General features: G+C 45.9%; 60 protein-coding genes and 1 riboswitch (2 of these 61 cut by a window edge). Of the genes, 59 read left to right on the top strand and 1 reads right to left on the bottom strand.

The features are described 5' to 3' along the window. The 20 genes from hemC to MFP28_RS09155 all read left to right on the top strand — a co-directional run. Nucleotides 1-498, top strand: the 3' portion of a protein-coding gene (gene hemC / locus MFP28_RS09250) for a hydroxymethylbilane synthase (protein ID WP_002907174.1). Its footprint begins 423 nt before the window's first position; the window shows 498 of its 921 coding nt (coding positions 424-921); the start codon falls outside the window, past its left edge; the stop codon is at nucleotides 496-498. Next, nucleotides 483-1,208, top strand: coding sequence for a uroporphyrinogen-III synthase (locus tag MFP28_RS09245; protein WP_002907173.1), 726 nt, complete (start codon nucleotides 483-485; stop codon nucleotides 1,206-1,208). The genes hemC and MFP28_RS09245 overlap by 16 nt, the downstream gene beginning before the upstream one ends. Then, nucleotides 1,195-2,166 carry a porphobilinogen synthase gene (gene hemB / locus MFP28_RS09240; protein ID WP_002907172.1) on the top strand — a complete coding sequence of 324 codons (972 nt, stop codon included), beginning with the start codon at nucleotides 1,195-1,197 and terminating at the stop codon, nucleotides 2,164-2,166. Before MFP28_RS09245 ends, hemB begins: the two co-directional genes overlap by 14 nt. A 43-nt stretch (nucleotides 2,167-2,209) precedes the next feature. Beyond that, nucleotides 2,210-3,508 (top strand): glutamate-1-semialdehyde 2,1-aminomutase, encoded by a 1,299-nt coding sequence (gene hemL / locus MFP28_RS09235; RefSeq protein ID WP_002907171.1) that lies wholly within the window; start codon nucleotides 2,210-2,212, stop codon nucleotides 3,506-3,508. Continuing rightward, nucleotides 3,501-4,085, top strand: coding sequence for a bifunctional adenosylcobinamide kinase/adenosylcobinamide-phosphate guanylyltransferase (gene cobU / locus MFP28_RS09230; protein ID WP_002907170.1), 585 nt, complete (start codon nucleotides 3,501-3,503; stop codon nucleotides 4,083-4,085). Before hemL ends, cobU begins: the two co-directional genes overlap by 8 nt. Then, a complete protein-coding gene (cobS, locus tag MFP28_RS09225; RefSeq protein WP_002907169.1) occupies nucleotides 4,082-4,810 on the top strand; it encodes an adenosylcobinamide-GDP ribazoletransferase in 729 nt (242 codons plus the stop codon). The genes cobU and cobS overlap by 4 nt, the downstream gene beginning before the upstream one ends. Further along, the gene (locus tag MFP28_RS09220; RefSeq protein ID WP_002907168.1) at nucleotides 4,807-5,379 is read left to right on the top strand and encodes a histidine phosphatase family protein; all 573 of its coding nucleotides are present in this window, start codon (nucleotides 4,807-4,809) and stop codon (nucleotides 5,377-5,379) included. Before cobS ends, MFP28_RS09220 begins: the two co-directional genes overlap by 4 nt. Nucleotides 5,380-5,434: 55 nt before the next feature. After that, nucleotides 5,435-6,538, top strand: a complete 1,104-nt coding sequence (locus MFP28_RS09215; RefSeq protein ID WP_002907167.1) for an NADH-dependent flavin oxidoreductase — start codon at nucleotides 5,435-5,437, stop codon at nucleotides 6,536-6,538. Between the two features lie 117 nt (nucleotides 6,539-6,655). Continuing rightward, nucleotides 6,656-8,251: an ABC transporter substrate-binding protein gene (locus tag MFP28_RS09210; protein ID WP_002907166.1), complete on the top strand. Its 1,596-nt coding sequence runs from the start codon at nucleotides 6,656-6,658 to the stop codon at nucleotides 8,249-8,251. A 3-nt stretch (nucleotides 8,252-8,254) separates the two neighbouring features. Next, the gene (locus MFP28_RS09205) at nucleotides 8,255-9,037 is read left to right on the top strand and encodes an ABC transporter ATP-binding protein (RefSeq protein ID WP_002907165.1); all 783 of its coding nucleotides are present in this window, start codon (nucleotides 8,255-8,257) and stop codon (nucleotides 9,035-9,037) included. Further along, nucleotides 9,034-9,804, top strand: a complete 771-nt coding sequence (locus MFP28_RS09200) for an ABC transporter ATP-binding protein (protein WP_002907164.1) — start codon at nucleotides 9,034-9,036, stop codon at nucleotides 9,802-9,804. The genes MFP28_RS09205 and MFP28_RS09200 overlap by 4 nt, the downstream gene beginning before the upstream one ends. Beyond that, the gene (locus MFP28_RS09195) at nucleotides 9,794-10,777 is read left to right on the top strand and encodes a M14 family metallopeptidase (protein ID WP_032916059.1); all 984 of its coding nucleotides are present in this window, start codon (nucleotides 9,794-9,796) and stop codon (nucleotides 10,775-10,777) included. The genes MFP28_RS09200 and MFP28_RS09195 overlap by 11 nt, the downstream gene beginning before the upstream one ends. Continuing rightward, entirely contained in the window at nucleotides 10,770-11,765 is a 996-nt protein-coding gene (locus MFP28_RS09190; RefSeq protein ID WP_002907162.1) for an ABC transporter permease, read from the top strand. Before MFP28_RS09195 ends, MFP28_RS09190 begins: the two co-directional genes overlap by 8 nt. Next, complete coding sequence (locus MFP28_RS09185) at nucleotides 11,758-12,567, top strand: ABC transporter permease (RefSeq protein WP_002907161.1); 810 nt, start codon at nucleotides 11,758-11,760, stop codon at nucleotides 12,565-12,567. Before MFP28_RS09190 ends, MFP28_RS09185 begins: the two co-directional genes overlap by 8 nt. 85 nt (nucleotides 12,568-12,652) lie before the next feature. Next, nucleotides 12,653-14,260: a nickel ABC transporter substrate-binding protein gene (gene nikA / locus MFP28_RS09180; RefSeq protein WP_002907159.1), complete on the top strand. Its 1,608-nt coding sequence runs from the start codon at nucleotides 12,653-12,655 to the stop codon at nucleotides 14,258-14,260. 91 nt (nucleotides 14,261-14,351) lie between these two features. Then, on the top strand, nucleotides 14,352-15,293 hold the full coding sequence (locus tag MFP28_RS09175) for an ABC transporter permease (protein ID WP_002907158.1): 942 nt from the start codon (nucleotides 14,352-14,354) through the stop codon (nucleotides 15,291-15,293). Beyond that, nucleotides 15,286-16,092: an ABC transporter permease gene (locus tag MFP28_RS09170; RefSeq protein WP_002907157.1), complete on the top strand. Its 807-nt coding sequence runs from the start codon at nucleotides 15,286-15,288 to the stop codon at nucleotides 16,090-16,092. The genes MFP28_RS09175 and MFP28_RS09170 overlap by 8 nt, the downstream gene beginning before the upstream one ends. Continuing rightward, on the top strand, nucleotides 16,080-16,871 hold the full coding sequence (locus MFP28_RS09165) for an ABC transporter ATP-binding protein (RefSeq protein WP_002907156.1): 792 nt from the start codon (nucleotides 16,080-16,082) through the stop codon (nucleotides 16,869-16,871). Before MFP28_RS09170 ends, MFP28_RS09165 begins: the two co-directional genes overlap by 13 nt. Next, entirely contained in the window at nucleotides 16,858-17,568 is a 711-nt protein-coding gene (locus MFP28_RS09160) for an ABC transporter ATP-binding protein (RefSeq protein WP_002907155.1), read from the top strand. The genes MFP28_RS09165 and MFP28_RS09160 overlap by 14 nt, the downstream gene beginning before the upstream one ends. Before the next feature lie 52 nt (nucleotides 17,569-17,620). Then, nucleotides 17,621-18,196 (top strand): flavin reductase family protein, encoded by a 576-nt coding sequence (locus MFP28_RS09155; protein WP_002907154.1) that lies wholly within the window; start codon nucleotides 17,621-17,623, stop codon nucleotides 18,194-18,196. 32 nt (nucleotides 18,197-18,228) lie between these two features. On the opposite strand, the gene queG is transcribed toward MFP28_RS09155, so the two are convergent. After that, nucleotides 18,229-19,371: a tRNA epoxyqueuosine(34) reductase QueG gene (gene queG, locus MFP28_RS09150; protein WP_002907153.1), complete on the bottom strand. Its 1,143-nt coding sequence runs from the start codon at nucleotides 19,369-19,371 to the stop codon at nucleotides 18,229-18,231. Between the two features lie 183 nt (nucleotides 19,372-19,554). Here queG and MFP28_RS09145 point away from each other — a divergent pair, with 183 nt between their 5' ends. From MFP28_RS09145 to acpS, 39 genes are all read left to right on the top strand, one after another. After that, on the top strand, nucleotides 19,555-20,211 hold the full coding sequence (locus tag MFP28_RS09145; RefSeq protein ID WP_002907152.1) for a hypothetical protein: 657 nt from the start codon (nucleotides 19,555-19,557) through the stop codon (nucleotides 20,209-20,211). Between the two features lie 303 nt (nucleotides 20,212-20,514). Next, nucleotides 20,515-21,246 (top strand): hypothetical protein, encoded by a 732-nt coding sequence (locus tag MFP28_RS09140; protein WP_002907150.1) that lies wholly within the window; start codon nucleotides 20,515-20,517, stop codon nucleotides 21,244-21,246. Nucleotides 21,247-21,551: 305 nt separating this feature from the next. Beyond that, entirely contained in the window at nucleotides 21,552-22,868 is a 1,317-nt protein-coding gene (locus tag MFP28_RS09135; RefSeq protein WP_032916053.1) for a phosphoserine phosphatase, read from the top strand. Nucleotides 22,869-22,907: 39 nt separating this feature from the next. Beyond that, a complete protein-coding gene (locus tag MFP28_RS09130) occupies nucleotides 22,908-23,342 on the top strand; it encodes a EutP/PduV family microcompartment system protein (RefSeq protein WP_080556523.1) in 435 nt (144 codons plus the stop codon). Nucleotides 23,343-23,405: 63 nt separating this feature from the next. Next, nucleotides 23,406-24,500 carry a threonine-phosphate decarboxylase CobD gene (gene cobD / locus MFP28_RS09125; RefSeq protein ID WP_002907146.1) on the top strand — a complete coding sequence of 365 codons (1,095 nt, stop codon included), beginning with the start codon at nucleotides 23,406-23,408 and terminating at the stop codon, nucleotides 24,498-24,500. Next, nucleotides 24,493-25,359: a hypothetical protein gene (locus MFP28_RS09120; protein ID WP_002907145.1), complete on the top strand. Its 867-nt coding sequence runs from the start codon at nucleotides 24,493-24,495 to the stop codon at nucleotides 25,357-25,359. Before cobD ends, MFP28_RS09120 begins: the two co-directional genes overlap by 8 nt. A 1-nt stretch (nucleotide 25,360) precedes the next feature. Next, nucleotides 25,361-26,428, top strand: coding sequence for a nicotinate-nucleotide--dimethylbenzimidazole phosphoribosyltransferase (gene cobT, locus MFP28_RS09115; protein ID WP_002907144.1), 1,068 nt, complete (start codon nucleotides 25,361-25,363; stop codon nucleotides 26,426-26,428). A gap of 12 nt (nucleotides 26,429-26,440) precedes the next feature. After that, nucleotides 26,441-27,040: a cob(I)yrinic acid a,c-diamide adenosyltransferase gene (locus MFP28_RS09110; RefSeq protein ID WP_002896396.1), complete on the top strand. Its 600-nt coding sequence runs from the start codon at nucleotides 26,441-26,443 to the stop codon at nucleotides 27,038-27,040. 260 nt (nucleotides 27,041-27,300) lie between these two features. Then, a riboswitch (adenosylcobalamin (AdoCbl) riboswitch) is annotated at nucleotides 27,301-27,449 on the bottom strand. 310 nt (nucleotides 27,450-27,759) lie between these two features. After that, nucleotides 27,760-28,902, top strand: coding sequence for a 1-propanol dehydrogenase PduQ (locus tag MFP28_RS09105; RefSeq protein ID WP_002907143.1), 1,143 nt, complete (start codon nucleotides 27,760-27,762; stop codon nucleotides 28,900-28,902). A 96-nt stretch (nucleotides 28,903-28,998) separates the two neighbouring features. Then, complete coding sequence (locus tag MFP28_RS09100; protein WP_002907142.1) at nucleotides 28,999-29,343, top strand: BMC domain-containing protein; 345 nt, start codon at nucleotides 28,999-29,001, stop codon at nucleotides 29,341-29,343. Between the two features lie 24 nt (nucleotides 29,344-29,367). Then, nucleotides 29,368-29,943 carry an ANTAR domain-containing response regulator gene (locus MFP28_RS09095; RefSeq protein ID WP_002902510.1) on the top strand — a complete coding sequence of 192 codons (576 nt, stop codon included), beginning with the start codon at nucleotides 29,368-29,370 and terminating at the stop codon, nucleotides 29,941-29,943. Beyond that, on the top strand, nucleotides 29,943-31,379 hold the full coding sequence (locus MFP28_RS09090) for a PAS domain-containing sensor histidine kinase (protein ID WP_002907141.1): 1,437 nt from the start codon (nucleotides 29,943-29,945) through the stop codon (nucleotides 31,377-31,379). The genes MFP28_RS09095 and MFP28_RS09090 overlap by 1 nt, the downstream gene beginning before the upstream one ends. Nucleotides 31,380-31,492: 113 nt before the next feature. Then, a complete protein-coding gene (eutA, locus tag MFP28_RS09085; protein ID WP_002907140.1) occupies nucleotides 31,493-32,926 on the top strand; it encodes an ethanolamine ammonia-lyase reactivating factor EutA in 1,434 nt (477 codons plus the stop codon). 31 nt (nucleotides 32,927-32,957) lie between these two features. Then, nucleotides 32,958-34,328 carry an ethanolamine ammonia-lyase subunit EutB gene (locus tag MFP28_RS09080; protein ID WP_002907139.1) on the top strand — a complete coding sequence of 457 codons (1,371 nt, stop codon included), beginning with the start codon at nucleotides 32,958-32,960 and terminating at the stop codon, nucleotides 34,326-34,328. 16 nt (nucleotides 34,329-34,344) lie between these two features. Beyond that, nucleotides 34,345-35,289 carry an ethanolamine ammonia-lyase subunit EutC gene (gene eutC / locus MFP28_RS09075; RefSeq protein WP_002898208.1) on the top strand — a complete coding sequence of 315 codons (945 nt, stop codon included), beginning with the start codon at nucleotides 34,345-34,347 and terminating at the stop codon, nucleotides 35,287-35,289. 15 nt (nucleotides 35,290-35,304) lie between these two features. Next, complete coding sequence (gene eutL / locus MFP28_RS09070; protein ID WP_009659835.1) at nucleotides 35,305-35,958, top strand: ethanolamine utilization microcompartment protein EutL; 654 nt, start codon at nucleotides 35,305-35,307, stop codon at nucleotides 35,956-35,958. A 15-nt stretch (nucleotides 35,959-35,973) separates the two neighbouring features. Continuing rightward, nucleotides 35,974-36,537 carry a BMC domain-containing protein gene (locus tag MFP28_RS09065; protein WP_002907138.1) on the top strand — a complete coding sequence of 188 codons (564 nt, stop codon included), beginning with the start codon at nucleotides 35,974-35,976 and terminating at the stop codon, nucleotides 36,535-36,537. A gap of 6 nt (nucleotides 36,538-36,543) precedes the next feature. After that, nucleotides 36,544-38,022 (top strand): acetaldehyde dehydrogenase (acetylating), encoded by a 1,479-nt coding sequence (locus MFP28_RS09060; protein ID WP_002896375.1) that lies wholly within the window; start codon nucleotides 36,544-36,546, stop codon nucleotides 38,020-38,022. A 34-nt stretch (nucleotides 38,023-38,056) separates the two neighbouring features. After that, nucleotides 38,057-38,338: a propanediol utilization microcompartment protein PduA gene (gene pduA / locus MFP28_RS09055; RefSeq protein ID WP_002896374.1), complete on the top strand. Its 282-nt coding sequence runs from the start codon at nucleotides 38,057-38,059 to the stop codon at nucleotides 38,336-38,338. Nucleotides 38,339-38,393: 55 nt separating this feature from the next. Beyond that, the gene (gene pduA / locus MFP28_RS09050; RefSeq protein WP_002896373.1) at nucleotides 38,394-38,669 is read left to right on the top strand and encodes a propanediol utilization microcompartment protein PduA; all 276 of its coding nucleotides are present in this window, start codon (nucleotides 38,394-38,396) and stop codon (nucleotides 38,667-38,669) included. 195 nt (nucleotides 38,670-38,864) lie between these two features. Then, a complete protein-coding gene (locus MFP28_RS09045; RefSeq protein WP_002901058.1) occupies nucleotides 38,865-39,506 on the top strand; it encodes a hypothetical protein in 642 nt (213 codons plus the stop codon). A 23-nt stretch (nucleotides 39,507-39,529) separates the two neighbouring features. Next, a complete protein-coding gene (eutD, locus tag MFP28_RS09040; RefSeq protein ID WP_002896361.1) occupies nucleotides 39,530-40,156 on the top strand; it encodes an ethanolamine utilization phosphate acetyltransferase EutD in 627 nt (208 codons plus the stop codon). 31 nt (nucleotides 40,157-40,187) lie between these two features. Next, entirely contained in the window at nucleotides 40,188-40,835 is a 648-nt protein-coding gene (locus MFP28_RS09035) for a hypothetical protein (RefSeq protein ID WP_002907137.1), read from the top strand. A 14-nt stretch (nucleotides 40,836-40,849) separates the two neighbouring features. Further along, nucleotides 40,850-41,131, top strand: a complete 282-nt coding sequence (locus tag MFP28_RS09030; RefSeq protein ID WP_002896356.1) for a EutN/CcmL family microcompartment protein — start codon at nucleotides 40,850-40,852, stop codon at nucleotides 41,129-41,131. A 16-nt stretch (nucleotides 41,132-41,147) separates the two neighbouring features. Then, nucleotides 41,148-42,242, top strand: a complete 1,095-nt coding sequence (locus MFP28_RS09025; protein WP_002907136.1) for an ethanolamine utilization protein EutH — start codon at nucleotides 41,148-41,150, stop codon at nucleotides 42,240-42,242. A 17-nt stretch (nucleotides 42,243-42,259) separates the two neighbouring features. Further along, complete coding sequence (locus MFP28_RS09020) at nucleotides 42,260-42,709, top strand: cupin domain-containing protein (protein ID WP_002898196.1); 450 nt, start codon at nucleotides 42,260-42,262, stop codon at nucleotides 42,707-42,709. 412 nt (nucleotides 42,710-43,121) lie between these two features. Beyond that, nucleotides 43,122-43,853 (top strand): propanediol utilization microcompartment protein PduB, encoded by a 732-nt coding sequence (gene pduB, locus MFP28_RS09015; RefSeq protein ID WP_260425614.1) that lies wholly within the window; start codon nucleotides 43,122-43,124, stop codon nucleotides 43,851-43,853. Between the two features lie 21 nt (nucleotides 43,854-43,874). Further along, nucleotides 43,875-45,536 (top strand): propanediol/glycerol family dehydratase large subunit, encoded by a 1,662-nt coding sequence (locus tag MFP28_RS09010; protein ID WP_002907135.1) that lies wholly within the window; start codon nucleotides 43,875-43,877, stop codon nucleotides 45,534-45,536. Between the two features lie 11 nt (nucleotides 45,537-45,547). Then, nucleotides 45,548-46,216 (top strand): propanediol/glycerol family dehydratase medium subunit, encoded by a 669-nt coding sequence (locus tag MFP28_RS09005; RefSeq protein ID WP_002898192.1) that lies wholly within the window; start codon nucleotides 45,548-45,550, stop codon nucleotides 46,214-46,216. A gap of 30 nt (nucleotides 46,217-46,246) precedes the next feature. Continuing rightward, nucleotides 46,247-46,762 carry a diol dehydratase small subunit gene (locus MFP28_RS09000; RefSeq protein ID WP_002907134.1) on the top strand — a complete coding sequence of 172 codons (516 nt, stop codon included), beginning with the start codon at nucleotides 46,247-46,249 and terminating at the stop codon, nucleotides 46,760-46,762. Between the two features lie 98 nt (nucleotides 46,763-46,860). Next, nucleotides 46,861-48,717 carry a diol dehydratase reactivase subunit alpha gene (locus MFP28_RS08995; RefSeq protein ID WP_002907133.1) on the top strand — a complete coding sequence of 619 codons (1,857 nt, stop codon included), beginning with the start codon at nucleotides 46,861-46,863 and terminating at the stop codon, nucleotides 48,715-48,717. Then, the gene (locus MFP28_RS08990) at nucleotides 48,698-49,078 is read left to right on the top strand and encodes a glycerol dehydratase reactivase beta/small subunit family protein (RefSeq protein ID WP_002898186.1); all 381 of its coding nucleotides are present in this window, start codon (nucleotides 48,698-48,700) and stop codon (nucleotides 49,076-49,078) included. Before MFP28_RS08995 ends, MFP28_RS08990 begins: the two co-directional genes overlap by 20 nt. Nucleotides 49,079-49,136: 58 nt before the next feature. Continuing rightward, nucleotides 49,137-49,670, top strand: coding sequence for a GlcG/HbpS family heme-binding protein (locus MFP28_RS08985; RefSeq protein ID WP_002898183.1), 534 nt, complete (start codon nucleotides 49,137-49,139; stop codon nucleotides 49,668-49,670). Between the two features lie 188 nt (nucleotides 49,671-49,858). After that, a complete protein-coding gene (locus tag MFP28_RS08980) occupies nucleotides 49,859-50,572 on the top strand; it encodes an MIP/aquaporin family protein (protein WP_002907132.1) in 714 nt (237 codons plus the stop codon). A gap of 133 nt (nucleotides 50,573-50,705) precedes the next feature. After that, on the top strand, nucleotides 50,706-51,905 hold the full coding sequence (locus MFP28_RS08975) for an acetate/propionate family kinase (protein WP_080556474.1): 1,200 nt from the start codon (nucleotides 50,706-50,708) through the stop codon (nucleotides 51,903-51,905). Between the two features lie 292 nt (nucleotides 51,906-52,197). Further along, nucleotides 52,198-54,717: a preprotein translocase subunit SecA gene (secA, locus tag MFP28_RS08970; RefSeq protein WP_002907130.1), complete on the top strand. Its 2,520-nt coding sequence runs from the start codon at nucleotides 52,198-52,200 to the stop codon at nucleotides 54,715-54,717. A 20-nt stretch (nucleotides 54,718-54,737) separates the two neighbouring features. Next, nucleotides 54,738-55,769, top strand: coding sequence for a 3-deoxy-7-phosphoheptulonate synthase (locus MFP28_RS08965; protein ID WP_002901054.1), 1,032 nt, complete (start codon nucleotides 54,738-54,740; stop codon nucleotides 55,767-55,769). A gap of 1 nt (nucleotide 55,770) precedes the next feature. Then, nucleotides 55,771-56,802, top strand: coding sequence for a 3-deoxy-7-phosphoheptulonate synthase (locus MFP28_RS08960; protein WP_002907129.1), 1,032 nt, complete (start codon nucleotides 55,771-55,773; stop codon nucleotides 56,800-56,802). Between the two features lie 107 nt (nucleotides 56,803-56,909). Next, nucleotides 56,910-57,239, top strand: partial view of a holo-ACP synthase gene (gene acpS / locus MFP28_RS08955; protein WP_002907128.1) — the 5' portion only. 33 nt of this gene lie beyond the right edge of the window; only the first 330 of its 363 coding nucleotides appear in the window; the start codon lies at nucleotides 56,910-56,912; its stop codon lies beyond the right edge, outside the window.

Below are 57,239 nucleotides of genomic sequence, written 5' to 3'. Positions count from 1 at the left end.
TTGGCTTTTAAACCACTTCGAGGCAACATTGATACACGCATCAAGAAGCTGGAAGAAGGCGAGTACGATGCGATTGTCTTGGCTATGGCTGGACTTAAACGCTTGGGCTGGCTGGACCAAAGCCTTCTTCATATTCAGCCTTTAGAGACCCGTCTTTGCCTGCCGGCTATTTCTCAGGGCGCTTTGGCGGTGGAATACCGGGAAGAGGATGAGGAGCTGCGGAAACTGTTGGCAACTGTTCAGGATGAGAAGACAGCTGCTGAAGTGGCAGTTGAGAGGGCAGTTTTGGCTCAGATGAATGCAGACTGCACCTTCCCTATCGCTGCTTTGGCCCAGAAAAAAGGTCAGGACTATCAGCTAGAGGCCATGCTGGCCAAGGAGGACGGCCAATGTGTCTTTGTCAGCCTTCAAGGGCAGGATGGTCAGGAATTGGCAGAGCAGGCTGTACGCCAGTTAGCCGATAAGGGAGCAGTAGGAATGCCATGGTTAAAAAAATAATCTTTACCAGAGAGCAGGCGCCAGACTCTGCCTGGCTAGAAAAGATCAGACAGACTGGGTTTGAGACGCATCATGTTCCTCTCATTCGTTGTCAGTCCCTGCCCTTGCCAGAAGATGTCCAAGCAGCACTGCCAGAAGCTGACTGGGCCTTTTTTACCAGTGCTGTCGCAGTAGAGGCTTTCAGTCCCTATCTGAAAGAGGACTATCAGATTGCGACCATTGGGCCGCAGACCAGTCAGGCGCTGGACAAGCTAGGCCGAGACTGTGATTTTCAGGCCAGTAGCCACTATGGTCTTGACTTTATTCAGGAGTGGCTGGATTTGGCTCTGCCGACGCAGAAGATTTTGCTGCCCCAGAGCAGCTTGTCCAATCCCAGTCTGGCCGAGAAGTTAAAAGAAGCAGGTCATGAGGTCTGGGCTTGGCCTATGTACGAAACGACCTCAAATCCTGCTGGTCAGGACCAGCTTCAGACCTATCTGTCTCAGGAGGATGTGATTTGGACCTTTGCCAGTCCATCGGCTTGGCAGAGTTTTTGTGCTATTAAGCCCTATCTAGCGTCCAGTCATCAGATTGCAGTGATTGGTCAGACAACGGCTCAGGCGGTTAAGGAGTCTGGCTATGGGGTAGACTACCAGCCCCAGAGTCCTTCTGTTGAGGAAATGGTCAAGGAAATAATCAAGAAAGAAGAGAAGAAGCATGGAATTTTATAGACATCGCAGACTGAGGAGAAGCAGCGGTCTGCGGCAGCTGGTTCGAGAAACCAAGCTGTCTGTGGATGATTTTATCCAACCCTTGTTTGTCAAGGAAGGCTTGACTGAAAAGCAAGAAGTTGCCTCTATGCCGGGAGTTTATCAGTTCTCCCTCGAGGATTTGCTGCCAGAAGTTCAGGAATGTGTGGACCTGGGCATTCGGGCTTTTATCGTCTTTGGCATTCCGTCAGAAAAGGACGAAATAGGCAGCCAGGCTTCAGCTGAAAATGGCATTGTACAGGAAGCTATCCGTCTGATTAAGAAGCATTTCCCTGAGACGGTCGTCATTGCAGACACCTGTCTCTGTGAGTTTACCAGTCACGGCCATTGCGGTATTTTGCGAGGGGAGGAAGTGGACAATGATCTGTCTTTGACTAGACTGACAGAAGTCGCTGTCAGCCAAGCCAGGGCTGGAGCAGATGTCATTGCGCCTTCCAATGCCATGGACGGTTTTGTGGCGGCTATCCGTCAGGGGCTTGATGCGGCGGGCTTTGAAGACATTCCCATCATGTCCTATGCGATTAAGTTTGCCTCTAGCTTTTATGGACCTTTCCGAGATGCAGGTGAGAGTGCTCCGGCCTTTGGCGACCGCAAGACCTATCAGATGGATCCGGCCAATCGCTTGGAAGCTCTTAGAGAAGCTAAGAGTGATGGGGAGCAGGGAGCAGACTTTCTCATGGTTAAGCCGGCTCTGACCTTTCTGGATATCCTCAGAGAGCTGCGCCAGGAAACCCAGCTGCCTTTGGTGACCTATAATGTCAGTGGAGAATACGCTATGGTCAAGGCAGCAGCTCAGCAGGGCTGGATCAATGAAAAAGCCATTGTCATGGAAACCTTGACCAGTATGAAGCGGGCAGGAGCAGACTTGATTATCACTTATTTTGCCAAGGATGCGGCCGGCTATCTGAAAGAAGGATAGAGACTGCGGAAAATCAGCAGTTTTCTAGATAAGGAGGACGAACTTGAAGAGAGAACATTCCAACCAATATTTCACAGAGGCTCAAAAGCTCTTTCCAGGCGGGGTCAACAGTCCTGTCAGGGCCTTTAAGGCTGTGGGAGGCCATCCGCTTTTTATCGAAAAAGCCAGCGGCGCCTATCTGCATGATGTCGATGGCAACCGCTATATTGACTACGTCCTGTCTTGGGGACCTATGATTTTGGGGCATGCTCCTAAGGATGTTTTGCCGGCAGTTGAGGAAGCTATTTGGGAGGGGACCAGTTTTGGTGCTCCGAGTCCCAGAGAGATTGCCCTCGGCCAGCTGGTGCAGGAGCGTCTGCCTTTCATGGAAAGAATGCGGATGGTCAATTCGGGAACGGAAGCGACCATGAGCGCCATTCGGGTAGCGCGTGGAGTGACCAAGCGTTCTAAAATTGTCAAATTTATCGGCTGCTATCACGGCCACAGCGATTCCTTTTTGGTTCAGGCTGGTTCAGGCTTGGCCAGCTTTGGGATTGCTGATTCTGCCGGAGTCATTGCTCAGGTAGCTGGGGAAACTCTGGCCTTGCCTTACAATGACACAGATGCTCTCAAAGCTTGCTTTGAAAAGTACGGAGATGACATTGCTTGTGTCATTTTAGAAGCAGTTGCGGGCAATATGGGCTTGATTCCAGCGGATGCGGACTTTATCAGTACTATTCGCTCCCTCACTCAGGAATACGGCTCTCTCTTCATCGTGGACGAGGTCATGAGTGGTTTCCGAGCTCATTATCAGGGGGCAGTCGGCCTCTATCAGACTGAGCCAGATCTGGTCTGCTTGGGCAAGGTTATCGGTGGCGGCTTCCCAGTCGCAGCCTTTGGCGGCAAGGCCCTCTATATGGATCAGGTAGCGCCTCTAGGCAGCATCTATCAGGCTGGTACTTTGTCGGGTAATCCAGTTGCCATGACGGCCGGCTATGAAACCCTGAAACAGCTGACACCTGAACTCTTTGCTGAGATTGAAGGGAAAACAAGCTACCTCTGTGATGGCTTACGAAGTCTAGCAGACAAGTACAACATTGATCTGCAAGTCGTATCAAAAGGTACCATGTTTGGTTTCTTCTTCAGCCAGAAGCCAGTTCGCAATTTTGAGGATTCTAAGGCGGCTGACCATGCTCAGTTTGCGCGACTGCACGGTCTCTTGTTGGAAGAGGGCATTTATCTGGCGCCATCTCAGTATGAAACCAACTTTATGTCCAGTGCCCATACTAGAGCGGACCTAGACCAGACCTTGGCAGCCTTTGAGCAGGCATTTCAAGTAATGAAAGAAGAAGCAAATGGCTAAGATTGTGTTAGTGACAGGCGGGGCCAGAAGCGGTAAATCGGCATTTGCGGAGGAACAGTTGGCGGACAGAAAACGGGTCTGTTACATTGCGACTGGCCTGCCCCGAGGAGAAGATCCAGAATGGCAGGAGCGGATTCGGTTACACCAAGAACGGCGGCCGGCTTCCTGGACGACTCAGGAGCAGTATGCTGGGCTGGCCGACTGGCTGCGAGAGCAGTCGCATCCAGTTTATCTGCTGGATTGTGCCACTCTTCTGACCAGCAATCGCCTCTTTGATTTGATTTCCCAGCATTTTCCAGACAAGCTGGAGCTGACGGAAGAAAACTTTCTCAGCCGTCAGGAGCAGTCTTTCCTGCTGCAGCTCTTGGAAGAAGAATGGCAAGAGCTCCTATCTGCAATCCATCAGACTGATGCTGAGTGCTGGATTGTAACGGACGAGGTTGGACTGGGCATTGTCCCGGAGACCAGACTAGGACGCTTCTTCCGTGATGTGCAGGGCAAGATCAACCAACTGATTGCAAAGGAGGCGAGTGAGGCTTATCTAGTCATCTGCGGCCTCGCTCAGCAGTTGAAATGATAAAGGCATTGATTATCTATACTCAATTTTTTAGCCGGATTGTGATTCCAAAGGCAGTGGATATTTCCTATCTGCGACGGGGACTCCCTTTTCTGACCCTCTTTGGTCTCTTACTAGGGCTGGTTTCAGGTGGATTTTATTTCCTGATGAGTCTAGTTCTTCCTGGAATGGTCGCTTGGGTTCTGACCCTTGCTTTCGATGTTCTGCTGACAGGTGGTTTTCACTTGGACGCCTTAGCGGATACGGCGGATGGGCTCTTCTCCTCTCGTAAGAAGGAGCGGATGCTGGAGATTATGAAGGACAGCCGCATTGGCAGCAATGGCGTTCTGGCACTCATTCTCTACTATGCTCTGATGCTGGTTCTCTACCCTTATCTGCCGGAGCCTCGCTGGTTTATCGTGGCCAGTCTGACCATGATTGGCAAGGCCGGTCTGAGCCTACAGCTCTATCGGATGACCTATGCCAGAGAAGGCGGCGGCTCAGGAAATTTCTTCAGTGGCAGCAAGACTAGTCATATCCTGCTTGCCCAGCTTCTCCCCTTGCTCCTGTCTCTGCTGGTTTTCAGTTGGAGAGGTCTCTTGGCTTATGGCTTGGTATTTCTGGGAGCAATAGGCTATCGCCGTTTCGTTTATGATAAAATTGACGGCCACACAGGCGATACGCTAGGAGCCTATGTCGAAATAGCCCAGCTCCTCTATCTCTTAGGATTGGTGGTGCAAGGATGAAAAGATGGTATCTGATGCGGCATGGTCAGACAGACTACAACCGCAGGCGCTGTTTCTACGGCAGCCATGATGTCTCGATTAACGAGCAAGGCCAAAAAGATGCCAAGCAGTTGGCGCTGCTGATGCAGGAGCATACGGTTGATGCAATCTACACCAGTAGTCTCAAGCGGACGCAGGAAACAGCCCAGATGGCTTTTCCAGACAGGCAAGTCCAGGCCATAGCTGACTTTGACGAGCGAGGCTTCGGACAATGGGAAGGCTTGACAGCTGATGAGATTGAAGCGGCTTTTCCAGAAGTCTGGCAGGCTTGGCTGGATGCCCCCTTTGAGGTCACGCCTCCTGAGGCAGAAGTTTTCTCAGACTTTCAGACCAGAGTCTGGACAGCAACAGACCGCCTGCTAGATAGTGCTGATGAGTCAATCGCTTTAGTGGCTCATTTGGGAGTCCTTCGCTTGATTTACCAGCATTTGGTTGACCGAGAGGCTGTTTTTTGGAACATTGATGTCCCCCAAGGACGAGTGCTGCTCTTGGAAGAGCGGGACCAGACTTGGCAGGCGACCTTACTCTAAGGCTCTATTATTTAAAAACAAACGACATGATTTATCTTGGGAAAGAGGTGACCAGATGAATACACAGATTCAGGATAAATTTACTTTTAAAAATGGTCAGACCATGCGCAATCGCGTTGTATTGGCTCCTATGACTATCTGCGCTAGTGAGCCGGGTGGCTATGTATCTCAGGCAGATATTGATTTTTTTGCCCGCCGGTCTAGGTCGGTTGGTATGGTCATTACTGGCAGTACCTATGTCCATCCTCTGGGAAAGTCCTTTGCGGAGAGCTTCAGCGGCGCCGAGGACGATAAGATTGAGGGGCTTAGCCGTCTGGCCAAGGCCATCAAGGACCAAGGGGCTCTGGCTATTGTCCAGCTCTATCACGGTGGTCGTATGGTTCTGCCTGATTTGATTGACGGTCAGCCAGTAGCACCCAGCGCTGTCAAGGCTCCGCGCGATTATTTGGCAGAGCCGAGGGCGCTCAAGAACGCTGAAGTGGAGCAGGTGATAGAGGACTTTCTGTCAGCTATCAGACGGGCGATTCAGGCTGGCTTTGACGGAGTCGAGCTTCATGGCGCCAATACCTATCTGATCCAGCAGTTTGTCTCTCCCCATTCAAATGTCCGTCAGGACAAGTGGGGCGGCAGCCTTAACAACCGCCTGCGCTTCCCAAAGACTTTGCTGAAAAGAGCCAAGCAACTAGTCAAAGAAGAGGCCGACCGTCCCTTCCTGATTGGCTACCGCTTTTCTCCAGAAGAGATTGAGGAACCAGGAATCCAGCTTTATGATACCCTGCAGTTGCTGGAGCAGCTCATCTATCATCAGGTGGACTATCTGCATATTTCGACCTCTGATGTCTGGCGTTCGTCTATCAGAGATTCACAGGACTTGGAGCCAGTGATTCAGAAAATTATCAGAAAAATTAATGGTAGAGTACCCCTGATTGGTGTCGGTCAGATAAAGACCAAGCAGGATGCCCAGCGAGTATTGGATGCGGGGATTCCGCTCTTTGCCCTCGGCAAGGCCCTGCTCCTAGACCCAGACTGGGCTGAAAAGGTTGTCTCCGGCCGAGAGGCAGAAGTAATCCGAGCTTATCGTGATGAGCTGCAGGCTGACCTGGCTCTGCCAACTGCCTTTGTCGAAGATGCTCGAAGCTATCTGGAAGGAAAAGACTAAGACAAATAAATTCCCCAAGGAGGAAAGAGAATGAGCAATCACTTGTTTTTCACTCGTTTGATCTCTCATCTTCAGGACATAGAACCACCTTAGACAGAGAGCGAAGCGTATTTAGATTTGACTAGGACAGAACGTCTAAAAGTAGTTTACAAAATAGAAAAGGAATTTGAATATTTTATGAAATATTTTAAAAAAATAATGGTTTTAGCCTTGGCAGGCCTAGCCCTAGCTTCCTGTGTAAACCCTAGCAAAACCAGCGAGTCTGCTAGCGATGGTGACAGCAAGACTGTAACTATCGGCTATACTCAATTTCCAGAAAATATTGACCCAGCAGCGGAATACAATGGCTGGTTCACGGTCCGTTACGGAGTGGGAGAAACCCTCTTTAAGATGGACGACAAACTTGAGGTGAAACCTTGGTTGGCTGAGAAAATCGAAGCAGTATCAGACCTAGAGTGGAAAATTACCCTCAAGGATAAGGTTGTCTTCCAAAATGGTGAAAAAATGACCGGTGAAAAGGTCAAAGCTTCTCTAGAACGCCTGGTTGAGAAGAGTGAGCGGGCAGCTGCCGATCTGAGCATTGACAGCATATCTGCAGAGGGTCAAACTGTGACCATCAAGACAAAGGCTGTGCAGCCGATCATGGCTAATCTCTTGGCAGAGCCCTACTCCGCTATTGTGGATACGACTGGCAAGAGCGCATCTGATAAGGCTCCTGTCGGAACTGGACCTTACATGGTGACCAAGTACACTCCTGAGAGCGGAGCAGAGCTCAAGGCTTATGACGACTACTGGGATGGCAAGCCCAAAGTTGCTAATCTGAAGATTAAATACTTCTCTGATCCGACAGCTATTTCTGCAGCCCTCAAGTCTAAAGAAGTCGACGCTGTCTATGGTCTGCCTTATGCAAATCTAAGTACCTATGCTTCCGATAAGAACTACAAAATTTCTGAAGTAGAAGGTTCCCGCTACCTAGCTTACTACTATAACTTTGAAAATCCTTACGTAGCAGATGACAAGTTCCGTCAGGCTTTAGATACCTTGGTAGACAAGAAGACCTACTCAGAATCCCTCTTTAAAGGCTCAGCTGTACCAGCTGTTGGACCTTTCCCTAAAGGGTTTGCCTTTGCCCTGCAAAAGAGCGTCCATGAATTTAACGTAGACAAGGCTAAGAAACTCTTGGATGAAGCTGGCTACAAGGATACTGACGGCGATGGCTACCGTGAAAAAGACGGTCAAAAAGTCAGCATTGAGCTGCTGTCCTTTACTCGTCTGCCTGAAATGCCGCTGGCTGTAGAAGCAACCCAGCAACAGCTCAAGGAAGTCGGAATCGAAGCGACTATTAAGAAAGTTGAAGTCAGTGCCGTTTCCAGTGAAAAGGACTATGCCTTCACACCTTACGCTGTGGTAGCAGCTCCGATTGGTGACCCGTATGCCTTCTTCAACAGTGCTGTCAAGACCAATGGTACAGCCAATATCGGTCACTACAGCAACCCAGAAGCAGACAAGAAAATCGAAGAGTTGGCGACTGAAACTGATCCAGCTAAGCGCAATCAGCTCAGCAAGGAAATCCAAGAAATCATGGACAAGGACTATGGCTTTACCATTATCGGCTTCTTCAAGGTCGCTCTGGTAATGGACAAGTCCGTCTCTGGTTTGGAATCCCATCCAACAGACTACTATCACGTCAGCAACAAACTATCAAAGGAATAAAACATGCTGGAAATGAAAGATCTGCTGGTGCAGTCAGCAGATAAAGTCATTCTCGATCGGGTCTCCCTCTCTCTTGCAGAGGGGGAGTCCCTTTCGATTGTGGGCGAGAGTGGCAGTGGCAAGTCCACCCTGCTCAAGATGCTGCTGGGCCTCCCTCTTAGGGGGCTGACAGTGACAGAGGGCAGTATTACCTTTGAGGGGCAGGAAATTCAGCCCCAGAACCACCGCATTTCTCTGCCTTTTGTAGGCCGAGAAGTGGCTTGGATTAGTCAGCATGCCAGTCTCAGCTTCAATAACCGCCGTAAGATCAAAAAGCATTATCAGGACTTGGTGAAAAATCAGGGCCAGCAGGCAGCAAATCTCCGTCCCTTGGAAGAATGCTTAGAGATGGTGGGGCTGCTGCCTGAAAAAGTCGTCAATAAGTATCCTTTCGAACTTAGTGGCGGTATGATGCAGCTAGTTGGTGTGGCGCTAGCTCTAGCCAGCAGGCCCAAACTATTGCTGGCTGATGAGCCGACTAGCGCTCTGGATGTCCTGTCGAAAATGAAGCTGCTTAATCTCTTGAGCCAGCTTCATCAAGAGGAAAACATGGCCATTCTCTTTGTCACACATGATATCAGCGTAGCTGAGCATCTGGCGCAAAAGGTAGTGGTCATGAAGGAAGGACAGATTGTCGAAAGCGGTCCAGCCCATCAAGTTCTCCGCCATCCTGAGCAGGCCTACACCCAGAAATTGCTGAAGGCTGTGCCCAAGCTGGCAGAGTTTAGAGAAGGGGAGCAGCTATGAGTCAAGTATTGGTCGGTCGCCAGCTGACCTACGAGTATGGTCAGATTGGTAATCGGAGAATTGGTGTCTTTGATATTGATATTAGCTTGGAAAAGGGACGAGCTATGGGGCTGGTCGGAGAGTCAGGATCTGGCAAGAGTACCATTGCCAATCTTATCTGTCGCTTTTTAAAGCCAGATCAAGGGGAGCTGACTCTACTAGGCAAGCCAGTCTCTGCCTACAAGGATAGGGAATACTATGCTCGGGTCCAGTACATTGCCCAGCAGCCCCAGTCGACCTTTCATCCCAAGCGCAGCATTCAGCAGAGCCTAGAAGAGGTCTGTCGAAACTTTTCTTTCTATCAGCAGCCGTCTGATAGGAAGCAAGTCATCCATGACTTGCTGAGATCGGTTGGTCTGACACCTGAGCTTGCTCAGAGGCTGCCACACCAGCTGAGCGGAGGAGAATGTCAGCGGGCAGCTATTGCCCGTGCCTTGCTGATTAATCCCGATGTGCTCATCTGCGATGAAATCACCAGTGCTCTGGATGTGACCGTTCAGTATGAAGTCATGCAGCTGCTGGCAGACATCAAGGAGCGCTCGCAGACCTCCTTTCTCTTCATCTCTCATGACATCGCTCTGGTCAGCAATTTTGCGGAAGATTTGGTCGTCCTCAAGGACGGAATCGTGCAGGAGAAGGGCAGCATGCGAGAGGTCATCTCTGCTCCCAAGAGTGACTATACCAAGCTCTTGCTCAGTCAGTACAGGGAGGATGAAGATGAGGATTAAGCAAGAACTAGACTCTATGGCTCCATGCAGCAGCTATCAAGGAAGTCTGCCTATCACGGATGAGCTGGCTATCCAGTACACTCTGCTCAAAGGACAGGCCTCCCAGCCCTTGCTGACCATCAGTGCTGCAGTCCATGGCTGTGAGTATGTCGGGGTTAAGGCGCTGATGGACTTGGCGCATGAATGGGACTTTAACTTTCAGGGCTCTGTCCTCCTCCTGCATGCAGTCAATGTCAGCGGCTTCTGGGCTCGGGAGACGACACTTGTACCTGAGGACGGCCTCAATCTGAACAGGATTTTTCAGGATCAAGAGCCAGTTTCCAGCCTCAGCTATCAGATTCGGTCTGTGATTGAGAGTCAGGTCTTTAGTGTCAGTGATTTCCTCATTGACCTGCACAGTGGCAATCGGGAAGAACTGCTGACACCGCATGGTTACTACTCTCTGCGGGCAAATCCAGAGGTGATGGAAAAGTCCTATCAGATGCTGCAGGCTTCTGGGACACCGATAATCTACCAATCTCAGGACCGCGGCAATCTCTACCACGCTGCCTCAGTAGACTATGGACTGCCTAGCATCCTGCTGGAGCAGGGGGAAAATGGCACCTGTCTGCCAGAGGATGTTCTGGCTATGAAGGAGTCAGTCAAACAAGTCGCCCGCTATCTTTTTGAAGGGACCATGCCTTATTATAAGCAGGCGCCGCTGATCTTTGACGACAGTTACTATCTGACCTGTCAGAGGTCGGGGTGCTGGATGTGCTTTGTCCGGCCCAATCAAACAGTACAGGCTGGTCAGGTCATTGGCGAAATCTGTGATATTTATGGCAATATTTTAGAAAAGGTGACTGCCAAGGAAGACGGTCTGGTCCTCTACCAGAAAGCGACCCTGGTCGTCCACCAAGGCGAAGTGCTGCTGGCCGTTGCCAGCAAGAAGCCTGAAAGCTACCAGACATCTGAAAGGGAGGCGCATGATTAAATTTATTATCAAAACGATTCTGCAATTCGTCCTCATCCTGCTCTGCGTCAGCTTTATCTCCTTTTTGCTGGTTTATCTAGCACCGGGAGATCCGGCTGAGAGTATCCTCAATGCTCAGGGTATTCCTTTTACCAAGGAATTGCTGGAAATCAAGCGGGCTGAGATGGGCCTGAATGGCAGCTTTATGGAGCAATATCTGGCCTGGCTGGTCAGGATTGTCCATGGCGACTTTGGTGTGACCTATAATTCCGGAGCTTCGGTCTGGGAGCAGCTGGTTTTCTATTTTCCCAATACAGTCTACCTAGCTTTTTATACCCTGCTAGCGACTCTGGGAATTTCCCTGCCGACAGCTCTCTACACATCCTACCATGCTGGAAAGCCGGTTGACCGCTTCTTGATGGCAGGTCTGGCTTTTCTGAATGCCATTCCTAGCTTTGTTATGGGGATTATCCTGATTCTGATCTTTTCTGTTCAGCTGCACTGGCTTCCCATTCAGGCAACGGCCAATGAGCTGGGCTTAGTCTTGCCAGTCATAACACTGGCCATGATCATGTCCACTCGCTATATTCCGCAGCTGCGGACCGCTCTGATAGAAGTGCTGCATTCACCAGAAGTCGAAGGTGCGCGGGGTCGGGGGATTCGAGAGGGGCATATCCTTTTGCATGACGTGATTTACAATGTCCTGCCCTTTCTTCTCACCTTGGTCAGCCTTTCTCTGGGCTCGCTCTTGGGTGGTGTAGCTATTATCGAGCATCTCTTTTCCTGGCCGGGTATCGGTAAGATGCTGATTGGAGTAGTTGCCAAGCGGGATTATCCCCTCATTCAGGGGGCGGTCCTCTTTATTACAGCTGGGGTCTTGACTGTAAATCTAGTCTTTCAGCTGCTTACGGTTTGGCTCAATCCTCGCGTCCGACTGGCTCAGGAAAATCCCAAACTGCTGCCGCGCATGAAGAGACTAAAAACAAGCAAGGAGGTCTCGTATGGATAAGAAAATCAATCGAAAACTCTTAGTCTTGGGCGGCCTTATCATCCTGGCCCTGGTCCTATCCTCCTTGGCTCCTCGTCTCTTGGGTGACAGTTTGACCAAGGTCAATCTGGGACAAGCCCTGCAAGGACCGAGCAGCAGTGAGTGGTTCGGAACAGACGCTCTAGGCCGGTCTGTCTTTGCGCGTGCAGTAAGCGGAGGTGCGGAAACAGTTCTGCCAGCCCTGATGATTCTAATGCTGATTGCGGCAGTGGGCTCCTTTATAGGGGTGACCAGTGCCTTCATCGGCGGAAAATTCGACCAGCTCATCTTGCTGGTTATCACGGCTTTTCAGTCTTTCCCCTCTATCATTTTGGTTATTGCCATCGTCAGTATCTTGGGCATCGGTCTCCAGCAAACCCTCATCGCTATCTGCCTGACGGCCTGGACCAAGTATGCCTACCTGATGCGCTCCATGACCCTACAGCTGAAAAATGAACCCTATATCCAGTCCTCGAAAATGTATGGCAATAGTTTTTGGACGACTCTGAAAAACTATTATTTCCCCAGTCTTTTTCCTCAGATTCTGACGACCATGAGCTTTGACATCAGCACCATTATCATGGAAATCGCTGGTCTCAGCTTTGTCGGATTGGGAGCTCAGGCACCGTCGCCTGAGTGGGGAGCCATGATCAATGACGGCCGGATTTACATCCAGGAAGCTCCCTGGATTGTGGTCTTCCCTTGTATCTTACTGATTCTGACCATTCTCCTCTTTACCAAGTTCGGAGATGCTCTCAACAGCAAGTACAACCGCATGAATTGATCATAAAAAAAACATAAACTATAGCCCCCTATCTCTTGGGACTGCGATCATAAAAATATGAATACAAGAAAGTGATTCAATAAAAATGAGAAAAAAACTATTTTTATTAGTTGTCCTCTTGCTGCCCTTATTCTTGGTAGCCTGCCAGCAAAACTCAAACTCATCCAAACAGGTCGGTGAGAAAGACAAACTCACCATGGTCTGGGGAGAGGACTTTGGGGATGTCAATCCTCACCGCTACAATCCAGACCAATTTGTCATTCAAGATATGGTCTATGAAGGCCTAGTCCGCTACGGTGACAATGGTAAGATCGAGCCAGCCTTGGCTGAAAGCTGGGATATCAGCGAAGATGGTAAAACCTATACCTTCAAGTTGAGAAAGGCAAAATTCTCAGACGACTCTGACTTTAATGCTGAGAATGTCAAACGGAATTTCGATACCGTCTTTTCAGAGGAAAATAAGAAAAACCACACTTGGTTTGACTTTACCAACCAGCTGGAAAGCTATCGAGTTGTAGATGAGCATACCTTTGAAATTAAGCTCAAACAAGCCTACAGTGCGACTCTCTATGATTTATCAATGATTCGTCCAATCCGCTTCATAGCTGATGCTGCCTTCCCTGATGGAGATGATACGACCAAGGACAACCTCAAGAAGCCAATCGGAACCGGTCAATGGGTTGTCAAAGACAAGAAGCCAAACGAGTACATCACCTTTACCCGTAACGAAAAGTACTGGGGTGAAAAGCCTAAACTGAAAGAAGTAACTGTCAAGATTATCCCAGACCCACAAACCCGTGCTCTTGAGTTTGAGTCTGGCAATGTTGACTTGATCTATGGAAATGGCGTTATCGGTTTGGATAACTTTGCTAAGTATGCCAAGGATGATAAGTACACGACAGACGTATCTCAGCCAATGTCCAGCCGCCTCATGCTCTTAAATGCCAAGCAGGAAATCTTCAAAGACAAGACTGTCCGTCAGGCGATGAACCATGCGGTTGATAAGAAGTCTATCGCGAAAGACATTTTCCGCGGAACAGAAACACCAGCTGATACCATCTTCTCTAAATCTACCCCTCACTCTGACGCCAATCTGACTCCCTATGAATACGATATCGAGCTGGCTGAAAAGATGCTGGATCAAGCAGGCTGGAAGAAAGGCTCTGACGGTATCCGCGAAAAAGACGGCAAGAAATTAAGCCTGAATGTTCCTTATATCTCGTCTAAGGCGACAGACAAGGACTTGGTTGAGTACTTCCAGGGCGAATGGAAGAAAATCGGAATCGATGTTCAGCTTAAAGCTATGGAAGAAGATGACTACTGGGAAAATATTAAGACTGGCGACTTTGATTTGATGCTGACCTTCTCTTGGGGAGCACCTTGGGATCCGCATGCTTGGATGACTGCCCTGACTTCACCAGCAGACCATGGTCACCCAGAAAATGTTTCCCTGGAAGCTCTGCCATCTAAGTCAGAAATGGACAGCATTATCAAGGCGACACTGGTCGAACCAGATGAAGCAAAAGTTGATGAAGGCTACAAGAAAGTTCTCACTATGCTCCATGATGAAGCCATCTATATCCCTATTACTTACCAATCTGTTGTCTCTGTCTATCGCAAGGGAGAAATCAAAGGTATGCGCTTTGCCCCAGAAGAAAATGCATTCCCACTGCGCTATATTGAGAAAAAATAAAAACTGGCTTCATAACTACAGATTTTAATATAAAGGGAGTAGTGCTGCTGAGTTGAAAAGCTTAGCAGCCGCCCCTTTTCTTTTAAGGACTATGATAAAAGATTTATTTAAAAAAATAGTTTCTTTCCTAGCTGCCCTATTGATGATATCGGTATTGACCTTTCTCTTGGCCAAGCTATCCTCGGCAGATCAAGCAGAAAATTATCTAAGGGTATCTAAGATTCAAGTGACTCCTCAATCCTTGGAAAAAGCCAGAGATTATCTGGGACTCAATCAGCCTTGGCCCCAGCAGTATCTAGGTTGGCTGACTAAGGCCCTTCGTGGGGATTTTGGAACATCTTATCTCTTAAAGGTTCCTGTCCTGCCCTTGGTGCTGGAGCGTTTCCAGTCGACCCTTTCTCTGGGCTTGACATCCTTTGCTCTCATTTTGCTTACGTCCATTCCTTTGGGGATTTTTAGTGCAGTCTACAAGGGTTCTCTCTTTGATAAGGTCACTCGCTTTCTATCCTTTTCCAGTGTTTCCATGCCCAGCTTTTGGCTAGGTTACATGCTGATTGTAGTTTTTGCTGTTCAGCTCAGATGGCTGCCAGTTTCGGGCAAGCAGGACCTTAGCAGCTTGATTCTTCCTAGTCTGACCCTCAGTATGTCATTGATTGGCCAATATACTGCTTTGATCCGCAAGGCCGTGCTGGAGCAGATGAACAGTGTTCATGTCGAAAATGCCCTCCTGCGCGGAGTCAGTAAATTCTTCCTGGTCAAGAATCATCTCTTGAGAAATTCACTGCCAGCTATTGCGACAGGCCTGAGCCTGACCTTGGTCTATCTTCTGACAGGATCCTTAATTGTCGAAGAAGTCTTCTCTTGGAATGGTGTCGGTTCCCTCTTTGTAGATGCGCTGCAGTCTGTGGATCTGCCCATTATCCAGTGCTGTATGCTTTTATTTGGCCTATTATTCTTGGGAAATAACATTCTAACCCAGCAGCTGCCGCTCTGGATAGATCCTAGAGTCAGAAAAAGGAGGAGCAATGTCTAAACGATTTATTTTTTCAAGTGTCATTTTGCTGGTCCTCTTCATCTGCGCTCTCTTTGCTCCCTATCTATCCTCTTTTGATCCCCAGCATGTGGAGATTTCAAATAAACTAATGGCACCTGACGCTGTTCATCTGCTGGGGACCGATCAGCTGGGCAGAGATGTCTTGTCTCGTCTGCTGCACGGGGCTCGTTATTCCCTCTTTTTCTCCTTGACTATCAGTCTGCTGGAAGTGGTTATCGGTGTGGCAGTTGGCTTGCTGATCGGATGGTACCAGGGAAAGGCTGAAGCCACCTTCTTATGGTTTGCAAATGTTATTTCCGCCTTTCCTAGCTTCCTGCTATCGCTAGCTACTGTTGGGATATTGGGACAGGGAATGACCAATATGATTCTAGCCATTGTCATCATAGAGTGGGTCTACTATGCTCGGGTGACGGCCAATCTGGTCAAGAGTGCCAAAGAGGAAGCCTATGTTATTTCTGCCCAGACCATGGGACTCTCTCAGGTTCATATTCTCAAAACTCATATCCTGCCCTTTATATACAAGCCTATTTTGATTATTGTGCTGATGAATATCGGGAATATCATTCTCATGATTTCTGGCTTTTCCTTTCTGGGAATTGGTGTCCAGCCCAACATTACCGAGTGGGGCATGATGCTGCATGATGCTAGAAGCCATTTTCAAACGGCAACTTGGATGATGCTGGCGCCCGGACTGGCTATCTTTCTGACTGTGGTCGCCTTTAATCTATTTGCCGAATGCTTTGAAGAGAAAGGCTGGAAACAGATATGGAAAAAATAGCAGTAAAGCAACTGACAGCCCAGATTGAGGGAAAGATCATTCTGCAGGACATCAGCTTTGAAGTGGAGGCGGGTCAGTCTCTGGTCATCATTGGGGAGAGTGGTTCTGGTAAAACCCTCTTAACCAAGATATTGATTGGCCAACTGCCTTCATCCTTGAGCATGCAAGGAGAAGTTCTCTATGGCACTATGTCTCTAGAGCGCAACTCTCTCAAGGACTGGCAGCAGCTGCGGGGGAGGAAAGTGGCCTATATGTCACAAAATCCGATGGCTATGTTCAATCCCTTTCAGACCATTCAAAGCCATTTTTGGGAAACCCTGCGCAGCCATTGCAAGATTTCAAAAAGCGCTTGTCTGGCTAAGGCCATAGCTTCTATGAAAGAAGTCAGACTGGGAGAGCCGGAAGAGCTTTTGAAGAAATATCCTTTTGAGCTCAGCGGCGGTATGCTGCAGCGTGTCATGCTGGCTATCTTGCTTTGCCTAGAGCCAGAGACTATTATTTTGGATGAGCCTACTTCGGCGCTAGATATCCACAATCGCGAGCAGATTATTCTCATCTTAAAGGAGCAGTTAGCTAAAGGAAAGACCCTCATCACAGTGACCCATGATTATCATTTGGCGCAGGAGCTAGGAGGCAAGATGCTTGTCATATATCAGGGGGCTATCATGGAGGAAGGTCCAGTGGACAAGATCCTCGAAAGTCCTTCGCAGACCTATAGCCAAGACCTTATCTTAGGAAATCCATACGAACGGTTGGTGAGACAAGATGCTGGAATGTAGACATGTTTTTAAAAAATTCGATGGTAAAATGGTTGTCAAAGACTGTAACTTCTCCGTCCAGAAAGGTGAAATGATTGGTCTGATGGGCGAGAGCGGCAGTGGTAAGAGCACGCTGGCTAAATTGCTGATTGGTCTAGAAAAGCCCAGTCAAGGTCAGGTCTTACTAGATGGCCAGCCCTATTCAGTCAAAAAGTCTGGCGTGAGAATTCTGCTGGTCTTTCAGGACTCACTCCATTCGGTCAATCCGCACTTTACAGTCGAGCAGGTCTTGACAGAGGCCCTGTCAAAAGATGTGGCTAGAGACGAGATAGAAGCCATTCTAGAAGACGTCGGTCTGGATAAAAGCTATCTGAATCAGCCAGCGCGCCAGCTCAGTGGCGGCCAGCTCCAGAGGATTTGCATCGCCCGAGGCCTGCTCTTAAAGCCAGATATTCTTATCTTTGATGAGGCTCTAAGCGGTCTGGATCCCATTGTTCAAGGCAGGTTGTTACGCCTCCTATATGATTTGTGGGAGAAATACCAGCTGACCTATCTTTTCATCTCGCATGATTTCAAGCTGAGCTATGCTCTCTGCCATCGGATTTTGGTCATGGCAGACGGGGAAATCGTTGATGAGATAAAGGACTTTGAGCTTCCTATCCAAGCTCATCACCCCGTGACAGAGAAGTTGATAGGCGACATGGGACATTTCAGCTGATGCATACCCCAGCCAGCTGATCTATTTTAAAATTAAACATAAAGGAACATATATGAAACGTACTTTTGAAACGAGAAAACTTTACTTCGGCTTTCCAGTCTTCTTTTTAGGCTATAAGGACGATGTGCACGGCTATAATATTTCAACCTCAAGCTCGGTTTATTCCTTGGGCAGTATGATGGTTATTGCCATGCGTACCAAGGGGAATGCCATTACAGAGATTACCAAGCACCAGCAATTCACTGTTAATGTCCCAGAGAAGGAACTGACCAAAGAGTCTGAAATTGCTGGCTTCAATAGCCGCAAGGACAAGTTTGCCCTGACCGGTCTCAGCTATACAATCGGCGAGACTGTGGATGCTCCGCTGGTAGACCAATGCCCTGTATCCATTGAGTGTCAGGTGCTGGATATGGTCGAATGCGGTGCCTTGACCAATGTCATCGCCCGTGTCACTCGGCGCGTGGTAGATGAGGAGTTGATTGATGAGAATGACGCTTTCCGCAGCGACCGCTTTTCCCCTATCAGCTACATGGGAGATGGAGATGGCCGGCTTTACCGCTATTTCAGCGACGAGTCAGTCAAGATGGGCTCTATCATCAAAGAAATCCGCAAACAAGAAGAAAAATAAAGAAACCGCTGGGATATTTAGGTCTCAGCGGTTTAGTTTTCTATCAAAAGTTTTTCTTCTAGGCCAAATTTCTCTAGAAAACGGTCTTGCTCTTCTTGGATTTGCGGGGTCGGATTTTTGATGCCCATGACCAGTTCTATCATCTCCGGATGGACCTCACGCACCAGCTGACACAGAGCCCAGATAGCTGTAGCGACATGAATCGGATTTTGCCCTTTGTCAATAATTTCCAGCATTTTGGGAATAGCAGAGCGATCATTGGCGTTTGCCAGAGCGATAATGGCATTGCGCTGCAGGATATTTTTCCCCCGCCAGCTGCCGGCCACATGACCGAATTTCTCCTTAAACTGACCGTTGGAAAGCTCCAAGAAAGGCAGGAGCTCCGGATGAGAAAGGTCGGGGTCAATCTCTGTCGCCAGAGGATTGTCCAAGCCTTTATTATAAGGACAGCAAATTTGGCAGATATCACAGCCATAGATGACAGTCTTAATCTTCTTGCGAAATTCCAGATCCATGACGCCCTTGTCCTGAGTCTGAAAGGACAGACAGCGCTTGGCATTCATGCTGCCATCGCCAATCAAGCAGGAAGTAGGACAGGCTGTCACGCAGCGATTGCAGTCTCCGCATCCGTAGTCGACGGGCTGATCGGGCTCGATGTCCAGATTGGTGATGAGCTCTCCTAAAAACATATAGGAGCCAAATTCCTTGGAGATGACCAAGCCGTTCTTGCCGATAAAGCCGATTCCTGCTCTCTGGGCTACGGCGGTATCGACCAAGGCGCCCGTGTCCACCATGCCCTTGTATTCAAAGTCAGCGGTCAGCTCTTCGATTCCCTTGGCAAGCCGGTCCAGCTTGTCCTGCAGGACATAGTGGTAGTCTAATCCCCAGCTGTTGGGGGTGAATTTGCCCCGCTTGTAGGCCGTTTTCTGAGGCTGCTGCTTGAGCTTGTGGGGGTAAGCGACTGCGATAGAGATAATGGTCTTGGCTGAGGCTAGACTGAGCTTGGGCTTGATCCGCTCCTCGATGTTTTTATGTTCAAATCCTGAATTTCGCCCTTCGTCTACAGCCAAGCGCAGCGATTTCTCCAGATAGTCGAAATCATCCGCTGTCGTAAAGCCAATCTTAGAAATCCCAATTTCTTTTGCTAAGTTAATAATTTCTTCTTTGATGTTCATCCTTACTATTATAGCGGAAAAATGCCAACTTGGCGAATGATTGAGAAAGGGAGCTATCCTATAGAACTATACCTATAGTTTTATAAGACTTCCTTAGCCTATATACTGTATGATATAATGAAATGTGGAATTTTTTTATAGAAAGATCCGCAAAGTTTAGGGGAAATTTTATAAAGTTAAACAATGGGAGTTTACAAAATGAAAAAGAGATATTATGAATTTTTGAATGTTCTTGTTACGGATTGTAATCCAATCAAAAACTTAGATTTTTATAAGGCTGGTTTAGTTGAGTTATTTTTTGTCTCACTGGTATCTATAGTTTCTATTTTCTTACGGGGTGAGATGCATCACCTGAGCATGATAGTCATGAATTTTACTATTGTTCACACGCTTATCTTGTTCCTGGCCTTTTTACTCTTCCAAAAGTTTTTTGATACCAAAGCCTTGCAGCTCATTCCGACCAGCTCTTACCTATTTCTTCATTTTGAATTGCTTTTTTGGGGCTCCATCTTTTTTGGTGAGAACCACTTAGCATTTTTTATGATTTTTATCATACTCAGCTTGTCCTATCAGTTGATTAATTTGCTCTATCAGATGGTGATCGTTTCAAAATTGAGATATTTTGAACAAAAACAAAAGATCAACATTTTGCAGATTCATGCCATCGTCCTGTGCTGCCTGTCAGCAGGAGTAGCAGTCATCACTCGCTTGTTTATGCTGTCAGGAATCTATATGATTATTGCCTTGGTAGGCTTGAGCATCGCATTGACGCCCTTGTATCTATTGGGCTATGCACAAGTTTTCACAGGCTGGAGAAATCAAGTGCCTGAAAAATTGTAGAATTAAAGGGGATTGTCGAAGAAACAATTTCCCTTTTTTTATTAAGAGGGAAGCTGGAGATATGAACGTATCCTTTATAACTGGATTGTTTATCAAGAATGATTTAAAATGGATAAGAGTAATTAATACTGAGAAGTTTAGAAGAAACAAAAATATCAATACAGGAGCTGCGAAATGAAGAAAAAATATTACGATTTTTTGAATATGATTATTATAGATTATAGACCAATAAATAATTCAGATTTTTACAAATCTTTTCTAATAGAACTAATGGCTTAAACTAGTGGAAGGTTGGTTTCTTTAATGGTAAAGATAAATAGAAAAGATAAAGTGAAGATTACTAATATAGAAAGAGAAAGATACCATGGTCCTTTGATCACACATGGTGTTAGTTTAGGATATATCAAGCTGTATCCATGGATAAATTTACCATTTTGCTCATTTTTCTTTTACTGGGCCCTTATAGGTGAAACAGGAAGTCGTCAGGGATGGATTAAAGTTCTATTTTTGACTTGCATCATTCTTAATGTGGTAAGTATTTTATTTGCTTTTTCTAAGTTTCTAATCAATCGATTTAAATTTTTAACCTATATTCTGATTGCTTTGCTTACTTGGAGCGCATTAGTTTGGATCAATTTTATCGGAATGTTGATGTTTGCAATAGTAGGAGATTCAAAAAGTATAGAGGGAATATATCAATCCCCTCTCACTCCATTTTATGTAATATTGATGATGTTCCTTTTTATCTTTGCTTGTGGCCTCTATGCTTGGTACTATCTCCCAAAGAATCAGGGGAAAGTCTGGGCTTTTAATCAAGTAAAAGAGGGAGATAGAAAGAAAACATGGTGGAATAATTTTGCTATAGCTTTTGCTGGGGCAACAATCATTCCCTCCCTCCTAACGGGTTATATTCAGAATGCCTTTGGTGTTTTATTGGGAATTTTGTTGACCTTGACTTTGCCAGCTGTTATGGTAGATGCGTTTTATGCAGCTATTTATATAAGGAAGTATCCGAAAAGTGATGAACTGATTTGAGTTCTTTTAGTAGCTGACAAAAATTTGAGTGGTGTACCGAATATCTCCTATGTAGTTAAACAGTTATAGCGTTTATATTCTAAAAGTTTGCTAAGGTAGAGAAATAATTTTTCTCTGCCTTTATTTTTTTACAAATCTGAAAGCGCTTCATTGACAAAGTCTGCCAGATAGTTTATAATATAATAACAGTATAGAAAATGGCAAGGAAGCCTGATTTGATCGCAATGAAGCGAGTGTTTCAGAATCAAAGGGGTTTTCTATGCCATTTTTTTGCGCACTATTATTTTTTATGGAGGATTGTTTCTATGCGGACAAAAGGAATTGTGCTGCTTTGTAGTTTGGCTTTGCTTCTGGGAGCTTGTCAAGCGGGGAATAATAAGACGACGACTGAGTCATCCTCGGCTAAGACAGAGACAACAGATAAGGACAAGGCTAAGACTTTGGATAAGGGCGTCTGGGAAGACAAGCTTTATGCCCGCCTGACCAAGCTCATCAAGGAGAATGGGAACACCAGCTCTACCTACGATAAAAATAAAAAACCTTATGCCGTCTTTGACTGGGACAATACGACCGTTATTAACGACATTGGCGAAGCAACCTTTACCTATCAAATTGAAAATCTGGCCTTTAAAATGACGCCGGAAGAATTTGACCAAGCAGTACGGACCAATATACCGAGCGACGATTTTGTTGAAGATTTCCATAATAAAGATGGTGAACCAGTGAACATTGACAAGATTGCGGCCGACCTGCTCTCTGACTATACGGCTATTTACAATAGCTATAAGGGAATGCAAGGAGACAAGTCTCTGGAAGAAGTCAAAAAGACTGATGAATACCAAGATTTTGCTGCTAAACTCCGCTATCTTTACGAAGCGATTGGTGACACCTTCAGCTCTGACATCAGCTATCCATGGGTGACCTACCTCTATGCAGGTATGACTTCTGAAGAAGTTCAAGCTCTATCTGAAAAGTCTATTGACCAAGCTCTTCAAGACAAGCTGACTTCTGAAACTTGGGAAAGTCCAGAAAGCTTGAAAGGTGAGTCAGGCCAAATTACTGTGACCTTCAAGCGCGGTGTTCGTTCAGTCAAGGAAATGCAAAATCTCTACAAGACTCTGATGGCTAACGGCATTGATGTCTATATCTGCTCAGCGTCTTATATCGATGTGATTATCCCTTATGCTAGCAATTCTAAGTATGGCTACAATATTCCTAAAGAAAATGTTACTGCTATGCGCCTGAAAAAGGATGATAAGGGTGTGATTCAGCCGGAATACGATACCAACTATGCTCAGACTCAGGGTGAGGGCAAGACAGAGACCATCAAGAAGCTGATTGCTGTCAATCATGACAATCAAGAACCAATCCTGATTGCCGGCGACAGTAATGGTGACTATGCTATGCTCACGGACTTCCCTAAACTGCAAATGGGTATCATCTTCAATCTTTTGAGAGACCCTAGCAAGGGAATCGGTCTTTTGCAAACTAAGGCAATTGAAACTTACGGCCAGGAAGATGCCCTTTACTATCTGCAAGGCCGCGATGAAAATAAAGGTGTACTGCTCAACGGCAGGGAAACTATCAAACTAGATAGTAAGGAAGCCCAGCTAAGCAGATAGCAGGCAGTTCCCTGTCATAGAGAGGAATGGATGCAAGATATGAAAAAAATCATGTTTGTCGGTCCGGTCGGAGTGGGTAAGACAACTCTGACTCAGCGACTGAAAGGCTTGGAGCTAAGCTACTTTAAGACTCAGGCTATTGAGTTCTATGATGCCATCATTGATACGCCCGGAGAATTTCTCCAGCATCGTAAGTATTATAATGCTCTGAACGTGACTGCAACGGAGGCTGATGTGATTGGTCTCTTGGTGGCGGCTTCCAATCAGATGCAGACCTTTCCTCAAGGCTTTTCTTCCCTCTTCAATAAAGAAGTGATTGGCATTGTCACCAAGATTGATATGGCTGATAAGGAAGAGCAGATTGAAAAAGCACGGCGGCAGCTGAAAGCGGCTGGAGCCAAGGAAATTTTTGAAATATCTGCGACGGAAAACGAAGGGATTGATAGTCTTCAGGCTTATCTGGAGTCAGACTAGGGATGAAAAGCCGAATATGGTATACTAGATTTTAACAAGGAAACGAGGAAGGAATGTCTATTTATGAAAGTAGAGCACGGTGGAAATGCGGCAGCTTTGGCTGAGGAATTTGGTTTTTCTCTAGAAGACTGTCTGGATTTCAGTGCCAATATCAACCCTTTGGGGATTTCTCCGCGGCTGAGGGCTTGTCTGACCGAGTCCATTGATTGGCTGGTTCATTATCCAGACATCAGCTACAGCCGCTCTAGAGAGCTTTTGGCACATCATCATGGCCTAGAAAAGAACAATGTCCTGCTGGCAAATGGTGCGGTAGAAGTCTTTTATGAGCTGGCCCGCTTCCTGCGTCCAAAAACGGTCCTGACTCTGAGCCCTACTTTCATGGAATATGAAAAAGCCTTCTTGCAAGTGCAGACCAAGGTGGAGCGCTTTAGCCTACCTTCTCCATCCTATGAGTGGAATCTAGCTGATATGATGCCAGCCTTGGATTTACTGACTGCAGGGGACGCTGTACTCATCTGCAATCCTAATAATCCGACGGGTACCTTGATTCGGCGTACTGATCTAGAAAAGCTGGCTGAGAAGCTGCAGGAGCGGCAAATCTTTTTGATACTGGATGAGGCTTTTATGGACTTTCTGGACGATGAGGAGGCTTTTAGCTTCGTTTCACGTCTGGCTGCCTATCCAAATGCAGTAGTGGTGCGGTCTCTGACTAAGTTTTATGCCATTCCTGGTCTGAGATTGGGCTATGCTCTCAGCTGTCATCCAACTTGCTTTGATGAAATAGAGGGGAGCCGCGCTCCTTGGTCGGTCAATGCCATGGCGGATCACGCCCTGCCTGTCCTTTTGGCGGACCAGACCTATCAGCAAGCTACCAAGGAGTGGCTTCGAGTAGAAAGAGACTTCCTTTTTCAAAGACTGACTGCATTTTCACAGATTCGGCCGGTCACGCCTAGTGTCAACTATATCTTCTTTGAGTATCTAGGTCGGCTGGACCTGCGTCAGGAGCTTCGGCAGAGAAAGATTTTTATCCGTTCCTGTCAAAATTATCATGATCTGACAGACCGGCATTACCGTATAGCCATCCGCAGCCATCAGGAAAATGAACATCTTCTGGCTTGCCTGACAGAGGTCTTGGCGAAAGAGGCTCCTTATGACTAAGGGAATCGTGTCCTGTCCAGGTTCCTGCGGTGAATTATTTCAAGGTTTAGTAGGAGAGCAGGAGGTCCTGCTCTCCTATGGGATTGAGAAGCGCAGTCGAGTGAGATTGGACGGGGCTTCGTCTCTCGCAAGACAAGCCCAAGGTGAAAAGGTAAGGCGAGCTTTGGAGCTCCTGCCTGAGTCCAATGCTTTCTCTTTTGTTCAGGAGTCAGACCTGCCTATCAGCAAGGGCTATTCTAGCAGCACAGCTGATATGATTAGCTGCCTGCAGGCGGCCTCTCTGGGGCAGAAGCAGCTTCTAAAAGCAGTGGATTTGACGCGTCTCTGTGCCAAGATTGAGCCTACTGACTCGGTGGCTTTTGCGAACTGGACGGTCATTGATCCCCTGACTGGTCAGGTGGTTTGGCAGACAGACTGGCGACCGGAGCTCTATGTCTATATCTTGGAGCCTGTGGAGATGGTGACTACTCTTGACTTGGTTCGGATGAAGGACAGTCCTAGCTATCCAGCTGAGGAGTCCAAACGCTTGCTTCCTCTCTTTCAGGAAGCTTGTCAGGAGAAGAGTCTGGAAAAACTTGGCCATTTGGCTAGCTATAGTGCTTTGTTGAATAACAAACGGCTGCCCAAGCCCTACCTGAAAGAATTGCTGGCTTTAATAAAAGAATACCAGTGTTTAGGCCTCAATGTTGCCCATAGTGGTACATTGGTTGGTCTGTTGCTGAGCGGGGAACAGCTAGAAGTCTTGCCTCAGTTAGAGGCTGAACTAGCTCGCTCAGCCTGTGGGGCTTATTATCAGACTCGGACCTTGAGCAGGATTATTTTTGAAGGGGTGCAGCCGGTCAGGGAGGAGACAGACTAGTTTGAAAGAATTAGAAAAAATTATTGAGCAGATTCTTCCGATAGACAGAGACAAACTTCAAGAAGGCCAGCGCTATTGTGATCAGCTAGGAAAGCCGCCAGGTTCCTTGGGAAAGCTCGAGACTATCTATGCTCGCTTGCATGCCATGTTTTCTGGTCCCATTGATTTGGAGAAGAAGATTGTCCTCGTCTACGTAGCGGATAATGGCATCGTGGCTGAAGGCGTTTCAGCCAATCCTCAGGAAACGACCTATACTGTTGCTCGTAATATTCTAGCGGGGAAGTCAGGCCTGTGCGCTATTTCCAAACATGCAGGTTCAGACATCTGCCTGGTAGACATTGGCTGCAAGAAAGATATCTTTGAGGAGAATGAGGATAAGGTTTGTCATGGGACGCGCAATATGCTAGAGGAGCCAGCCATGACTCGCGAGCAGGCTATAGCGGCAATTCTAGTCGGCTACAAGAAGACAGAGGCCTTGATCAAAGATGGCTATCGTCTCTTTGGAACTGGAGAAATGGGGATTGGCAACACCACGACCTCAGCTGCTGTCATTGCGGCAGTTCTCGGTCTTAAAGCAGAAGACGTCACAGGCTATGGAGCTGGTCTGACTCAGGATATGAAGACTCATAAAACTGCCGTTATCCAGCAGTGTTTGGATCGTCACGCTCCTTATGGAGATATTCTGGATCTGACCGCTAAGCTTGGTGGGCTAGATATGCTGTCTATGGCAGGCACTCATCTCGCTTGTGCCCACTATCAGCTGCCATGTGTAGTGGACGGTCTTATCTCTCTGACGGGGCTTTTGATTGCCCATCAGCTGACCCCTCATGTCTTGGACTATAGCTTTGCTTCCCATGCTTCGACGGAGCCTGCTTACAGACTGGTCAGTGACTTTCTAGGACTTGAGCCCATGCTTTTGCTGGACATGCGACTGGGTGAAGGCTCAGGCTGTCCTTTGGCTTTCTTTCTGCTGGAAAATGCTGTCTATACCATGGAGCATATGCCAACCTTTGCAGAAGGCAGTTTGAAAGAAGAAGATTATGTTGATATTCGCAAAAATGTGACTTAAAGGAGGAAAAATATGCAACTCTATACAAAAACAGGTGACAAGGGCTTGACCAAGCTAGTTGGCGGTCAAAGTGTCGCCAAGGATGCAGAACGAGTTAATGCTTACGGAACCATTGATGAGCTTAACTCTTGGATTGGTTATACTATTACCAAGCTGGACAAGGATGATAAGCTGAGAGATGAGCTGCTCCAGCTACAGCATTATCTCTTTGACTGTGGTTCAGACCTCTCTACTCCTAAGGGAGTTTACCCTTATAAGGTCGATCAGCAGCTGATTGACTGGATTGAGGAGAGGATTGATACCTACGCAGAAATTCCACCGGCTCTGGAAAGGTTTATCCTGCCAGGCGGTGACGAGATTGCTTCCATGATTCATGTGGCTCGGACCATTGCAAGACGGGCAGAGCGTCATATCGTAGGGGCCATGTGGACTACGGAAATTAACAATAATGTCCTGATTTTTGTCAATCGTCTATCAGATTATTTCTTTGCCTTGGCTCGAGTAATCAACTTTACTAAAAACCAAGAAGACATCGCCTATGAAAGAGGTGCTAAGGTCTTCCACAATATCACCAAGGCAGATGTTGAGCGTTGGGCAAGCAAACGCCAGTGACAAAAAGAAACAGAAAAAGTTCTGTCTTTCCCAATTGACTCCTACTGAGTCTTGGAAGGACAGAACTTATTTTGATATTCTAAAAAAGAAAGCCGCCTATACATCATCGTATCTTCATGCTAAGCTTCGTTGATTAGCACTAGCTTTCCAATTATTGACTCTGCTCCTTTGCAGAAAGACAAGTGAAACCTCATCTTTAGAAAATTAACGTACTTAAACGTAGAGTCAATAATGGAAACTAAGCTAAAATGTTTGTTCCAAACTGACATCACTACCTTACATCGAGGCATGAAATCTACTAAAATTTAAGAATAAAGACCTGACTTAAAGCTGAAAAGCTTATCACAGTGGCGGGACCGCGCTGGATTTGCACCAGACTTCCATATCCTTAAAAGTACTAAAATCAATTTCCTAGTAACTAGATTGTAACACCTTTCACAGGGAATTACAAGGAAAATGAACTAAATTTTAATAAAAATTTAATTCTTCAAATAAGCTTGGCTTTGTAAGGAGATGCGGCACTAAAAACTTCTTATATTAATGACTTTTTTATTGCCTTGAAAGCGCTTTTGTGTTATAATTCAATATAGTACAAAGGGGTACTGAAGATAAATAAGCAATGAAGCTATATGAAAATGCTGTGACGTGTGTAGGGGAGCAGTCTTATTTTCATATAGTTTCTTTTTGTTTAAAAATAGATACAACAGAAAGGAGAAAAGATGTATAAGATTTCCTATAAGACTGAATTGCATGTGGGCAAGGGCGCTCTGCAGCAATTAAGCCATTATAAAAACGAGCATATTCTAGTCGTTGCCGATCCTTTTTTGAAGACATCTGGCACGTTGGATGCCATTTTAGCCAACTTTGATGACAGCAATGACATTGTTGTTTTCACAGACATTATGCCTGATCCGCCAATCGAAACGGTTGTGGCTGGTATCAAGAGTGCAGGAGACAAGCCAATCAGCATTGTGCTTTCTATTGGTGGCGGCTCTGCTATTGATGCTTCCAAGGCTATGTACTATTTTGCTAAGAAACAGGGCGCCTTCTCCGAGGCTATTCTCATCGCCATCCCGACGACAAGCGGAACTGGATCTGAAGTAACGTCCTTTTCTGTCATCACGGATGCAGAGAGAGGTACTAAATATCCCTTAGTGACCAAAGAAATCCTTCCGGATGTTGCGATCTTAGATGCGGATTTGGTTCTGTCACTTCCTGGTAACATTACGGCTGACACTGGAATGGATGTACTGACCCATGCCATTGAAGCTTATGTATCGACCAAGGCTACGGACTTCTCTGATGCCTTGGCTGAAAAGGCAATCAAGCTGGTCTTTGAATACCTGCCTAAAGCCTACAAAAATGGTCAGGATGTAGAAGCGCGTGAAAAGATGCATGCAGCATCCACTCTGGCTGGTATGGCCTTTAACACAGCTTCTTTGGGTATCAATCACAGTCTGGCACATGCGGCAGGAGCTAAGTTCCATGTACCTCATGGTCGTTTAAACAGTATTTTAATGCCCCATGTCATTCAGTATAATGCTGGTATCGAATTCAACAATCGGAACCGGCAGGCGACAGACAAGACTGTAGCAAGTCGCTATCAGGATATTGCCAAACTACTGGGATGCAGTGCTTCAAGTCCTGTGTCAGGAGTAAGACAGCTGGTTGAAGCCATCAAGAAACTGCAAAGAAAGCTGGAGATGCCAACTTCTCTAAGAGAATATGGTGTGAAAGCAGATGCTTTTGCTCAGTACAAGGTAGAAATTTCAGAAGCTGCTCTGCATGATGGCTGTACTCCGACTAACCCTCGCGTTCCTACGGCAGAAGAACTGCTTAAAGTATTAGAGAAAGCGTTTTAATCCTCTGAATTGCTGTTATGCCAAAATTATTGTATAATGTTTAAGAGCATGCAGTACACTTCTGAAGGTTTAAAATCATGAAGAAGGTTTACTAAATTGGAAGAAAAACAAAGAATGATACAGGAATACGTTCCTGGGAAACAAGTGACCTTAGCGCACCTTATCGCTAATCCTGACGAAGTCATTTTTGAAAAATTGGGATTGCAGGCAGAAATCAAGGATGCGATTGGAATCTTGACGATCACTCCGAGTGAAGCGGCTATCATTGCAGTTGATATTGCGACCAAGGCTGCAGATGTTCAAGTTGGTTTTGTGGATCGTTTCAGCGGCTCTGTCGTGATGACAGGTGACGTTTGTTCTGTTGAGGCAGCTCTCATTGCCGTTTTACAAGGTCTGGAAGAGATTTTGGGCTTCTCCAGCACTGTCGTAACACGGACATAAAAAATCAAACTGTCGAGGGGAAGTATGAAAGGCAGAATACTAATTGTTGATGATGATCCAATTGTAAGATTAGATATCCGAAATATATTAGAGGCAGCTGATTATGAAGTGGTGGCTGAGGCATCCGATGGCTTTGAGGCTATTGATTTGTGTCAGAAATATCGTTGTGACTTGGTCATGATGGACATCAAGCTTCCGCTTCTGGATGGCCTGACAGCGGGTAAGAAAATACTCGAAGATGCTTTAGCCTACAGTGTGATTCTACTGTCAGCCTACAGTGATGAACACTATGTTCAAAAAGCTAAAACCAATGGGATTAGTGCTTACTTGGTTAAACCTTTGGATGCCAAGTCCTTGATTCCAATGGTAGAGGTCTGCATTGAGAAGGGCCGCCAGCTTCAGCAGATGTCCAATGAAATGGTCAAGCTGTCGAAAAAGATAGACGATCGGATTGTGATTGAAAAGGCTAAAGGCTTGCTGATGGCTCGTGATCATTTGTCAGAGCCAGAAGCTTTCAAGCGCATTCGGACAATTAGTATGCAAAAGAGAGTGCCGATGATTGAGATTGCTAAATTGCTGGTGCTCCAAGATGATGTGTAATGATGTATAAAGATAAGATAAAGCAGCTTTGTCAGGAACAGACAAATTTGGATGAGGCTGATATCGAGCATCTTGTCCAACAGGCTGACGAATTATTGAAAAACTCAGCTTATGCTAATGAAGATGTCTTCATTGACGTAAAGAATATCTTTTCGGAACATGCCATTGTCATCTTTCACAAAAAACCGGAAAGCAAGCTCAGCTTGTACGAAAACTCGGTCGTAGGTGCTATGGCTTACCTGGAAAATGAGCCAGGTGTTATCCGGACCTTGGAGACGGGCGCTCCCTCGATTGGGCTTTCGGCCAGATCGCAGGAGGGCTTAGCCATCCACCAGACGGTCTTTCCGATAGTGAGAGAAGAGCGCGTCATCGGAACGCTGATTATCGAAAAAAATGCTCCTCAGACTTTACCGGACCACTTTTCTTTGGATAAAGAGGACGGCGGTTTTGGGTTGCGAAGCACTCCTGAGATTTCAGCTCAAGAGCAGTTTGTTTTATTTGATCATATTGACGAAGCTTGTCTGGTCTTTGACCAGCAAGGCTATCTCAAGTATTTCAATCAAGCAGCTGCCGATTCTTATCGCCATAAGCTGGGCTATATGGACTCGATTGAGGGAATGCACTATAGCAATCTGGTCTTAGACAGTCTGACTTTTGAAGAAATCCAGCAACTGGGACCGCAAGCCCCTCAAGAAAAACCTCACCAAGTTGAGGTACATTATGGCACTTATTGCTTTTTGGTCAAACGCTATCTGCTGGCTGAGAGTGAAAATGTGGTCATGATCTGTAAGGATATTACAGACATCAAGGAAAAGGAAGCGCAGCTCTTAACCCATACAACTACCATTCGTGAAATGAACCATCGGGTAAAGAATAACTTGCAAACCGTTGTTTCCTTGCTGCGACTACAGGCTCAGCAAAGTCCAGGAGCAGACACCAAAAAAGCTCTTAATGACAGTATGAATCGTGTGCTCTCCATAGCGGCGACTCACGAGCTCCTGTCTTCTCAGCAGGATGACAGCATTCAGATTGAGCATCTGCTGAAGAGAGTTATCGAAAATGTTCAGCGTTGTTTTTCCGGGCATAGGGAAATAACCCTTACCTATAGCCTGGAACCGGAACTCTGTCTCGATAGCAGCCGGGCCACTTCACTGGCGCTAATCGTCAATGAATTACTGCAGAACAGCTATGAACATGCTTTTAAGGACAAAAAAAATCCAGAAAAACCGCAAATCCGTTTGCAGGTTGGACTTAAAAATGATATAATAACTTTAAAAGTACTGGATAATGGTAGCGGTTACAATCAAGAGCACACCTTTGAAAATCATCTGGGTCTACTCTTGGTGGAGCGTTTTGTCCAAGGAAAGTTGTTTGGAACCTTGTCTATCCACTCAGACTGTGAGGGGACGACAACGACCATTCGTTTTAAAAAATAAATACTACCAGACTAACAATGATGTCAGTCGAAAAAAGCAATGACGCTTGAAGAATGTAAATGAACTCCGTTTGTTTGCATTGCTTTGAGCGTCTTTTTTTGGAGGTTTTTAGTATGTCAGATAAAATTTTGAGTGTGGGGCTCGATATCGGGACAGCCACTACACAGCTGATCTTGTCAGAGCTTACCATCGAGAATATTGCTTCTGTGTTTACTATTCCTCGTGTCTATATTACAGATAAAAAAGTTCTTTATAAAAGTGAGATTATCTTCACACCAATTTCGGATCAACTTTTGATCGAGGTAGATAAGATCAAAAACTTTGTTCTGAATGAGTATGCGAAAGCAGGCATTCAGAAAAAAGATATTCAGATGGGGGCAGTCATCATTACTGGTGAGACGGCTCGCAAGGAAAATGCCAGTCAGGTGCTCCAAGCACTGAGTGGCTACGCTGGTGACTTTGTCGTTGCGACGGCTGGGCCAGACCTTGAGAGTATCATCGCTGGTAAAGGGGCCTGCAGTCATCAGTATTCTCAAGAGCATCATACATCAGTCGTCAATATTGATATTGGTGGGGGGACTTCCAATCTGGCAGTCTTCCGAGAAGGAGATGTGATTGATACAGGGTGTTTTGATATCGGAGGTCGGCTGATAAAGATGGATCCGCAGACCCAGCGGATTAGCTATATTGCTCCAAAACTGCAGACTATCATTGCAGAGCAGGGGCTTCAGCTGGCAGTTGGTGAAACAGTCCATCGGGCTGATTTGGATCGACTGATTCAAGAAATGGTCTCCGTATTAGAACAGTCTGTAGGAATTGACAATCACAGTCCTTACTATGATCTCCTACAGACCAACCACGGTCTCAAGTTGAACTATGATCTCCACTGCGTATCTTTCTCTGGTGGTGTAGCTGATGGAATATACTTGGAAACGACCTCGGCGGATGATTTCCGCTATGGGGATATCGGTATCTTGCTAGGCAGGGCGCTGAGCAAATCCAAGATTTTTGATCAAAAGAAAGTCATCCAGTCAGCTGAGACCATCCGGGCAACCGTTGTTGGAGCGGGCAGCCATACGACCGATGTCAGCGGCAGTACCATTACCTACATCTCCGATATCCTCCCTATTAAGAACATTCCAGTTCTCAAACTGGCTGCTTCTGATGAGCATGAGGATAAGGAGGGACTGCAGCAGATTATCAGGGACAAGGTGGCCTGGTTCACACTGGAAAATGAAGTCCAGCAGGTGGCTTTGGCTATCAATGGAGAAAAAAGCCCAAGCTTCGCCCGGGTTTTGGAATACGCAGAGGCTATTGTCAAGGGAATGAGCGAAAGCATTGAAAAGAAAATTCCGTTGCTAGTGGTGGTCAGAGAAGATATGGCCAAGGTTCTAGGCCAATGTCTCTTTGCTCAATTGCCTAAGGATTATCCATTTGTCTGCATTGACTCAGTGGATGTTCAAAATGGCGACTATATCGATATTGGTAATCCAGTCATTGAAGGATCGGTTTTACCGATTGTCGTGAAAACATTGGTGTTTAATTAAACTTTTATTTACACTAAGGAGGAAGTAATCCATGATTTTGAAAACAAAATTGTTTGGTCGGCTTTACGAATTTAAATCCGTAAAAGAAGTGCTGGCCAAAGCCAATGAGTACAAATCCGGGGATCAGCTAGCCGGAGTAGCAGCAGAATCTGCCGAAGAGCGTGTCGCTGCTAAGGTTGTACTAGCTCAGCTAAAACTGTCTGATTTGTTCAATAATCCGGTAGTGCCTTATGAAGAAGATGAGGTAACACGGATTATCATCGACGACGTCAATCTTCGTACTTACGAAAAGATTAAGAACTGGACAGTAGAAGAGCTGCGTGAATGGATCTTGGATAACAAGACTAAGAACGTAGATATTCAGTGGCTGTCTCGTGGGTTGACTTCTGAAATGGTAGCAGCAGTTGCTAAGTTGATGACTAACTTGGACTTGATTGTAGCTGCCAATAAGATTGTCATTACCAAACATGCCAATACAACGATTGGTATGCCGGGAACCTTCTCTTCTCGTCTTCAACCAAACCATACCACAGATGATCCAGACGGTATCATGGCTTCTACTATGGAAGGTTTTGCTTATGGATGTGGGGATGCTCTCTTAGGATTGAACCCAGTAGATGACTCAGTAGAAAGTACCAAACGCGTCTTGCATAAGTTTAACGACTTCATCGAAGAGTACAAGATTCCAACTCAGCACTGTGTGCTAGCTCACGTCACTACTCAGATTGAAGCCATGAATCAAGGTGCTCCGACAGGATTGGTCTTCCAGTCTATCGCTGGTTCTGAAAAAGGGAATGAAGCCTTTGGTTTTGATGCTAAAATCATTCAAGAAGCTTGGGATACAGCTCTGAAAGTGGGAACAGCTGCTGGACCGAATGTCATGTACTTTGAAACAGGTCAAGGTTCTGAACTTTCATCTGATGCTCACCATGGAGCAGACCAAGTGACTATGGAAGCTCGTTGTTATGGCTTCGCTAAACGCTTTGATCCATTCTTGGTAAATACCGTTGTTGGATTCATCGGACCTGAGTATCTCTACGATTCTAAGCAGGTTATCCGCGCTGGTTTGGAAGACCACTTCATGGGCAAACTGACCGGTATCTCAATGGGGTGTGATATTTGTTACACCAACCACATGAAGGCTGACCAAAACGATGCTGAAAATCTCTTGGTTCTTCTCGGAGCAGCTAATGTTAACTACATCATGGCGATTCCTCATGGTGACGATATCATGCTTAACTATCAAACAACTGGTTACCATGAAACAGCAACCATGCGTTCACTTCTCAATAAACGTCCGATCAAGGAATTTGAAGAGTGGATGGAAAAGATGGGCTTGATGGAAGATGGCCACCTGACAGAAATCGGCGGCGACGGCTCCATCTTTATGAGATCAAATTAGCAAGGAGGAAATCATTGTGGATGAATTGCAATTAAAAGAAATGATTCGCTCATTGTTAAATGAGATGGGCGGTGCCTCAGCTGCTAAAGAAACGGTAGCAACTGAACAAAATAAAGCTGAAAATCCTCCTGTTCCGGAGGAAGCTGAACCTGCGGTTTCTCTGCAGGAAGAAGTCAAACAAGACACTTCAGTGATTGAAGATGGCATCATTCCGGATATAACGGAAGTAGATATTCAGGAGCAGTTCTTGGTTCCAAATGCCATCAATGAGGAAGCCTACCGGAAGATTAAGAAATTTACTCCGGCACGTCTGGGCTTATGGCGGGCAGGTGATCGCTACAAGACACAAAGTGTTTTGCGTTTCCGTGCAGACCATGCGGCAGCTCAGGATGCGGTCTTCTCCTATGTCTCAGATGACTTTATCAAGGAAATGGGCTTCATTCCTGTACAGACTAAGGCAACTACTAAAGATGAATACTTGACACGTCCAGATTTTGGCCGGTTCTTCCCTGAAGATCAGCAGGCGATTATCAAAGAAAAATGCAAACCTAATGCCAAAGTTCAGATTGTCGTTGGTGATGGTCTTAGCTCATCAGCTATCGAAGCTAACGTCAAAGACTTCCTGCCAGCTCTGAAGCAAGGTCTGAAAATGTTCGGACTGGACTTTGGTGAAGTGCTCTTTATCAAGCATGCTCGGGTTGCAGCTATGGACCAAATCGCAGAGCTGACTGGAGCGGAAGTTGTCTGTATGCTGGTCGGTGAGCGTCCAGGTCTGGTAACAGCTGAGTCCATGAGTGCTTATCTGGCTTACAAGCCAACAGTTGGTATGCCAGAAGCGAAACGGACCGTTGTTTCCAATATTCATAAAGGCGGAACACCAGCCGTTGAAGCTGGAGCCTATGTAGCAGAAATCATTAAGAAGATTCTTGATAATAAGAAATCAGGAATTGATTTGAAATAATAGGAGGTAGTGGCTTTGAAAAATGATCGATTAGGTGCAAATGTATTAAGTGCCCTTCTGATTTCAAACGTGGATGCAGGTTTGGCAGCTTCTTTGGAGCTTAAACCACATCACAGAAGCCTGGGTATAATCACTTCTGACTGTGATGATGTCACTTATGTGGCCTTGGATGAAGCAACCAAGGCAGCAGATGTTGAAGTAGTCTATGCTCGCAGTATGTATGCTGGTGCAGGTAACGCTTCGACTAAGCTGGCTGGTGAAGTCATCGGTATCTTGGCTGGTCCAAACCCAGAAGAAGTTCGCAGCGGTCTGGATGTAGCAGTCTATGAAATCGAAAATGGGGCTAGCTTCTACAGTGCCAATGATGATGACAGTATTCCTTATTTTGCACATTGTATCTCTCGTGCAGGTTCTTACCTGTCAGAAGGGGCTAATGCAGAAGAAGGAACAGCAATTGCTTACTTGATTGCTCCACCAGGTGAAGCAATGGTGGCATTGGATGCGGCTTTGAAAGCGGCAGACGTGCAAGTTGGAGCTTTCTACGGACCACCGAGTGAAACCAACTTTGCCGGCGGACTTCTGGTCGGATCACAGTCAGCCTGCCGAGCTGCCTGCGACGCATTTGCGAATGCAGTTATCGCAGTAGCAAATGATCCTAAAAGTTATTGATTAGGAGTTGATTAAATGGCAGATAGAGCACTAGGTTTAATTGAAGTAAAAGGTTATCTAGGTGCTGTAGTTGCGGCAGATGCGGCTTTGAAGGCTGCCAATGTATCATTGCTTAATATTGAAACGGTCAAAGCTGGTTTGAACACGGTTCAATTGATAGGCGATGTCAGTGCAGTCCGCTCAGCGGTTGATGCGGCAGTTGAGTTGGTACAGGATAAACCTTACTATCTGGCCAGCCATGTAATTTCTAGGTTGGATAACCAGACAGACCTTCTCTTTGTACCAAAGAGAAATAGTAAAACAGCTAAAAAAGAGATTGCTTCTACGGCGGAAACAATCCTTTCAGAAAAAATCGAAGAAAAGCCTCAGCCTGTAAAGGAAACTAAGGCTGAACCAGCAAAGAAGCTTGAAGGAGAGACAAGGACCTACACCAGAGAAGAACTGGAAAAACTAAAAGTCGTCGAACTACGCAGCCTTGCCTATCATCAAGAAGGTATCCGTCTCAGCAAGAAAGAAATCAAATTTGCTAACAAGAAACTTCTCGTTGAGACTTTGATGGAAACAATAGGAGAGGAGTAATTGCGGATGTTTTTAGAAGATAAAGATTTGGTATCGATTCAGGAAGTAAGGAATTTGATTCGGGATGCAAAGAAAGCCCAAGCAGAACTTGCTAAAATGAGCCAAGAGCAAATTGATACCATTGTAAAAGTAGTAGCGAAAGCTTGTTATGATGAGCGTGAACGTCTAGCGAAGATGGCAGCTCAGGAAACAGGCTTTGGCCGCTGGGAAGACAAGGTATTGAAAAATGCTCTTGCTTCCAAAGGTATTCTTGAAGAAATCAAGGATATGAAAACGGTTGGAGTTCTCAGCGAAGACAAGGAAAAGAAAGTCTTGGAAGTTGGGGTTCCAGTCGGTGTCATTGCTGGCTTGATTCCATCAACCAACCCGACCTCAACAGTTATGTATAAAGCTTTGATCGCTTTGAAGGCAGGAAATAGTATCGTCTTCTCTCCTCACCCAAATGCTCTTAAGAGTATTGAGGAAACGGTGGAAATCATCAAGAAAGCTGCTAAGTCAGCTGGATGTCCGGATGGAGCCATCAGTGCGATTCATCGAGTATCCATCGCAGCTACAAATGAGTTGATGCGACACAAGGATACAAATCTGATTTTGGCGACTGGCGGAAATGCCATGGTCAAAGCAGCATACTCATCTGGTACACCAGCAATCGGTGTAGGTCCTGGTAATGGTCCAGCCTTCATCGAAAGAACAGCAGATGTGCCAAAAGCAGTTCGTCAGATTTTGGATTCTAAAACCTTTGACAATGGTGTGATTTGTGCATCTGAGCAGTCTATCATCGTCGAAGAAGATATGAAGGAAAAGGTTGTAGCAGAGTTCAAGAAACAAGGTGCTTACTTTGTTCCAGCAGAAGATGCTAAGAAACTAGGTTCCTTCATTATCCAGCCGAGTGGCGCAATGAATCCGAAGATGGTTGGTAAAACACCTCAGGTGATTGCTGAGTTAGCTGGTATTTCAGTTCCAGCTGATGCTCGGGTCTTGATTGCAGAAGAAACAGGCGTCGGCAAGCAGTATCCATATTCTATGGAAAAACTGGCTCCAGTCCTAGGTTTCTACACTGTCAAGGACTGGTTGGAAGCTTGTGAGTTGAGCATTAAGATTTTGCATCACGAAGGTGCAGGCCACACTCTTGCTATCCACAGTCAAAACGAAGAAATTATTCGTGAATTTGCACTGAAAAAACCAGTATCTCGTCTGCTGATCAATACGCCAGCAGCTCTGGGTGGTGTCGGTGCAACGACTGGTCTCTTCCCAGCCTTTACTTTGGGTTGTGGAGCTGTGGGAGGCAGCGCGACATCTGATAATGTCAGCCCGCTCAATCTCTTCAATATCCGTCGTGTAGCTTACGGTACATCAGAACTGTCAGACCTGCGACAAGCAGAAAATATGGCAGTGGAAGAACCAAAAGCAGTAGCAGTTGACGGATCAAACGAAGAAGAACTGGTAACCTTGTTGGTTCAACGCGTATTGGAAAAACTAAAATAGTCAATATTAAACATTATAATTGGAGGATACAATCATGGCAAACGCAAATGCATTAGGAATGGTAGAAACAAAAGGACTCGTCGGCGCAATTGAAGCAGCTGATGCAATGGTCAAAGCCGCTAACGTAACTTTGATTGGTAAAGAACAAGTCGGAGCTGGTTTGGTAACTGTAATGGTTCGTGGTGATGTCGGTGCAGTCAAAGCAGCGACAGATGCTGGAGCAGCTGCAGCTGAAAACGTTGGTGAATTGATTTCAGTTCACGTAATTCCACGTCCACATGCTGAAGTAGAAGTAATCTTGCCTCATCAAGAATAAGATTACAGACTTTCGGATAAAATTAAAAACAAGAAAATAATTGGAGGAAATAAACATGGCAAACGCAAATGCATTAGGAATGGTAGAAACAAAAGGACTCGTCGGCGCAATTGAAGCAGCTGATGCAATGGTCAAAGCCGCTAACGTAACTTTGATTGGTAAAGAACAAGTCGGAGCTGGTTTGGTAACTGTAATGGTTCGTGGTGATGTCGGTGCAGTCAAAGCTGCAACAGATGCTGGAGCAGCTGCAGCTGAAAATGTTGGTGAATTGATTTCAGTTCACGTAATTCCACGTCCACATGCTGAAGTGGAAGTCATTCTGCCCAAATAATCTGGGACAGATAAATATTTGCTGAAAGGGCCTGTATTGTAGCGTTTAGGCCTGATACAGGCCCTGAGGTAAATAGAATACTCAGTGAAAATGAAGCTTATGAGCAGCAGCTCGATACTAGACAGAAATGTTGATTTTCGGAGAGTATCAGATTGATTTTCACAGAGTATCAACGGAGTAGAAGGATGTGAATACATGTCAGTTTTTACAGAAGCTAAGATTAGAAAGCTTTATAGAGAATCCGTTCTCGCTGATAACGGTGTCTTTGAATTAAACAAAGATGAAAAACTGACGCCAGCAGCCAGAGGTTTTCTCAATGATCACCATATTCGAATTATCTGTTCAGGTCAGACCAAAGGGAAAACAGCTTCAGCTGCTGATGCTATCAGGGTGCCGATTACAAACCTTGAGGACTCTGCTGTGTATCCACGACTATTTAGACTGACTAAACTTTATACTTGCTTTTTGAAGAACCAGAGAGAATTGCATCAGGCTTTTCAGGATGAAAAGTGTGAGCAAGTTGGCCAACTATTGAACATAGTAGAACAAATCGTCGGCCATCATATTCTGGATGATATTTCTGATTACCAGACAGACCTGCCTAGCAATGCAGAATTGCAGGCCATTCGGGTCAGTCGACAGCTCGATCAAGAAACGGTTATGATGAGTTATCAAGAACCGACTTGGCAGCTGAATTGCTATGAAACATATATCGAAACGACCCTCCTGCGCAAAGAATTGGAGCAGGCTGCTGATGGTGACAGAGATCAATTTGCTTGTAAGGTTTCTCAATTATTAAAATCAATTGAAGTCTTGCTCTGGTTGATAGCAAGCTAATAACAAGAGAAAGAAGAACAGCAATGACTTTAGAAAATTTGGTAAATAAAGTAATTGATAAAGTTCAGGAAGAATTGCAGGGGTCATTTGAGGTAGAAGCGAGCGGACGTCATGTCCATTTGAGTCAGGAAGATTTGGAAGCCTTGTTTGGTCCCAACTATCAATTAACAAAAGCAAAAGACCTATCACAGCCAGGCCAGTTCGCTAGTCAGGAAAGGCTGACAGTTGTCGGTCCAAAAGGCGCTTTTCACAATGTGGTTATTCTGGGACCTGTTCGCAAACATTCTCAGGTAGAAGTTTCCCTGACCGATTGTTTGCAGCTGGGCACCAAGGCTCCCATTCGCGAAAGTGGCGATATCGAAGGAACACCGGGTGTCATCTTGGCTCATGGGGACAAGGCAGTTTGTCTGGATAAGGGCCTGATTGTAGCTAAGCGTCATGTTCATATGACACCGGAAGATGCCGAACGTCTGAATGTAAAAAATCACGAGATTGTACAAGTCAGAGTAGAAGGTGCTCGTCCGCTGATATTTGATGATGTGGTCATCCGTGTTAGTCCCAAGTTTGCGACCTATATGCATATCGACTACGATGAAGCCAATGCATGTGGTTTCAAAAAAGGAACACGCGGACGGATTATTAAAAAATAAGTCGTATGAGCAAATAAAAGGTAGGTAAAGAATGGAAAATCTAGATCATTTAGTAGATTTGATTACAGACCGCCTGATGGAAAAGTTGAAGAAAAAGCCTCAGAAACCCTCAGTATACGTCATTGGAGGCGATAAGATTCCTGACTTATTAGAAGGGGAAGGCTTTCAAGTCGTAAGAGATTCTTGCGCAGCAGAGATTATTGTTGTCGAGACACTTGGCTTTGATGCTTTTCTGAGACTCTCATCCCTTTGCCCTTTAGCGGTAGAGGAAGCAGTCATTTTAAAGAGTCTTTTGAAAGGCAAAAAAGTCCTCGTGTCAGACAGCGCCTTTGCTGTTCAGCAGTACAAGCAATCTTCTAAAGTGCACTTGTATCAGGAACTGCAGGGACAGCGCGAAAAGCTGATCCGCTACGGTCTGCAATTTTATAAAGAAGGCCAACTCTTAGCACTCCTAGAAAGCAATCATGCTGAAGAGCCTCGTCCGACTGAAAAGCGGGCGGTGACAGAAGAAGTCAGTCAGAAGGCTAAGGATCCGAGCAAGCCGGTTTTGCTTACAGAGAAGAGGCTGAGAGAAATGGGCTTACCTGAAAATGGAAGCTTTAAAATAGAAAAAGGAATGATTGTGACAGCCTTGGCGAGAGATTATCTAAAACGTCAAAAAATAGAAATCATAGAATAAAGGAGTGGGTAGAGATGTTTGTTGGTAAAGTAAAAGGAAGCCTTTGGGCGACTAGAAAAGACGAAAATTTAAATGGTTTGAAATTTTTAGTGGTCGAACGGCAGCTAAATGAACATCAAAGTGACCCAGCTCTGCTTATTGTGGCCGACTGCATCGGTGCAGGCGAAGGAGACCAAGTAATGGTAACCACTGGCAGTTCTGCCCGGATGAGCCTAAATAAGACGAATATCCCTGTGGATATGGTCGTTGTGGCTATCATTGACAAGGTTGACTATCACAGTGATGAAGAATATTAGAAACTAAGGTAATGTTATGAGTATCAATGAAATTATCATTTATATCATGGTTCTATTCATGCTAATCGGTGCAGTGGATAAATGTATCGGTGGCAAACTAGGACTAAGTGAAAAATTTGAAGAAGGTATCATGGCTATGGGAGCTTTGGCTCTTTCTATGGCTGGGATTATGGTAATCGCTCCCCTCTTGGCGGATGTCTTGAAACCAATTGTCGTGCCTTTGTATGGCTTGGTGGGCGCTGACCCGTCTATCTTTGCGACAACCTTCATTGCCAATGATATGGGAGGAGCTCCTCTGGCTCTTAGTTTGGCTCAGGATCCAGCGGTAGGAAATTTTGCTGCCTTTGTACTGGGCTCTATGATGGGGCCAACCATCGTCTTTACAATTCCAGTTGCCTTGGGTATTATCGAAAAAGATGACCGTCCGCTTTTGGCTCGCGGAATCCTATACGGTTTGGTAACTGTTCCGATTGGCTGTCTTCTTGGAGGAATTTTTGTGCCTGGTCTGCCTTTTGGAACCTTGATTGTCAATCTTATCCCGATTATCATTGTATCTGCTCTGATTTTCATAGGATTGCTTTTGGCACCTAATGCCATGATTAAAGGTTTTGAAGTGTTTGGTCAGATTATTGTTATCTTGGCAACGCTCGGTTTGGCTTTTGGTGCAGCGCAGCTTCTGACTGGAAATGAATGGCTCATCAGCCTCTATCCAAAAGGTGCTGAGACACTGAAGGAAGCCTTTGAAGTTGTCGGAACGATTGCCGTAACCTTGGCTGGAGCCTTTGGTCTGGTAGCTGTCTTTACCAAGGTAGCCAACAAACCGCTTTCTGCTATCGGAAAATCCCTAGGAATGAACGAAGTTGGTGCAGCTGGTTTGGTAGCTTCTCTGGCTAATAACATTGCCATGTTCCAGATGATGAAGGATATGGACAAACGCGGTAAGATTATTAACGTAGCCTTTGCCGTATCTGCTTCCTTTGTTATCGGAGATCACCTAGGCTTCACAGCTGGTCAAAAACCGGAAATGATTGTGCCGATGATGATTGGTAAATTTGTCGGCGGTATCACAGCGGTATTACTGGCTTTCTTCTTAACGAAGAAGGAAGCTTAGACTTGGAGGTATGAAGTATGGCAGATATTAATCGTTCTGACCTAGAAACATTGGTTCGTAAGATTTTATTGGAAGAATTAGCCACTAAAGATGGTGGGAAAAAAGTCAGCAAGGCAGGCGTAGCTTCTATCGCCCTGCCTGGTCTGGATGTTCGTCCAGAAGATCGCTTGGATACAGGTGATTCGAGCCATCAAGTTTATACACGAGACTTGCTGACCTTAGACGAAAGCCCAAGATTGGGCTTGGGTCTGATGACCATGGAAAAGACAACTTTCCCTTGGCATCTGGACTATGATGAAGTGGACTATGTTATTGAAGGGCGTCTTGATATTATCGTTGGTGACGAAGTCATGACAGCTGGCCCTGGCGAAGTACTCTTTATCCCTAAAGGCAGCGACATTCAGTTCTCTGTCAGAGATAAGGCCCGCTTTATCTATGTCACCTATCCGGCTGACTGGCAAGGCTAGTTTGTTGGATGCTGGAACTATCGGATTTACTAGAATGGCAGGACAGCGGCCTGCTGTCCTGCCATTCTGTAATGATGGAAAATAAAAAAACAGATAGAAGATGAGCAACCCTGCGAAAAGTTTATCATCTGTTATCTGTCTCTGCGATTGTTATTTTTGAAGGGAAAGGCCTGTCAAGTATATTTCTTGTAGGCTTAGCTTGGCATTCCTAAAAAAGTTGGTTAGGCTCTTTTTGAGAATGCAGAATTTTTTCCTTTATAAAAAACAACCATACTCATTCTAACAGAAAACCTTAGAATAATCTATTCTTTTGACCCGAAAAAAGTAAAAAAATGGAATCAGAAAGAGGCGTATAGTTATGGTGCTCCCCTTATCTGATTTCCTTATTCCCTAAAATTGTAAGCGCTTCAAAATATATGTCAGCGAAAGGAGCTGTCTTATGGAAAACAAATGCAATATTACAGAATTTGTCGGTGTTAATCCGATAGGCGATACAATTGGACTTGTCATTGCCAATGTGGACCAGCAGGTGCTGGATGCTATGAAGCTAGAAAAGAGCTATCGCTCAATTGGTGTAGTCGGTGCTCGTACCGGTGCAGGTCCTCATATCATGGCTGCTGATGAAGCGGTCAAAGCAACCAATACAGAAATTGTTAAAATCGAATTACCTCGTGATACTAAGGGCGGTGCTGGACACGGAAGTTTGATTATCTTCGGTGGTGAAGATGTATCAGATGTCAGACGAGCTGTGGAAGTAACCTTGAAGGAAGTGGATCGAACCTTTGGTGATGTTTATGCTAATGATGCAGGGCATATTGAACTCCAGTATACTGCGCGTGCTAGCTATGCTTGTCAGACTGCCTTTGGTGCTGAATACGGCCGTGCTTTTGGCTTGATTGTCGGAGCACCTGCAGCCATTGGTGTTGTCATGGCAGATACAGCTGTCAAGGCTGCCAACGTTACTGTTGTCGGCTATGCTTCTCCAGGAAATGGTGGCACCAGCCACTCAAACGAAGCCATCCTCTTTATCAGTGGGGATTCTGGAGCAGTTAGACAATCAGTTATCTCAGCGCGTGAAGTTGGACTAGCACTTTTAGGCAGTATGGGTGACGAGCCAACCAACTCACAGCCATCTTACATTTAAGAGTGAGAGGGAGGAAACGGTATGAGATCCAAACGTTTTGAAGTATTAAGCGAACGCCCTATCAACCAAGATGGATTTGTAAAAGAATGGGTTGAAGAAGGTTTGATAGCTATGGAAAGCCCCAATGACCCTAAACCCAGTATCAAAATTCAAAATGGGAAAGTGGTTGAGTTAGACGGCAAACCAAAAGAAGAATTTGACCTGATTGACCAGTTCATTGCCAACTACGGGATTGACCTGAGTCGAGCTGAAGAAGTTATTCAGATGGACTCAAGAGAGATTGCCAATAAAATATTGACACCGAATGTGCCTCGGACAGAAATCATCAAGCTGACCAAGGCCATGACTCCGGCTAAAATCATTGAAGTAGTCAATCAGATGAATGTCGTGGAAATCATGATGTGTCTGCAAAAGATGCGGACCCGTAAGCAAACAGCTACGCAAGCCCACGTCACTAACGTCAATGATAATCCAGTTCAGATTGCTGCAGATGCAGCTGAAGGAGCCCTGCGTGGTTTTGCAGAGCAGGAAACAACGGTTGCCGTAGTGCGTTACGCTCCTTTTAATGCCCTGTCTCTGATGATTGGCTCCCAAGTGGGCCGTCCTGGGGTACTGACTCAGTGCTCCTTGGAAGAAGCGACAGAACTAGAATTTGGTATGCGTGGCTTTACGGCCTATGCTGAGACCATCTCTGTTTATGGTACAGAAGATGTCTTCACTGATGGAGATGATACACCTTGGTCCAAGGCCTTTCTGGCTTCAGCCTATGCCTCTCGTGGACTTAAGATGCGCTTCACTTCCGGTACAGGGTCTGAAGTGCAGATGGGACAAGCCGAAGGCAAGTCCATGCTCTATCTGGAAGCTCGCTGTCTCTATGTAACAAAAGCAGCTGGGGTTCAAGGAACTCAGAATGGATCAGTAAGCTGTATCGGTATTCCAGCAGCTGTTCCGAGTGGTATTCGGGCGGTCGTTGCTGAAAACTTGATTGCCAGCATGCTGGATTTGGAATGTGCTTCATCAAACGACCAAACCTTTACTCACTCAGACTTACGTCGCTCCGTTCGGACTTTGATGCAGTTTGCGCCAGGTACAGACTTTATCAACTCTGGCTACTCTGCTACGCCAAACTATGACAATATGTTTGCCGGCTCTAACTGGGATGCGGAAGACTTTGACGACTACAATGTCTTGCAACGTGACCTGCGGGTAGACGGTGGTCTTCGTCCTGTACGTGAAGAGGAAGTTGTGAAGGTTCGGAACAAGGCAGCACGCGTTATGCAAGCACTTTTCAAAGGCTTGGGCCTGCCGCCAATTACCGACGAAGAAGTCGAAGCAGCGACCTATGCTCATGGCTCTAAAGATATGCCAGAGCGGGATAAGGTTGAAGACATCAAGGCTGCTCAGGGTATTCTGGAACGCGGAGTTCAAGGGGCTGATTTGATCAAAGCCTTGGCTAATAATGGCTTCCCAGAAGTTGCCAATGAGCTGCTCAATTTGTTCAAGCAACGTGTAGCAGGGGATTTCCTGCAAACATCTGCTATCTTTGATCGAGATTGGAATGTTATTTCAGCGGTGAATTCACCGAATGACTATGTTGGTGTCGGTACAGGCCATCGTCTGGTCGGCGAAGAATGGGAAAAAGTCAAAGACATTCCTAAAGCGATTGACCCGCGTGATGTATAGGAGGAGCTAAGATGACAGAGATAAATGAAACTTTACTGCGCTCCATTATTGCAGAAGTGATGAAAGAGATGAGCGTCAATACCAACGAAACAGCTGCTGAAACAAGCGAAAAGCCTGTCACAAAGCCTGTGTCCAATGAAAAAGCTGTCATCCGTACAGTTGGTGTGGCTAAACCTAGCCAGTCAACGGATGAAGTCGTTATTGCAGTTGGACCTGCCTTTGGAGAACAGCAGGTGAAGACGATGGTGGACATTCCTCATACGGAAGTACTGCGTCAGCTGGTGGCTGGTATCGAAGAAGAAGGGCTCAAGGCTCGCATTGTCAAGGTCTATCGTTCTTCTGACGTTGCCTTTGTAGCAGTAGAAGGAGACCACTTGTCTGGTTCTGGCATTTCTATCGGTGTTCAGTCTAAGGGAACAACGGTTATTCACCAACGTGATTTGCCACCGCTCAGTAATCTGGAACTCTTCCCGCAGGCACCTTTGTTAACTCCTGAAACCTATCGTTTGATTGGTAAAAATGCTGCTAAGTATGCCAAGGGTGAAACACCAAATCCGGTGCCAACCCTTAACGACCAAATGGCTCGTCCTAAGTATCAGGCCTACTCAGCCTTGCTGCATATCAAGGAAACGAAACTGGTTAAAAGAGGAAAACCAGCTGATGAATGTCAGGTGATTTGATGCATATGATGTCTACAAGGAGAAATCAGAATGAGTGAATCAGTAGAAACATTAGTAAAACAAATATTAGCCGAGCTAAGCGACAGCGGCTCAGCTAGTCAAGGATCAACCAGTCGTCCTGTCAGTTCTGATGAAGCGACAGCGGCTGATTATCCTATTTCTAAAAAACACCCAGACTGGATAAAGGTTGGTCAGGATAAGAAATTCGAAGATATTACACTGGAAAATATCTTGTCTGGCTATGTAACTGCAGAGGATTTGCGGATTAAGCCAGAGATTTTGATTAAGCAAGGCGAAATTGCTAAGAATGCCGGCCGCGAAGCAATCCAGTATAACTTTTCTCGGGCTGCGGAACTGACCAAGGTTCCGGATGCGCGTGTGCTGGAAATCTACAATGCCCTGCGCCCTTACCGGTCTTCCAAACAGGAATTATTGGATATTGCCAATGAATTGGAAAACCAATATGGAGCTGTTATCTGTGCAGGCTTTGTCAGAGAAGCCGCTGAAAATTATGAGCGCCGCAAGAAGTTGAAAGGTGACAACTAATCCGGTTTTACCAAGGCTATTTTGGGTTGAAAAAAGATTATTGTCACTTCTTTTATAAATGCTGCTCAAAATAGCCTAATCTTGGTGGAGGTGAAAATGTGAAACGAATCATTGGAGTAGACATAGGAAATTCTTCGACCGAGTCTGCCTTAGCTGAAGTGCAAGATGATGGAAGCATTCACTTTCTTGCCTCAGCCATTGCGGATACAACAGGTATCAAGGGGACCAAGGAAAATGTCCACGGGATTTATCAATCTCTGAGAAAATTGATGGAGCAAACATCCTTTGAACTGGGGCAAGTTGATTTGATTCGGATCAATGAAGCGACACCTGTTATCGGTGATGTTGCCATGGAAACCATTACGGAGACGGTCATTACTGAGTCTACCATGATTGGTCATAATCCTCGTACTCCAGGCGGACTGGGTCTGGGGATTGGACTCACAGTAGATATTCTCGATTTGGTTCATCATCCTCTTGATGGGAAATACATCGTGGTAGTGCCAAAGATTATTGATTTTGACTTGGTTGCCCAGCTGATCAATGCCTATCTAGCCAAGGGCTATCAGATTACCGCTGCAATCTTGCAAGCGGATGATGGGGTTCTGGTCAATAACCGCATTAGCCAGAAGATTCCAATCGTGGATGAGATTCTCTTTATTGACAAGGTGCCTTTGGGCATGCAAGCTGCTGTTGAAGTGGTAGAGCAGGGGAAGGTAATTTCCCAATTATCCAATCCCTATGGCATTGCGACAGTGTTCGGCTTGAGTGCAGAAGAGACGAAAAGCATCGTTCCCATTGCCCGTGCCCTCATTGGCAACCGCTCAGCTGTCGTGATTAAGACACCAGCAGGCGACGTTCAGGCTCGGACGATTCCAGCAGGCAGTATCCAAATTATCGGCAAGGAGCATACCTTAAAGGTGGATATTTCCAAGGGTGCCGATGAGATTATGGAGAAGATTGTCTATGCTGGCGAGATTAGCAATGTTGTCGGAGAGGCGGGGACCAATGTTGGTGGCATGCTGGAGAAGGTTCGTCAAACTATGGCTAACCTGACCGAGAAAGAGCCTTCCGACATTTATATCCGTGACTTACTAGCCGTCAATACTTTTGCTCCGATTTCTGTGCGCGGTGGTGTGGCTGGAGAGTTTTCTATGGAGCAGGCTGTCGGTATAGCCTCTATGGTAAATTCTGACAAGCTGCAAATGTCCATCATTGCCCAAGAAGTCGAACGTGAGCTGGGTATTACCGTAGAAATCGGTGGAGCAGAAGCTGAATCAGCTATCCTCGGGGCTCTGACTACACCAGGGACGGATCGCCCCTTGGCTATTTTGGACTTAGGAGCAGGCTCGACAGATGCTTCCATTATCGATAGCAGGGGTCAAATCTTGGCTGTCCATCTAGCCGGTGCCGGTGATATGGTAACCATGCTGATCAATTCGGAGTTGGGACTGGAAAATCATCATCTGGCAGAGGACATCAAACGATATCCTTTGGCTAAGGTAGAAAGTCTTTTCCATATCCGGCATGAAGACGGCACTGTTCAATTTTTTGACAAGCCGCTGTCTGGAGATTTGTTTGCCAGAGTCGTCATCGTCAAGGAAAATGATGAATTTGTTCCTATTGATGACGGAGACTACTCTATCGAAAAAATCAAACTCGTTCGACAGTCTGCCAAGGAAAGAGTCTTTGTTACCAATGCAGTTCGGGCTCTCAAGCGTGTCAGTCCTACTCAGAATATTCGAGACATTCCTTTCGTTGTCATCGTGGGTGGCTCAGCTTTGGACTTTGAAATACCTCAGCTAGTGACTGAAGCCCTCTCTCAGCATGCCATTGTAGCTGGTCGAGGTAATGTGCGTGGCTTGGTAGGGCCTCGAAATGCAGTAGCGACCGGACTGATTTTGACCTATGTCAGAGAGAAATGGGGGGCCGACTATGGAATTAGCTTATACTAGAAAGCCCACCATTAGGCTGATAGCTACGGACAATGCTCCTGCGGATAAGGTGGCACAAATCGGCTACGGTATCGAAGAGGAAGGTATCCCATTTAGTCTAATCAGCCCAGATGAACTTAGCGATCCTGTATCACTAGCGCATGTGGCTGCCAATCAATCCCAGCTGTTAGTAGGGATTGCCTGTGACGGACGAGATGCAGTCCTCCATTATCGTAACTTGCCGCTTGAAAAATTTATCTATCGCATCAAAGATTATTCCGCTATACCAGACCACGTTTTGCGCCTATTTGGCTCAAATGCAGCGCGTTTGGTCAAGGGAGTCCCGTTTAAAAAATCTGACCTGTTAGAAGCATCTTTTTGACTTGTTCCGATCAATTCAAAAAGATGTCCGTATCAACTACTGAAAAGAGGTGAAATGGATGGCTAGAGATAGAGAGAAAGACGAGCTCAGCAGTCCAGAACTATCAAGCTGGGAAGGAAACTCAGAATTGCAGGACATCATCATCCAAAAAGTCCTTGCCAGATGCCAAACCTTACTGGATAAAGAGCCTGTTCTTTTCACAAATATCTATCAGGATGCCTGGGAATTGGTAACAAGGGCCAGACGCAAGGCTGAAGAGCTGGGACTAGCCGTCGTGATAACGGTGGTTGATCCAGCAGCACAAGTCGTGATGACCTATCGTATGGAAAATGCCTTGTTAGTGAGTAACGATATGGCTTATAAGAAAGCTTACACAGCTGTTGGCATGAGGATGCAGTCCAAGGATTTAGCACCTTTAACTCAGCCTGGCCAGTGGCTCTACCAGCTGGAAACGATGACTGACAATAAGGTTGTTAGTTTAGCTGGTGGCATTCCTATTTATTGCCAGTCAGAGATGATTGGCGGTATCGGCGTCAGCGGAGGAAGTTCTGAAGAAGACCAGTCCATTGCTGAGTATGCTGTAGGACTGTAGAGAAGCAATCTAGCAAATTAAATAATATCAGAGGAGAGAATACCGCTTGCAATCCATGCTTTGGAGCTAGGGATTTTCTCCTATTTCACGAGCATATTTCTCTTATACTTTCTTAGACTCTATATTGCGCTGTAGAAGCAATATAGAGGAGAGAGTATAAAGTATTTCGAAATGAAGGAGTATGGAGTATGGAAAAATATCTAGGTGAATTTTTAGGCACCATGGTTCTGATGGTTTTTGGGAATGGAATCGGAGCGTCTATCAGTCTTAATAAGAGTCTCGCAAAAGGTTTCTCTCCCAACTGGTTTACCGTTGTATTTGGCTGGGGCTTGGCAGTGACCTTGGGTGTCTATACGGCAGGATTTTATAATACTGGCGGTCACCTTAACCCAGCTGTCACTATTGCCTTTGCGGTGGGTGGCATCTTCCCTTGGGAACAAGTGGTGGGCTATATCATCGCTCAGATTCTAGGGGCTTTTGTCGGAGCGGCTATTGTAGTGCTCTTCTATTATCCCCATTTCAAAGAAACCAAGGCAGAAGAAGGCAACTCAGTTGGCGTATTTGCTACTGGACCAGCCATCCAGAATCCAGCATTTAATCTGCTTAGCGAAATCGTTGCGACTTTCTTCTTCATCTTTGCACTTTTGATGATAACGCACGGCGAAATCACGCCTGGACTCACTCCGCTCTTAGTTGGCTTCCTCATTATGGCGGTCGGCTTGTCTTTGGGTTCGACGACAGGTTTTGCCCTCAACCCGGCCCGGGACTTCGGCCCACGCCTTGCTTATGCCCTCTTGCCAGTTCCGAATAAAGGAGATGCAAACTGGGCTTATGCTTGGGTGCCAATTGTAGGACCGACTATCGGCGCTGTCTTGGCTGTCTTGGCAGTCAATGCTATGTAATATATAAAATAGTAAATAAGCTAGCCGACCAGTTGAAGCTAGCTTATTTATCTAACAAGCAGCAATGGAAAGTTTCAGTTTTCAAAAAACGTTATTTGGAAAAATCACTGTTTTCATTGCTCAGGAGAAAAATATGTCTAAAAAAATTTTTGCGATTAATGCGGGCAGTTCGTCATTAAAATTTCAACTGCTCAGTATGCCTGATGAAAGCCTTTTGGTGAAAGGAATTTTTGAAAAGATTGGCTTAAAGGAAGGCATTTTTAAGATTGAATTTGAAGGTCAAAAAGAAAAGGAACTGCTGGCTATTCCTTCGCATCAATTTGCCGTGGATTACTTGCTGAACTTTCTTTTAGAGCGGAAGCTGATTGCTTCTCTGGACGAGATAGATGGAGTCGGTCATCGCGTAGCCCATGGCGGAGAATCCTTTGATGATTCTGCTTTGATAGACGAGCAAGTGCTATCCATAATTGAGAAGCTATCCTTCTTAGCTCCTAGCCATAACCCTGTCAACTTGGTAGGGATTCGAGCTTTCCAAAAGGCCTTGCCGGAGACAGGACAAGTGGCTGTGTTTGATACGGCCTTTCATCAAAGCCTTTCACAAGCTTATTATCTTTATCCTCTTTCCTGGGAATATTATCATAAATACGGTCTGAGGAAGTATGGTTTCCATGGAACGAGTCACAAGTATATTGCTCAAAAGGTAAAAGAGATTTGGGAAGGGCAAGGAGAAGCTACGGAACATTTGAAGATTATCAACTGCCATTTAGGCAATGGTGCTAGTATCTGCGCTATAAAAAATGGTCAGTCTGTCAATACTTCGATGGGATTCACCCCCTTGGCTGGCCTGATGATGGGCTCCCGCTCAGGTGATATTGACCCTATGATTCTTCCTTTTTTGCTAGAACAGGAAAAATTATCAGCCCAGCAATTAAGCGATGTCCTCAATAAAGAATCCGGTCTACTAGCAATCTCCCAGCTCAGCAATGATTTAAGAGATGTTCTGGAAGCTTGTGACAGAGACGATGAAAAAGCTAGTCTAGCAGTCAATATGTTTGTCAACCGCATCGCTCAGACCATTGCAAGCTACATCACAGATTTAGATGGTCTGGATGCCTTGGTTTTCACTGCTGGAATCGGCGAGAATTCAGCCTTGATCCGTAGCTTGGTCGTTCAAAAGCTCAATTGCTTAGGACTTTCTTTGAATCAGGCAGCTAACGAGCAAGGACAGCTCTTTATTCAAAATTCTCAGTCGCAGGCTAAAATTCTCATTCTTCCAACCAATGAAGAATTGATGATTGCCCAAGACACCATGCGCTTGCTGGAATTTAAGTAGCCAAAATAGCGGTAGAATGTTCAAGGAGTGATAGATCTTATCAGGAACAGCTTTCTTTATTAAGAAGAAAAAAGTAGACTAGTTTACGCTTGTATTGTTTAGACCCGAAAAGACAGAGCAATACCTCTGCCTTTTCTTTTTTAGCCTCTAATCTCCTGCCATCTCCCAGTTCTGTAAGCACAGTCTAATGGAGCTTTTTTGCTTTTTTCATTCTTGAAAGATATAGGAAAACATGCTATAATGAAAAGAACATTCTAAAAATCAGAAAGATTATTATATAGTAAGGAAAAAAATGGCGAATATTTTAAAGACTATCATTGAAAATGATAAAGGTGAATTAAGAAAATTAGAAAAAATGGCTGACAAAGTCTTGGCTTATGAAGACGAAATGGCGGCCTTGTCTGATGAAGAACTCCAGGCAAAAACAGAAGAATTCAAGAAACGCTATGCCGATGGTGAAACTTTAGATCAGCTCTTATTTGAAGCTTTTGCGGTTGTCCGTGAGGGAGCTAAGCGGGTATTGGGACTTTTCCCTTATAAGGTACAGGTTATGGGGGGGGTCGTTCTCCATCATGGTGACGTTCCGGAGATGCGTACCGGTGAAGGAAAAACCTTGACTGCGACGATGCCAGTTTACCTAAATGCCCTTGCAGGCAAAGGTGTGCACGTTGTCACAGTCAATGAATACCTGACTGAGCGTGACGCGACTGAAATGGGTGAACTCTATTCTTGGCTGGGCCTTTCTGTCGGTATCAATCTGGCAGCTAAGTCTCCATCTGAGAAGAAAGAAGCATACGCTTGTGATATTACCTATTCAACCAATGCTGAGATCGGCTTTGACTACCTGCGTGATAACATGGTAGTCCGCGCTGAAAACATGGTACAGCGTCCACTCAACTATGCCTTGGTCGATGAGGTGGACTCAATCCTGATTGACGAAGCTCGGACACCATTGATCGTATCCGGACCGGTTTCTTCAGATACCAACCAGCTTTATCATATGGCTGACCACTATGTTAAATCGCTGGATAAGGACGACTACATCATCGATGTTCAGTCTAAGACGATTGGTCTGTCTGACTCAGGTATTGACAAGGCAGAAAGCTACTTCAAGCTGGACAATCTCTATGATATTGAAAATGTTGCCCTGACTCACTTTATCGACAATGCCCTGCGAGCTAACTACATCATGCTCCTTGACATTGACTATGTGGTCAGTGAAGATCAGGAAATTCTGATTGTCGATCAATTTACCGGTCGGACAATGGAGGGACGTCGTTACTCTGATGGTCTCCACCAAGCGATTGAAGCTAAAGAAGGTGTTCCGATTCAGGAAGAAACAAAGACCTCTGCTTCCATTACTTATCAGAACCTCTTCCGTATGTATAAGAAGCTGTCCGGTATGACAGGTACAGCCAAGACAGAGGAAGAAGAGTTCCGCGAAACATACAACATTCGTGTTATTCCAATTCCAACCAACCGTCCGGTAGCACGTATTGACCATTCTGACCTGCTCTACCCAAGTATTGATTCTAAGTTTAAGGCAGTTGTTCAGGATGTTAAAGAGCGTCATGAAAAAGGGCAGCCTGTTCTGGTCGGTACCGTTGCGGTTGAAACCAGTGATTATATTTCTAAGAAATTGGTAGAAGCTGGGGTTCCTCACGAAGTTCTTAATGCAAAAAACCACTATAAAGAAGCACAAATTATCATGAACGCCGGCCAACGTGGTGCGGTTACTATTGCGACCAATATGGCCGGACGGGGAACCGACATCAAGTTGGGTGAAGGTGTTCGCGAACTGGGGGGACTCTGCGTTATCGGTACAGAGCGCCATGAAAGCCGCCGGATTGACAATCAGCTGCGCGGACGTTCAGGCCGTCAGGGTGATCCAGGTGAGTCACAATTTTACCTGTCATTGGAAGATGAGCTTATGCGCCGCTTTGGTTCAGAGCGCATTAAAGCCCTCTTGGATCGAATGAACCTTAGTGACGAAGATTCTGTTATCAAGTCTGGCATGCTGACCCGTCAGGTAGAGGCAGCTCAGAAGCGTGTCGAAGGAAATAACTACGATACGCGGAAACAAGTCTTGCAATATGATGACGTGATGCGTGAGCAGCGGGAAATTATCTATGCTGAGCGCCACGATGTCATTACTGCTGATCGCGACCTCAGTCCTGAAATCCATGCTATGATTAAACGGACTATCAATCGCATCGTTGATGGTAGCAGCCACTCTGATCAGGATGATAAGATTGAAGCAATTTTAAACTTTGCTAAGTATAACTTGGTTTCAGAAGATTCTATTTCTGACAGCGATTTGGAAGGCAAGTCTGACCAAGAAATCAAAGATTATCTGTTTGAACGCGCATTGGAAGTCTATGACAGTCAGATTGCTAAGCTAAGAGACGAAGAAGCAGTACGTGAATTCCAGAAGGTCTTGATTCTGCGCGTGGTGGACAGCAAGTGGACTGACCATATCGACGCCCTTGACCAGCTGCGCAATGCTGTTGGACTGCGCGGTTATGCACAAAATAATCCAGTTGTCGAATATCAAGCAGAAAGCTTCCGTATGTTCAACGACATGATTGGCTCTATTGAGTTTGACGTGACTCGTCTGATGATGAAAGCACAGATTCATGAGCAAGAGCGCCCTCGGACAGAGCGGGCTATCAATACCACAGCTACCCGCAATATCTCTGCCAAGGCGCCAAATATGCCTGAGAATGTAAACCTGTCTAATGTAAAGAGAAATGACCCTTGTCCATGTGGTTCTGGCAAGAAGTTCAAGAACTGCCACGGCCGTAAAAAGTAAACATAAAAGAAGGAGAATAGATGACCTTTAAAGCAACTAGTCAACCCATTGATGTGGCAGAAGTTCGCCAACTTGCTAAGCTAGAAGGCGACATGTTGGCTCGCAAGGAAAAGCGTGACCGAGAGTTGGAAGCAATTCTGCGTGGTCAAGATGACCGCATTCTCTTGGTTATCGGTCCCTGCTCTTCAGATAACGAAGAAGCGGTGCTAGAGTATGCCAAGCGTCTATCTGCTCTCCAAGAAGAAGTAAAAGACCGCATTTTCATGGTCATGCGGGTTTATACTGCCAAGCCTCGGACGAACGGAGATGGCTACAAAGGGCTTATTCATCAGCCCAATGCGACTGCCGCTCCTAGTCTGATTAACGGCATTAAGGCAGTCCGTAATCTGCACTATCGGGTTATTTCTGAGACAGGCATGACCACAGCTGATGAGATGCTCTATCCAGAAAATCTGCCTCTGGTAGATGATTTGATTTCTTACATGGCTGTGGGAGCTCGGTCGGTCGAAGACCAGCAGCACCGCTTTGTGGCTAGTGGGGCTGACCTGCCAACTGGCTTGAAAAATCCGACTTCTGGTAATCTCAATGTCATGTTTAACGGCATCTATGCAGCTCAGAACAAGCAGAGTTTCCTATTCGCTGGTAAGGAAGTCGAAACGTCTGGCAATCCCTTGGCACATGCCATCTTACGCGGTGCCCTCAATGAATACGGCAAGAATATTCCCAATTACTATTATGATAACCTACTGGATACCATTGCCCAGTATGAAAAAATGGGCTTAGAAAATCCCTTTATCATCATTGATACCAATCATGATAACTCTGGTAAGCAGTATCTGGAGCAGGTCCGTATCGTTCGCCAGACTCTGATTAACCGGGACTGGAATGAAAAGATTAAGGCTACAGTGCGTGGCTTTATGATTGAGTCTTATCTGGAAGACGGTCGTCAGGACGAACCAGAAGTCTTTGGCAAGTCCATTACTGATCCTTGTCTGGGTTGGGCAAATACAGAACAGCTGGTTCGTGAAATTTATGATACATTAGGAAAATAGTATGGCATTTATTGAAAAAGGTCAGAAGATTGACATTGAGCAGATTAAGTCCAGAACCAGACTGACTGGTCAGGCCTTGGCTCATAAAAATAAGCGAGATCAAGAACTAGCTGAGATTCTCAGTGGGGAAGACGAGCGTATTCTCTTGGTTATCGGTCCTTGCTCATCGGACAATGAAGAGGCTGTGCTGGAGTATGCCCGCCGTTTGTCAGAGCTGCAGAAGAAGGTCGCGGATAAGATTTTTATCGTCATGCGGGTCTATACTGCCAAGCCGCGGACCAATGGGGATGGCTATAAGGGCTTGGTTCACCAGCCGGATACATCTAAAGCGCCAAGTCTTATCAATGGTTTGCAGGCAGTTCGTCAGCTACACTACCGTGTCATTACAGAGACTGGTCTGACGACGGCTGATGAGATGCTCTATCCGTCCAATCTTGTGCTGGTAGACGATTTGGTAAGCTATCATGCTGTGGGTGCCCGCTCAGTTGAAGACCAGGAGCACCGCTTTGTGGCGTCAGGTATTGACGCCCCGGTCGGCATGAAAAATCCAACTTCTGGCAATCTGGGAGTTATGTTTAACGCTGTCTATGCGGCACAAAATAAGCAGACTTTCCTTTTTCATGGCCAGGAAGTAGAAACCTCTGGAAATCCGTTGGCTCACGTTATTCTGCGTGGGGCAACCAATGAATATGGTAAAAATATTCCAAATTTCTACTATGAAAATATGCTGGATGCCATTTCCTACTATGAAAAGATGGGCTTGGAGAATCCTTTCATCGTCATCGATACTAATCACGATAACTCTGGCAAGCAGTACCTGGAACAGATTAGGATTGTGCGTCAGACCTTGCTTAATCGGGATTGGAACGAAAAGATTAAGAGAGCGGTTCGTGGTTTTATGATTGAGTCTTATCTGGAAGACGGCCGGCAAAATGAGCCAGAAGCCTTTGGTAAATCTATCACTGACCCTTGCCTAGGCTGGGACAATACTGTTCAGCTTATTGAAGAAATTTACAACACTTTAGATAAATAAGGAAAATTGAAAGGGACAGTCTTGACCTGTAAAGAGGACTAACTGTCGGGTGAAGACGAACTCAGCTGGCTGCCCAGCTGAGTTTTGTCGCCTTTCCAGAGAATGATATGATAAAAGGACACGGAATTGACATAGAAGAACTGGCTGCCATTGAGCGAGCCTATCTGAAAAATGCCCGCTTTGCAAAGAAGGTCTTGACAGAGGCGGAGCTTTCTCGTTTTGAGGAGTTATCTGGCAAACGGAAAATAGAATTTCTAGCTGGTCGTTGGGCTGCCAAGGAGGCTTTTTCTAAAGCTTGGGGAACCGGTATCGGTAAACTCAGGTTTCAGGACTTAGAGATTTTAAATGACCGTCTGGGAGCGCCTTATTTCAGCCGGTCACCTTTTACTGGCAAGGTTTGGATTTCGCTCAGCCATGCTGCTGGCCTAGTTACAGCC

This window comes from Streptococcus sanguinis (genome assembly GCF_050234405.1).
GTDB classification, from domain to species: domain Bacteria; phylum Bacillota; class Bacilli; order Lactobacillales; family Streptococcaceae; genus Streptococcus; species Streptococcus sanguinis_W.
This window is presented reverse-complemented; position numbering and strand designations above follow the sequence as displayed.

Coding starts and splice junctions, on each gene's coding strand:
- MFP28_RS09245 (WP_002907173.1), top strand. CDS start 483: ATGGTTAAAAAAATAATCTTTACCAGAGAGCAGGCGCCAGACTCTGCC.
- hemB (WP_002907172.1), top strand. CDS start 1,195: ATGGAATTTTATAGACATCGCAGACTGAGGAGAAGCAGCGGTCTGCGG.
- cobU (WP_002907170.1), top strand. CDS start 3,501: ATGGCTAAGATTGTGTTAGTGACAGGCGGGGCCAGAAGCGGTAAATCG.
- cobS (WP_002907169.1), top strand. CDS start 4,082: ATGATAAAGGCATTGATTATCTATACTCAATTTTTTAGCCGGATTGTG.
- MFP28_RS09220 (WP_002907168.1), top strand. CDS start 4,807: ATGAAAAGATGGTATCTGATGCGGCATGGTCAGACAGACTACAACCGC.
- MFP28_RS09215 (WP_002907167.1), top strand. CDS start 5,435: ATGAATACACAGATTCAGGATAAATTTACTTTTAAAAATGGTCAGACC.
- MFP28_RS09205 (WP_002907165.1), top strand. CDS start 8,255: ATGCTGGAAATGAAAGATCTGCTGGTGCAGTCAGCAGATAAAGTCATT.
- MFP28_RS09200 (WP_002907164.1), top strand. CDS start 9,034: ATGAGTCAAGTATTGGTCGGTCGCCAGCTGACCTACGAGTATGGTCAG.
- MFP28_RS09195 (WP_032916059.1), top strand. CDS start 9,794: ATGAGGATTAAGCAAGAACTAGACTCTATGGCTCCATGCAGCAGCTAT.
- MFP28_RS09190 (WP_002907162.1), top strand. CDS start 10,770: ATGATTAAATTTATTATCAAAACGATTCTGCAATTCGTCCTCATCCTG.
- MFP28_RS09185 (WP_002907161.1), top strand. CDS start 11,758: ATGGATAAGAAAATCAATCGAAAACTCTTAGTCTTGGGCGGCCTTATC.
- nikA (WP_002907159.1), top strand. CDS start 12,653: ATGAGAAAAAAACTATTTTTATTAGTTGTCCTCTTGCTGCCCTTATTC.
- MFP28_RS09175 (WP_002907158.1), top strand. CDS start 14,352: ATGATAAAAGATTTATTTAAAAAAATAGTTTCTTTCCTAGCTGCCCTA.
- MFP28_RS09170 (WP_002907157.1), top strand. CDS start 15,286: ATGTCTAAACGATTTATTTTTTCAAGTGTCATTTTGCTGGTCCTCTTC.
- MFP28_RS09165 (WP_002907156.1), top strand. CDS start 16,080: ATGGAAAAAATAGCAGTAAAGCAACTGACAGCCCAGATTGAGGGAAAG.
- MFP28_RS09160 (WP_002907155.1), top strand. CDS start 16,858: ATGCTGGAATGTAGACATGTTTTTAAAAAATTCGATGGTAAAATGGTT.
- MFP28_RS09155 (WP_002907154.1), top strand. CDS start 17,621: ATGAAACGTACTTTTGAAACGAGAAAACTTTACTTCGGCTTTCCAGTC.
- queG (WP_002907153.1), bottom strand. CDS start 19,371: ATGAACATCAAAGAAGAAATTATTAACTTAGCAAAAGAAATTGGGATT.
- MFP28_RS09145 (WP_002907152.1), top strand. CDS start 19,555: ATGGGAGTTTACAAAATGAAAAAGAGATATTATGAATTTTTGAATGTT.
- MFP28_RS09140 (WP_002907150.1), top strand. CDS start 20,515: ATGGTAAAGATAAATAGAAAAGATAAAGTGAAGATTACTAATATAGAA.
- MFP28_RS09135 (WP_032916053.1), top strand. CDS start 21,552: ATGCGGACAAAAGGAATTGTGCTGCTTTGTAGTTTGGCTTTGCTTCTG.
- MFP28_RS09130 (WP_080556523.1), top strand. CDS start 22,908: ATGAAAAAAATCATGTTTGTCGGTCCGGTCGGAGTGGGTAAGACAACT.
- cobD (WP_002907146.1), top strand. CDS start 23,406: ATGAAAGTAGAGCACGGTGGAAATGCGGCAGCTTTGGCTGAGGAATTT.
- MFP28_RS09120 (WP_002907145.1), top strand. CDS start 24,493: ATGACTAAGGGAATCGTGTCCTGTCCAGGTTCCTGCGGTGAATTATTT.
- MFP28_RS09110 (WP_002896396.1), top strand. CDS start 26,441: ATGCAACTCTATACAAAAACAGGTGACAAGGGCTTGACCAAGCTAGTT.
- MFP28_RS09105 (WP_002907143.1), top strand. CDS start 27,760: ATGTATAAGATTTCCTATAAGACTGAATTGCATGTGGGCAAGGGCGCT.
- MFP28_RS09095 (WP_002902510.1), top strand. CDS start 29,368: ATGAAAGGCAGAATACTAATTGTTGATGATGATCCAATTGTAAGATTA.
- MFP28_RS09090 (WP_002907141.1), top strand. CDS start 29,943: ATGATGTATAAAGATAAGATAAAGCAGCTTTGTCAGGAACAGACAAAT.
- eutA (WP_002907140.1), top strand. CDS start 31,493: ATGTCAGATAAAATTTTGAGTGTGGGGCTCGATATCGGGACAGCCACT.
- MFP28_RS09080 (WP_002907139.1), top strand. CDS start 32,958: ATGATTTTGAAAACAAAATTGTTTGGTCGGCTTTACGAATTTAAATCC.
- MFP28_RS09065 (WP_002907138.1), top strand. CDS start 35,974: ATGGCAGATAGAGCACTAGGTTTAATTGAAGTAAAAGGTTATCTAGGT.
- MFP28_RS09060 (WP_002896375.1), top strand. CDS start 36,544: ATGTTTTTAGAAGATAAAGATTTGGTATCGATTCAGGAAGTAAGGAAT.
- pduA (WP_002896374.1), top strand. CDS start 38,057: ATGGCAAACGCAAATGCATTAGGAATGGTAGAAACAAAAGGACTCGTC.
- pduA (WP_002896373.1), top strand. CDS start 38,394: ATGGCAAACGCAAATGCATTAGGAATGGTAGAAACAAAAGGACTCGTC.
- MFP28_RS09045 (WP_002901058.1), top strand. CDS start 38,865: ATGTCAGTTTTTACAGAAGCTAAGATTAGAAAGCTTTATAGAGAATCC.
- eutD (WP_002896361.1), top strand. CDS start 39,530: ATGACTTTAGAAAATTTGGTAAATAAAGTAATTGATAAAGTTCAGGAA.
- MFP28_RS09035 (WP_002907137.1), top strand. CDS start 40,188: ATGGAAAATCTAGATCATTTAGTAGATTTGATTACAGACCGCCTGATG.
- MFP28_RS09030 (WP_002896356.1), top strand. CDS start 40,850: ATGTTTGTTGGTAAAGTAAAAGGAAGCCTTTGGGCGACTAGAAAAGAC.
- MFP28_RS09025 (WP_002907136.1), top strand. CDS start 41,148: ATGAGTATCAATGAAATTATCATTTATATCATGGTTCTATTCATGCTA.
- MFP28_RS09020 (WP_002898196.1), top strand. CDS start 42,260: ATGGCAGATATTAATCGTTCTGACCTAGAAACATTGGTTCGTAAGATT.
- MFP28_RS09010 (WP_002907135.1), top strand. CDS start 43,875: ATGAGATCCAAACGTTTTGAAGTATTAAGCGAACGCCCTATCAACCAA.
- MFP28_RS09005 (WP_002898192.1), top strand. CDS start 45,548: ATGACAGAGATAAATGAAACTTTACTGCGCTCCATTATTGCAGAAGTG.
- MFP28_RS09000 (WP_002907134.1), top strand. CDS start 46,247: ATGAGTGAATCAGTAGAAACATTAGTAAAACAAATATTAGCCGAGCTA.
- MFP28_RS08990 (WP_002898186.1), top strand. CDS start 48,698: ATGGAATTAGCTTATACTAGAAAGCCCACCATTAGGCTGATAGCTACG.
- MFP28_RS08985 (WP_002898183.1), top strand. CDS start 49,137: ATGGCTAGAGATAGAGAGAAAGACGAGCTCAGCAGTCCAGAACTATCA.
- MFP28_RS08980 (WP_002907132.1), top strand. CDS start 49,859: ATGGAAAAATATCTAGGTGAATTTTTAGGCACCATGGTTCTGATGGTT.
- MFP28_RS08975 (WP_080556474.1), top strand. CDS start 50,706: ATGTCTAAAAAAATTTTTGCGATTAATGCGGGCAGTTCGTCATTAAAA.
- secA (WP_002907130.1), top strand. CDS start 52,198: ATGGCGAATATTTTAAAGACTATCATTGAAAATGATAAAGGTGAATTA.
- MFP28_RS08965 (WP_002901054.1), top strand. CDS start 54,738: ATGACCTTTAAAGCAACTAGTCAACCCATTGATGTGGCAGAAGTTCGC.
- MFP28_RS08960 (WP_002907129.1), top strand. CDS start 55,771: ATGGCATTTATTGAAAAAGGTCAGAAGATTGACATTGAGCAGATTAAG.